Source organism: Paenibacillus sp. PvP094 (assembly GCF_040546835.1).
GTDB classification, from domain to species: Bacteria; Bacillota; Bacilli; order Paenibacillales; family Paenibacillaceae; genus Paenibacillus; species Paenibacillus illinoisensis.
Window position 1 is genome coordinate 6,117,471 of the sequence record NZ_JBEPOM010000001.1, and the last position, 57,549, is coordinate 6,175,019.

Here is a 57,549-nt window from a genome sequence, read left to right on the forward strand (position 1 = left end):
CTTCCCGGATTGGATCAAAATCACTGTCACTGCCTTCTACAAAACGGGCTGCGCCTACACTTTCGAGGAATTTAGGGTTTTTCGTATCATAGTCCAGCATAAGCTCACGCAGCTGTGTAACCAATTCTTCTGGCAAGTCTTGACGATAAAGCAGTGGAGCACCGCCAACGATCGGATCCGACTCGGCAATCACGCGGAAATCTTCTTCTTTAATAAGTCCTGATTCTGCCATCATCGGCACCATGAGACTTGACGTACCAATCGCATCCGCATTGCCGTTTGCCAGTGCAAGCAGTGATTTGTCATGTCCACCGGAGAACGCTACACTGCCGAAAAAGGAATCCAGCTCCTTATTGGAAAGACCCAGCTCTTTCATTAATGTGGCACGTGGGTACAAATTGCCTGAGGTTGATGCCGGATCAGCAAACAAAAAATCTTTTCCTTTAAGGTCCTGTACACTTTGATATGGAGAGTCATTACGAACAAGGATGACCGTATTCGATTGTTGATCACTTTCGGAACGAACAAGCAGCTTGGCATTGGCCCGTTCCGTAGCAATGATGTAACCAAACGGCCCGATCAATCCAATTTCAATTTTGCCTGCACGCAGGGCTTCGATGACCATGTTATAATCTTCAGCTACAAAAATTTCAGCAGGTATACCGGTTGCTTCTGTAATATCTGTTGCTAGCTGTTCCTGGGAACGGTTCATCTCGCCCTCTTCGCTTGGCATAATACCGATTCGGATGACTTCGGGCATTCCACCTTCACTCGAACTTGAGCTAGCTGAGGCCCCGCATCCCGACAGGATGACAAGCATAAATACAAGCGAGAGGATCAAGCTTTGATAACTTTTGCGTTTACTATTTTTCACAATGTATACCCTCCTGAAATGTGGTTGATTCCATACCGATATTTCTCTGGTACACAAGTAGGATACAAGTTGAATGTAAGAAGAATGATTTGGTAAATCACCGAATTTGTAAAACATTTGAGGGTATTAGCAGTCATAAAATTGAATAAACATACTAAATTATGGACTAAATCACTATTCTCAGGGAGAATAATCTTTGGATTCTGAATGGTAGGAGACGTGTTGACTTACTCATATAAGCGGGATCGTTTCATATCCAAGTATTAAAAAACGAGCAGAAAATGAAGTGGATATACCATCTCCCCTCATTGTTTGCTCGTTCATTTAAATGAAATGGAAATATAGCTTTGGAAGTTTTCTGCGATTTTACAATCGTAAGAAATCATTAGCTGCGTATATTTCCTATTTTCTTTTTACAATTCCATAATAGATTAGATCTTCGTACTGGCCTTCTTTCTTCACATGATCAATCAATATACCTTCCTGGGTCATGCCAATCTTTTGAAGAACTTTTCCAGATGCCGGATTAGAAGCAAAGTATCGCCCATATACTTTATGATATTTTTTCACATGGAAAGCAAAATCCAACAACGCTTGTGAAGCTTCTGTCGCATAACCCTTTCCCCAATACGCCTCACCGATCCAATAAGCAATTTCGCCATGATCATACCGATGATCACAAGATAAGGCTATCGCGCCATATAGTGCTCCTGTTGCCCTATTGCAAATCGCAAATTCATAGTGTTTCCCTTTCTCGAAATTCTGTCGGTGATGCTGAATCCAGGATAACGCACAATCCAATGTGTAAGGGTAAGGTAACGTAAGCGTGCTTTTATAAATATTGTAGTTGTTACACAGCTCAGTTACGGCGGCAGCATCGGATTCGTCGAACAATCTCAGGCACAGCCGCTCCGTAGTCAACGTTTGTTGAATGTCATCATACTGCATGAGGGCTCTCTTTCCGCGATGCTTCGCTTTTTATTTCCTTCATAAAAATTATGAGTGGAGAAACTCATGTTTTTTGTTATCCGTTAAGATGATCAGTTTGTCATGATATGGATGCAATCTTTTTTCAAAATCCACCCGATTTCTCTCAAAATCCCTTGTCCATTTGTACATCATTTTTAACATCTGTACATCAGATGTGTAATGACTCTTTTCAATTCCTAGATTTTGTTTGATAAATCGCAAGAAAATTCTCATTTTCCGTTTCCACAACGGTGTATCCAAAAAGATGATCGTATCAGCCATATCCCATAAGCATCGGTAAGATGCCCGATCCGTTCCTTCGAATATCCATGCTCCGTGAAGGTCAATGTCCTGAATCACCGCAATTTGCTCATCCGGTGTACGTTTATTTCTACCATGAGGTGTCTCATGATGGACGATCGTATCCAGCTCATACCACGGTATATTTATTTTTTGAGAGATTTCCTTAGCCAATGTCGTTTTGCCACTTGCCACAATACCCAGGATTAAAATCTTTTTCATTTAAATCTCTCCTACGAATTACGCTCTTTGGACCGTTCCGAACGAAATTTTCATACTGGGTGCATACGTTAGCCAGGACTCCTGATTGAATCTCTTGGAAAACGTTAATTCAGCTTCATATTGCTCGCGTGCTTCCTCTGGCTGTAATTCTCTATTCACTAAGTTGTCTAAGCTCTCATCGGAATCGCCAGGTTCCTGGCCAAACCCTTCTTCTCTCAATGAATTAAACAAAGCGCTTTTGCTGTCCATATCCATGTTCTGATCCAAAAAATTAACCTTATCACTCATCCTGCACTCCACGTTCAGTAAACCCAATTGACTCATTCGTATAGGCAGCCTTATCCCAATGTTCCCATCCTTACCTGTACGTCTGTAGTCGTTCTCAAATAGCTTTTGCAGGACGCCTAACTTCACTATTTGGCTTTGTTCAACACCATCCAGATGACAGTTCGCCATATTACCAATCCAATGTGGTTCGAAACAGATGACCTTTCCTTGATCCTTTACACTTCCAATCATCTTCTGTAGGATCACTTCTGAGTTATTCATATGTAATAAAAAAGCATGACTCACGGCAATGTCATACTTCTCTTCTACGTCTAAATGTTCTATGTCCCCTGATATAAACTCAGTCTGAAACGGAACGTTTGAGAACGTCTCTCTCGCTTCTTTTATCAATTCCTCCCCCTTGTCCACTCCCGTATAGCATGAACCTTCAGGCAACAATGGAAGAAGTTTAAGACCTAGGTATCCGAACCCGCAACCATAATCAATAATGCTTACAGGATTGGTGATTTTCCACACGCACTGTACAAGAAATTGCAGGTAATCATCATTATAATAGAGCCCCCGCGTATTCCTCAGATATTCAATTTTGTTGTCCCAATAGTATTCAGACATCATTCCATGCTCCCTCTCTTTGTACGTTTTTTTATAGAACTACTGATATATCGTTATTTACTTGTCCTTCAAATCATCTGGAAGTCTTATCATGAATCGATCCTGGTTTCTATGGAATTGATACTGTTCGTATAGTTCATGTGCATCTAATGTTCCGAGTAATCCCATTACATTTTTGAAGCGGTCCGATTGTGTGATTACTTCAATGAGTTTCTTGCCCAGGCCTTGTCCTCAGACGAAATTCATTGCCCCCGCTCCTTCGGATATGTTTTGTTCTTCCTACAATAATTTTCTCCCTAAAAATAATGCCACTCTATGTTCTTTATAAATGGTTCCGCCTGATCTATCAATTGAATTTTTAATCTTATTTAATAAGATATCTTTTTGTTCATTCGGAAGCTGTCTATGCTTCGAATTCGTGTTAAGTAATGCAACGTAGTCGCTACTTGAATAAGTAAGAATTTCACTATATTCTCGCACTTCTACATTGGTAAAGATTCCTGTCTCCTCCGTGATTGCTCTTCTTTCTTCGATGGTTTCTTCGGGGGTTTGGAACGTTGAATCATCCAAATGTGGTGCAAGCTCTTTATAGTGTGATCGTATTTCGTTATGGATCTCATCAAACATGGGCACATGTATGGTCCAAAAAAAGGCAATCGAACCCGAACTCTCAAGAAGTTCCCATACTTTACGATAACCAAGCTTGGGTTCGATAAAATGAAATGCTGTGCCTGAAATGGCTAACTTAAAAGGCCCACCTTCACCGTTCCATTCTTCAAAGGAGCTATTAATCACCTTGATCGTTTCATAGGATTTAAATTTCTCTGCAGTGAACTGGGCCAATCTGTCACCATATTCAATACAGGTAATTTGTTTGTAATCTCTTTCGACCATCCCCCTCGTGGCTTGTCCTGTACCGCAACCAATCTCCATAATTTTATCTTCTCTATCCAGATTTGAATAATCAAATATATCGTTATACATTTCATTTGGGTAGGTAGGTCTATATTTTTCATATTCATTTGCAATTGAATTAAACGTCTCTTTTTTCTCCAATTCAATAACCTCCTACGGTTCACATTTAATATTCATCTACATGACTGAAGGGTAATCCATTCCTCTCTTAATAATCCCATGCGGATCGAATCATAGTATGTATTATTGTAGAAGCGGCACTTCCGAAGTCTTCCTTCTAGCTGCATGCCCAGTTTCTCTGCGACCTTCATCATCCTTTCATTTCCTGACCATGTTGTTAATCCTACTCGGACTATAGGTAGCTTATTGAACAAATAGTCGATCCACATCTTCAAAGCAGCCGTTCCATATCCACCATTCCAATACTTAGGTTTATATATGACGATCCCCACTTCCATCCAGTTGGACGGTTTGTGCTCCCAATAATAATTCACTGTACCTACGATCTCATCATTAATTTGAATGATCATTCTATGAGCGGGCTCACCATCTTCTAGCATTTCCTTACTTGTATATTCTTGAAATACAGTATAACTGACTTGCTCCAACGGAAAATAAGGTGCGTCCCACTTTTTCCACTCCGGTTGTTCATCTTCATATATCAGCTCGTAGAGCTCAGGGATATCTTCGTGCTCTATCTCCCTAATTAGAACGTTATGATTTAACACCATGGTTTCACTTATGATCATAGAGGGTTTAACTCCTTTTCTTTTTCGATGTATTAGTTCTATGTCTATCAGTAAATCAGTTCACAATCATGATGTTCCCAAACGTCAAACAAATTCCCATCCAGATCTTCAAACACAAAGAACTTACCATACTTGCCTTCATCACTAATGTTTCTGACGTTAACACCCGCTGTTTTCAGATCGTTATGTAAAGTCAAAATATCATTAGTGAAGAATGTAATTACCCATCTTTTTTGATTGTTTACTTCAAATACAGCTCTGGTTTCATTATCACTCTGAATCAAATCCAAGATCGGTCTATTCTCCCTAAATAGACTCAGATAGCCTTCTCTTCGATTTCTAATATTGAACCCAAAATGTTTAACAAACCAGGTCGCGGATTGTTCCACATCGTTAACCGGAATCACGTTATAGGCAATCCCTATTATTTTCCCAACTTCCATACATACCTCCCTTTCGTTTTTGCATGTCTAAATATTTCCCGTTGATCTCTCTCCTCTGAACCTCCTGAAATGTCTGTACTTATCTCCCACACTAGCTTCCTGCACACATGTGTTTTGCTCTAAGATTCCTAGCTTTTCAGACCCATTTTTCGTTGGTACCCTTCTTCCAGTACTTCTTTCAGCCCCTCACATTTTCTTGATATAAACGTTTCCCAAAATACTCTTCCCTTCTCGGCCATCTCTTCCTTGGTTAATTCACCCGGCACATAGTTTCCCCAACACCCGTCTTTAGTTAACTTGTCCCAGCCCATGAAATCAGCAAATGTTCTATTCCTATCTGGTATTTCAGACCCCATTGGTTGTAAAACCACTTTTTCCGGGCACAACCATAAAGCGGTACACACGGACATAAAGCCGCCATGTAATTCATCTATCCCTTCAAACGCTGCTGCTTTTACCGCTACTGACCATGCATCATGTTGATGATGAGGGTGGATTACCAGGATATCTGGATATTTATAATTGATGTGCTTAATAAATGCCCCTTCCCAATAAGCACCTCCGTGCCCCGAACAGATTAGAAATTTACAAAAACCCTGTTTGGATAAATTAAAGATGATCTCTTCCAGCATGGCGGTTAGTATATTAGGGCTTACGGTTACCGTACCTTTAAAATTCGCATGTTCTTCGGATGTGTTAAAAGGAAGTGCCGGGAGCACATAGGCATTAAGTACTTCGCCATAGGCCTTAGCATATTTTTCTGCTATTAATGTATCTAAGTTCATTGGTAAATAAGGGCCGAACTGCTCTGTTGCCCCAACGGGTATAACGACGGTATCCAGGTTATGTTCAGTTAATTGTGCAGTGGTGTTCGTATAATCTAACAATATTAATCTCCCTTCTTTTTAATCCATCTCATGACTTCATTGTCTGTAACGCTATTACTTTCATGAAAATCCAGCTTTCACATCTATAATTCCAATTCATATTTAAGCTGTTTTTTGGTATTACCTCCGATTACTTCAACCTTTTCTTCTGTTTCTATAAATCCACACTTCTCATAGAACCCTTTTCCTATATCATTGTCTTTCGCTACCCAGGCAAACAAATGCTTTATCGGTGCTAACACTTGAATATATCTCTGAATGAAGCCTGTTCCAATTCCCAGCTTGTGATATTCTGGCCGTATATAGATTCGGATTAATTCATACTCTTCTTCTTGAACTTGAGTTGTTTGGGCAAATCCAGCGATGACGTTGTTATATTCCGCTATTAAAAACTTTCGTTTGGAACTTTGCTGGTCTCTCTCTACAGAACGACTTAAGTTCTCAGTCGAATAAGCAACATTTAGAAAGTTATGAATGTAATCTTTGGAGTAAATGTCCCCATAAGTAAACATCCACGTATCACGAGCAATAGATTGGATATGAGGGATATCCTCATTCACAACAAAACGATATGTAATCATGTGGTCACCTTTCTTCCGTTAAAATTGTAACTTACACGGAAATTCATGAGTTACACGGTTTCTTCTTTTCGGTATATCTCGAACGTGTATGCCTCCCACTCCTGCCTAAGTTCGTCCCAGTTCATAATTCTCCATGGATTAAAAAATGTCTGACCATTTTTATTAAAGAATACATTGTGGCTAATATGGTAGGATGCATGCTGGACCATTCCACCTTCGTTCACCCAAACGACAACATCGCCATGATGTAATTCTTCAGTGTTTATAATAGAATAGTTAGCTCTCTTTAATCCTTCCAAAAATGTTTCGGGATGAACCCACTCATGGATGATCCATTCTTGTTGATTTACAGCAAATAATGTTGCAGACAAGCAATTGCCACCTGAAAGTAAAGGAAAAGTATTCGCATACACTCTTAAATGTGGCGGTGCCGATTCAGGCAATTCAATACATGTCCAATCATCCCATTTGGATGCGTATTCAATTAATAGATTTTCTTTGATCTCATAAGGAAGTGTTCGCCATATCTCCCGATGCAGCACGATATACTGCTCCTCCGGACCCTGTACTATATACTCCTCCGGAAAAGAATAATTAGTGCAGAAAGGCGTAACCGGCAAAATTAAGCCTCTATTTAACTCGAATTGAATATGATTGATTTGCTTTTGTACATTCATAGGTAGATTGGTAAACCATTCAGAATTACTTATAACAACATATTGAACTTCACTTGATAAATTCCAGTACTCGAAACTGTTTACCAGTTGAATTTGCTTATAAGAAGCGTGGTTAAAGAATTCTTCCTTAGGGATAAGTAAAGTACGGCTAAGAGAATCAGCTATTAACGATAAGTCCTCTTCTTTAAGAAACAGAAAATCTCTTTCTGGTACATATATCTCCAACCAATGATCAATCACTTCATTTGGTGGTTCAATCTTTATTTTCATTTTTCTCTCCTCCGATAACTTCCCGGAAAGCCGGAAACGAGCAGCACAAATCCGATAAAAAACAGGAAGTAAACAAGCAAGCCTGAACCATTGTCATTCAGTGATACGATCTCTCTTGGATTGCCACCGGACGCATGACCAGCTTCCACAATCGCTGCAGATAGTCTTACGGAGATTCGCTCTATGGTTGCCAAGCCTACACTTCCCAACATCAGCGCCGCACCTAGTATCTTATTCGTATTATTCATATGTTAGCTCTCCTATTCAGCAAATTCGACTAAGAAGGGATGCATCTTGGCATCCAATGCATAAAGGATTCGTTCCCGGAAATTCCCCCAAGTAATCATTTCATCCGCCTGTTCCAATGTGAAGAAACCAACCGCCTCACTCTCGTGACTAGTCGTAAGCGTGCCGCCTACAGGCTTACCGGTGAAAATATGGTTACATACTCCGCGAGTGATATTTTGGTACACACCACAAAATTGGATAAGTTCGATATCAATCCCGGTCTCCTCTTTCACTTCCCGAACGGCGGCTTGCCTGATTGTTTCTCCTTGTTCTACACATCCTTGCGGCATTTCCCATCCCCTTCTCCCTTTCATTAGCAATATCTCGTTATTTTCATTAAGGACGATTACACTTGCAGAGACGATAAATTTCATAAAAATCCCCCTTGTGATTGATTTACTACCGACTCTCAATTCTAAAAAATACCCTTCAAATCTATGTAATCGTATTTACTATTATTTTTAACAACTCACCAACTTCATCCATGATAACCCATATAATGCCATTTGCGAAGCCATCTAATAAAAAAAGGCAACCTGGCTACAGGCTGCCCTCTCCACATTGAAGATAACTCATGAACTATTGATTCACTTGAATAACGTTTACTTCGCGCCGGTGCTCCAGACAACTCTTTCACTCATGGCTTTATGCTGCGCAATCAGGCAAAGCTCTGCAGCTTTAAATGCATGTTCCTGTGTCATAGCTGTCTCCGTCCGCTCCAGACAATCCCGGATGAGATCTCCGAAGAACGGATAGCCGACCTGTCCTTTGACACTGTAACGGTATTCACCTTCATGGTTAACCAGATAGACCTGATCTCCCACCGGCTCTCTCGCGACGTCGATATATTTCCGCAATTCAATGTACCCGTCAGTTCCCAAGATGACAGTACGCCCATCACCCCATGTCCCGAGACCGTCTGGTGTGAACCAGTCTACCCGGAAGTAACCGGATGCCCCATTGTTTCCGATGAGAGACGCTTCGCCGAAGTCCTCCAGTTCAGGGAACTGTGGATGATGGAAGTTATGTACCCGGCTGAACGCCACTTCCGCATCCGTGCATGAAGCGAACGTGAGAAACTGTTCAATCTGATGACTTCCAATGTCACAGAGGATACCGCCATATTTATCATGCTGGAAAAACCACTCCGGCCGTCCTGGAGCATTCAATCGATGCGGTCCTGTGCCCATCACTTGCACAACCTTACCGATGGCTCCTTGCTCAATCAGCTGCCCGGCATAGATTGCACTTTCGACATGCAGGCGCTCACTATAATAAACCATGTATTTCTTCCCGGTCCGTTTAACTTCTTCCCTTGCTCTAGATAATTGGTCCAATGTAGTGAATGGGGCTTTGTCGGTAAAATAATCCTTGCCTGACGCCAAAACCCTCATGCCTAGAGGAGCACGTTCCGAAGTAATGGCGGCTCCGGCCACTAACTGCACCTGATCATCTGCCAGCACTTGTTCTTCCGAAGCTGCGGCCTGTGCTTGTGGAAACTGTTTGCGAAATGCCTCCACTTTGGCAGGATCCGGATCATATACCCATTTTAGCGTTGCCCCTGCCTCCAACAAACCTCCAACCATACCATAGATGTGCCCATGATCGAGTGCTACGGCAGCAATAGTAAACTCACCAGGACCGCATACAACCTCTTTTTTCACACTTTTGGGTGCATAAAACATTCCATCTTTAGCCACGTTATCTCCACCTTTTCATTCGATTCAAGTACAACGCTTGATATAACAGGCCTACTTAAATGTTTGCGTCAGATCCGCAGGCTGGCTGCTGCTGGAACTTTTGTCTTTCTTGGTGTTCGAACTGGCAATACGCTCCTGCAAATGTTCATAAAATAACTCTTCATCGATGGGCAGCTCAACCCAATTGTCCGTCCAGGTCGAGAGAAGCATCGCATTGGACAAGGTTAATCCGTGTATACCTTCTTCTCCTGGAGCAATGAGCGTGGCACCTGTTCGGATGGCGTCAATCCAGTTACGAATCAGTCCTGGGTGACCGGATTCAGTACCCGTAATCGGAACTTCACACTTCCAGCATTCCGGCTGTCCAAAACCTCCGGTAAACCGTTTATTGAATTCAGGCTCGGACTCCCGAAGGCGCCAGAATGTCAGCTGACCATCTTCAATCACGATTTTACCGCGGTCTCCGTTGACCTCGAATCGGTTGGTACCTGGAGCTTCACCCGTAGTAGTTACAAATACGCCTGTTGCTCCGTTTGCGTATTCCACATACGCTGTCACATCATCTTCCACTTCAATATCCCTGTACTTGCCAAACGAACAGAAGGCACGCATTCGCACAGGCATCATGCCGATGGTCCACTGCCACAAATCGAGCTGGTGAGGATCCTGATTGATCAGCACGCCACCTCCTTCACCTGCCCAGGTTGCCCGCCAACCGCCGGAGTCATAGTAACTCTGGGATCGGTACCAATTCGTGATGATCCAGTTCGTGCGTCTTACTTCCCCGAGTTCTCCTGAAGCAATAAGATCTCTCAGTTTGATATACAGAGGATTCGTCCGCTGATTGTACATCATGGAAAACACCTTGCCGCTGGCTGCAGCAGCTTCGTTCATCTTGCGCACCTGTTTGGTGTAAACACCGGCTGGTTTCTCGATCATGACATGCAGACCGTGCTGAAAAGCCTGAATGGCCTGTTCCGGGTGATCATAATGAGGTGTTGCAATAATGACCGCATCAATGGTGCCGGATGCCATCATCTGCTCCGCATTCTGCCAGTAACTGACCGAAGCCGGGAAATTACTGGCCACCCAGCTCTCCATTTCCTTACGGACATCACATACGGCTACCAACTCCGCACCAGGAACATCTCCGGCAATCAGGGTTCTGGCATGTGCGGCACCCATGTTTCCAATACCAATTACGGCTACTCGAATCAAACTCATACTTGTACCTCCTCTTCCAGACGACGCTCGATCTCGCGGAATACATCAGCAAAATGCTGCAACATCGCTTGAGAATTAAACTCTCCACTGAAATCTTCAATACCGTAATATCCGTCATATCCCACTGATTTCAGGTCACGGAACACTTGCATCCAATCCACGATACCTTCAGTCAGCGGTGACCAATGACATCTCCATTTCGCGGATACAGAACTCCCTGCACTCTCTCCGCTTTGTTCCTCCTTGTACCAAGCTGCATTCTTCACATGGACGTGGGCAAGGTAAGGACCCAATAGTTCCAGTCCCATTCGGTAATTTTCATATCCTTCGTGTACCATATTGCCTGGATCATACAACACGCCAACATGCCGGGCATCCAGCGACTGCACCAGTCGGTAGGCCAGTGAAGCGGTTGGAGCGATCGTTTGGTGATGCGTCTCTACCACGGCTTTGACGTGATACTGCTGAGCCATCTCCTGCACTTCGGATAAATACCTAACGGCTTGGCTGTACAGCTCCGGATAACTGGTATTACGATCATATCCCGGCACACCTACACGCATCATGGACGCACCCAGATCAGCAGCTGCCTGAAACGCCTGCTCGGTCGCTTGAAGATCTCCACAGCTCAGATACGGTACTAGTGCAATGGAACGTCGACCATGTTTTACAGTGGCTTCACGAAAATCAGGGACCTGTTCCTCCCATTTGGCCGGATCAATTGAACTCCGATTATGCCTCCAAAAAGAAGGTTCCTCCGTACGTGCGTCTTCCGGTATTCCGCGGAACCTCCACTCGATTCCGTCGATACCCCCTGCTGATGCTGCCGCTGCAGCCAGTTCTTCTGCGTTCAGGTCAGGCGTCGCTACAGTAAATACAGACAGTTTCATCTTGGTCATCTCCTTATGTAAACGTATTCAAATTTATTGGATAAACGAATTGTAACATTCCTGCATATGCACAAATAGTGTTCTGCTCCAACAGATGAATTAGAGATAAACGTGAGGCAACATTCCCCATTCAGGGATAACTGTAACTTGGCTGCGGTGGATGTCACCATACTTCTCCAGGGTATATTCCTACGCAAAAAAACATCCCTGTTCAGATGTTCATTCTGAGTGGGGATGTCATAAGTTATTTCATTAATTTAGTCGTTATCTATTTTCGATCAAAAAACACATGCTCAGCATGCAATTTTCCAAGACGAGTCGTCATGATTCCAAATGAATACTGCGGCTGGCGGCGCCGATCCGTCGGTGAACCCGGATTGAATATTAGCACATCGTTGACGGTATGCATCAAGGGAATGTGCGAGTGGCCAAATATGATGGCATCTACCTGCTGACCGGCAAATGTATGAATGGCATTCTGCTCAGTCGTTTTCGATCCCTGGTGGCCATGAACCAGACCTAGACGCAAACCGTCCGCCTCCACGATGCGGGAAAAGCCCAGCTTCTTGCCAATTTCCGGCGGATCCGTATTGCCTGCTACGCCTGCAACGGGAGCATACTCGCTTAGCAGCTTGTATACACTCCAATCCGACCAGTCGCCTGCATGTAATATGAGGTCAGCCTCTGGCAGAGCTTGGAGCAATGGCTCCGGCAGCTGCTTAGCTCTTTTGGGCAAATGCGTATCCGAGATCACGATTATTTTCATATCCAAGCACACCTCCCTGGTTCAGACGATACCCTACTCAGCAGAAGGAGGCACAGTCTCCATCTGTGAGCATGAACGTTCCATATCTTCAAGCGTAATGGATGCGAAGAACTGTTCGACTTTTGCCTCTGCCACCTGATACAGATTCGTCAGCAGACTGTCTATGCGAAGACCAACATCACAATTGGGGTTGCAATTGCCATGAATCGGAAATAGCGGACCTTCGTCCTTAGCAGCCTGATAGATCATGGCCAAGGTAATTTCACTAGCCGGCTTGGCAAGATAAAAACCTCTCGTTCCGGGAGAGGAATCGACCAGACCTGCCTTTTTCAGTCCGCCCAAAATACGTCGTACGACAACAGGGTTGGTGTTGACGCTTCCTGCAATCATTGCGGAAGTGATTCGTTCAGGCGCGCTGAAGGACAACAACAACAAACAATGCACACTGACCGAAAAATGTGTACTCATGATTAACCACCTTTAACGTAATATAATCCTGATGCTTCAATCTATTCAGGGAACAGACTCTGTTCCGGACGTGCCTTGATTTTCAACTGCCGCACGCTGTATTCCAGCTGCTTCACAATATCATCCAGCTGTTTGCGATCAATTTTCGTCGGATCATCCACGGGTCTGGCCGTCGACTTAAGATCCCGAATGGTGAGCTGCTGCTCCTGCCATTTATCCATCAGATCAGCAATATTGGCATAAAAGCGTTCATAATCCTTGATGACCAGGTCAAGATATGCATCGACTTCATCCGGATCATAGCCACGGAGCTTATAATTGAATTGTTTTTCATGAATTGATAAGGCATCGAGCTGTACGCCCAGTTGTTTAAACAATTGTCTCTGTTTATCCAATCTTCGTTTCATATGTTCATCCATCTTGACAACCTCCATTATAAGAAAAACGTCTATCGACGTATGTTCAAAAGCAGCCGGGACCGTCTCTTCAAGGAGCACGGTGCAATACGACTTCACGGGGAAATCGCGGCAGTTTCTCTCTCTATTTTTTATAACACATTATCGGCCAGATATAAAATCAAACGCCTCTTCAAGGATGAAAAAATGATTGTATACCGCCAAAATCGGGTAAGGACAGACTACACACCCCTAAAGCGGGAAAGGAGCATGTCGTTATGAGTACATTAACCAAAGATCAACTTCAGGAACTTAAGAGCGCTCTTCTGGAGCAGCGTGATAATCTGCAGCGTCATTTTGAATCCAACATGGAAGATGGTGCTCCAACTGCGTCGCTTAAAGATTCTACAGGCGAGCTATCATCATACGATAATCACCCGGCTGATGCGGGGACGGAGACATTTGAACGCAGCCGAGATCTGGCTGTAGACGATACATTAACGGATGAATTTAACCAGGTGATCGATGCCTTGGAGCGTATGGAAAAAGGAACCTACGGAACATGTGTCACATGTGGACAGGATATTCCGTTTGAGAGGCTTCAGGCCATTCCATACACGGCCTACTGTATTGACGATACACCGAACCGGGAGCTCAGCAATGACCGCCCTGTGGAAGAGCAGGTGATGACCATGCCCCCAAGTGGTGCCGGGGAGGTCAGACAGCGGAATGCCGGCAAGTTCGATCATGCGGAAGCTTGGGAAGCTGTTGAGGATTATGGTACATCCAATTCGCCAGCTACCGCAGCCAAACGAGAAGTTCGGGATTACGATGAGAACATGTAGTTCTGATAATGATTGCCGACCCTCTCCATGTATATAAGGTATGGTCGAGCAGTCACCATTGGTCCTCATCACACATCAAAAAGCCGCCTTCAGGCGGCCTTTTCTTTGTTGTCGCATCGGTCTCCCTAGATCATTTTTCCTTTGCATCGTCATTCGGCTTGGAACTCTGATCTCCCGGCTGATCCTGTGGCACTTTACTTTTCTTAGATTCAGTCGGTTCATCCACATGTTTGGACATTGTGGTAAACAGCTGAAAAACCTCTTGATCTTCCTTCTGTTCATTTCGCTTCTTATAAGGTTCACACATTTTTATGATATCCTTGTACAGCTTCTCGACTTCCTCACGGCTCGCATATAACGTCATGTCCGAGATTTGTCCAAACATGTTCTCACCGTGCTTGGCCTGTTTCATAAACATCTGGCGGCTCTGTTCATACATTCCATTAAACAGTTTAAGCGTCTCCGAGAGAAAAACCTGCTTCAGTGGCGAGTGGTCCTCATTTTCATGACGAAGATGGATTTCTCCCTGAAAGGGTTCGTAGTATTTGGCAATGATTCCATTAATCTCTCGCGTGGATACGATGGTAAGCAAACCAATCTTCTCCAGCTTTTTCACGTGATAATGTACTTTTGCGGGCACTTCCCCAAGTTTATCAGCTATTTCTTTCACGGTAGAAGGTCTTCCCTGTTTATTAAACATATTCAGGATCTGGATCCGATACGGGTCGGAGTAGATCTTGATCTCTTCGATCGTTGACAGTACTTTCTGCTGCATACCTGTATCCTCATTTCCGGGGTACCATTTGTCCTTATATGCATATTATACCGTTCAGTCTGGTCCCCGGTCAAAACAGGTCTTACAGAAAGATACAGGAATTAGGCTACATACTACGCCGGAATGTTTTGCTGAGCAGGAGCGATATGGCCGACACGGCAAGCAAAATGCCAAAAGCAATAAATAACACAGGCGTGGACAGCACTTCTGCTGCAGCTCCCGCAACCAGACTTCCAAGCGGTATAGCACTTACGATCAGCATACTTTGTAGTGCAGACACCCTACCGAGCATACCCGCTGGCGTAACCTCCATCAGATATGAAGCGAGAGGGGTCGTAGCTAATGGTATGCCGAGGCCCATCATCAAGCAAAATATAGCTGCCAGCGGTAGCTGATAAGTGGACATATACGCAGGAAGCGCGGTCATGGCATAACTAAGACCCAGCATGGTAATCCCACTAATAATCAATACACTCTTCCGATATCTGCTGCCTCTGTGAGTCATCCACAATCCACTCAGCACCATACCACCAACCATTAACCCGCTCAGCAAACTTAAGCCCCCTGCTCCAGCATGCAAAATATCGATAACATATGGAGTTCGGAGAACATCGAATGGCATCAGGCAGAAGTTGACAAAGGCAAATAAAATGGAGCCAATCAGCAGCAGGGGATGCTTGCGCATGAAATGAAAGGCTTCAATCATATCCGAAAGCAAACTTCTGGGAGCATCTGTGGAGGATAACTTCTCAGTTGATCCTTCTTCCATGCTGGGATCGGATGGATAGACAACCCGGCTCATTAGCACAGCACTTAATGCAAATAGGCCAGCATCCATCAAAATCGTCCACGTTATTCCAACAGTTGCAATAAGAGCACCTGCTAAGGCAAGCCCGGCAAGTTCAGCCAATCGGGTAGCCGAAGACGACATGGCAATGCCGGAAAGCAGCATGGATTGCGGCAGCAATCGCGGCACGCTGGACATTTCGGCAGGTAATGAGAAGCATTCAAGCAGCGAATTCAGAATCGTGACGACGAACAAATGCCATACTTGCAGTTCTCCCATACCAAATAACAGAGCAGTTACGCCAACAAGCAGTCCCCGGCCCGAATTCGTCAGCACGATGACCTTCTTGAGAGATATGCGATCCACGACCGCTCCGGCAAAAAGGCCAAGCAGAATGTTCGGCAGAAAGTTGACTGCGAGCAGCGTACCCATCAATAGTTTGGAACCCGTTAACATGTACACCATCCAGCTATATGCAATGGAGTCAATGGAATCACCAAACCTCGCTACCATCTTCCCCAGCATAAACTGCATATAAGGTTTAACTCGTATTAGCTCCCCAATCCCTGGCTTGTTTACCGCTGTGCCTTCTCTCATTATTCGTTCCGCCCTTCAACGTTAAAATATTTTTAATGTTAATATTATTTTAACGGAGAATTTCTGGAAATCAACCCCTCCGTGAAAATTTTTTTAACGTTTTGCCGATTAAGTTCACACGAAAAAACTCCATCCTGAAGGATGGAGTCTGGTTTACTCATTTTTTTAATCGTTTTTTTAAATCAATGAAACGCGCTGCCGTGTCCGTGCCGATTGCAAACAGGCATCAATCACCCGCATATTCGCTATCGTATTATCCGGAGTAAACGGCAGTGGTGTCCCATCCAGCACAGCGGCAGCAAAGGTTTCCGCCTGAAGAACATAAGAATTGGAGACGGATACCCGTTCTTCCCGACTGACGGAATCCGTGTGAACGATAATTTGCGGTGGAATATCACTATTCTCCCAGCCGAAGACTTTTGGCAACTCGATTCGTCCGTCTGTCCCGAGGATCTCCATCTCCGCCCTCCCGGAAGCCCACATGCCGCAATCAAACGTTAACGCCACGGATCCCGGAAATTCAACAAGCCCCGAAGCCATCATATCCACTCCATCATGTTCCTCGGAGAATAAGGCATGTACCGTAACCGCTTCGGGTTCCTGGCCCAGGTACATCCGTGCTGCCGAGATGGGATACACACCAAGGTCAAAGAGCGAGCCTCCGCCCATGTCCCGTTTGAACCTTACATTATCCTTATCATCCGCTGTATTACAGGTGAAGTTGCCATGGATCGCACGAACAGCACCAATCTCTCCACTCGCGATAATCTCCTGAACACGCCGATGCTTGGGATGATAACGATACATGATTGCCTCTGCGAATAGAACGCCGTGCTCCTTGCATACCTGAATCATTTCGGCAGACTCGTCCGCGTTCAGTGCAGCTGGCTTCTCGCATAATACATGCTTTCCGGCCTGAGCGGCTTTTACCGTCCATTCCTTGTGCATATGGTTAGGCAACGGAATATATACGGCTTCAATATCGGGATCTGCAATGAGCTCTTCGTAACTTCCATAGCATCTAGCAATGTCCAATTCTTCGGCGAGCGCTTCAGCCTTCTCCTTGCTTCGACTCGCAATAGCAAGCACTTCTCCCCGTTCGGATTGCTGGATTGCCGGAATTACCGCATTCTTTGCAATGGTGGAAGTACCAAGTACTCCCCACTGTAGCTGCTTATTCATGCTCATCTTCCTTTCGTCCCGTAATTGTCCTCTTCTGCCTTGTGCAGCATGCCCAGACAACGGTCTAGGTCTGCCTTGACCTGCTTTTTGTACAATTCGGCTTTTTCCGCTCCATCATCCGTAAAGTGATACAAAACGATTTCCTGAAAATCCACTTTGGGATCGCTGCCCTTCAACTTCTTCGTCCGATAAAATACACCCTGCTGTACCAGTTCATGCAATGCTCGATATACCTCACTCTGAGGCGGAACATAGCCGTAATCTTTAAATTCCTGCTTCATGGCCTCCAGCATTTCGTATCCATATCCTCTGTGCTGTTCAACCATGGTAATGAGATACAGCTTGATAAATGCCCGCTGGGCGATCATAAAAGCCATGCTTGTTCCCCCTATCCTCTACCGCTCTACTTCATATTATAAAACTTGTGTTCGGTTTCTGCCATCATTCTCCGTTTTCCCCGGATAAGCAGCAAGTGAGAACAAAGCACAGGATAGATACGCAAAATAGTGTGGTAGAACGGCATTAGGGTTTTTATTGTGAATTTTTCATATAATGATTTTTTAAAACGAAAACCCAATTAAGATTCAGTTCGACAAAAGCAACTGCTGACTTGGATCCACAACCGTAGATCGCTAACCTCACGAATGATGACATCTATTGTGAATTTTTCATTTATTGCCTCTTTCACTTTCTGAAATTGGCCTTCGGTACAGTACCCACGATCCATTTTCCCCAGCTTACACGCGAAATGCACCAAGTGAGCACACAGGATAGAGTTAAAGCAAGTACCCATGTCAGAATCATTCGTACAGTCGGATTTAGGCCCCATGCAACGTAAACATATTCATCTGGAATATAACTGTAGCGCAGCATGAGCATATGCATGAGATAACCGCCGTAAGAAACGCTGCCGATCCATCCAAGCCAGCCCACGGCCAGGTGATTATGCAGTTTGCCTGCGAGCTGATACATCACCATGATCGACGCGATTAGATAGAGAGCCATATCCGGCCTGATCAAACTAACGGTATAAAATGTGATCTGAATGCCTTCCGGCTTTTGAAATTCCAGCATTAATAGATATGTAAACCGAAGACCCATGGTTATAAACACCGTCCAATATACCCAGCGCAGCCGATGAATCCACATGTTCCAGCTTTCAACAGATAATCCGGCAGCAGCACCTAGTACAAAATAAAAAAAGAAATACAGGAAATTGCGGTCGGCATAGGTTGTAAATACATCGGTCAGTACTGGAATATGGAGTCGCTCCATGACTCGTGCAATATTCCCCAATTGATCGGCTAACAAGAGGTATGCAGCTCCTGTAATCAGGACAGCAATCAGGCGTCCACGTGAATCATAGCGGTTATATACATATCGTACGGCCTTTAGAAACAAGGGAAACAGCAAATAAAATTGAATCAGCATGATAATGTACCAAAAATGAGATGTGGTCTTGCCTGTAAGCAGCTTCAAACCAAGTTCAGGGAGATCCTGCCAGCCAATGCCGGCCCACCCCTGTGGTGTCAAGGTGAAATACACCAGAGACCACACGACATATGGTGCGATGACATCCGTTAATCGTTTCTGCATGAAACGTCCGTATTTCAGCTGGTCTCCTATGTTATAAAACAAAACCATGCCCGTAATGAAAATAAATAAAGGGACGGCAAATTTGGAAGCCATCAGCAGGATTGCAAGTAGAACCCCATCTTCCAGGCCGGCTTCCGGAACCAGAGAGAAATGGGCAATGGAATGCTGGAGTACAACAGCTGCAAAGGCAATCCCTCTTAAACTTTCAATTTCAGCAATTCTTTCTTTTCGTGGCATAACGTTCAGCCGCCTTTCTTGGTTTTACCGTAAAAAATAAGTACAATGATAGTCGTATAAAAGATGAACGGAGGGATTCCTATCACTGATTCCGAACTAGATACCCCCACGATTGACTCCAGATACGTACAACAGCATATGGCCAATGAACGGACGTTTCTGGCTTGGGTTCGTACAGGAATAGCCATGGTCGGCGTCGGGTTCCTAGCTGCCGGTTTGGGGTTCAATTCTTCCTCATATGACCAGATTGCTCACATTGCAGCCATTATAACCGGAGTGACCTCCCTGGTCAGCGGCATTGCCATTATTCTGTGTTCTGCTGCTTCGTATAACCGCAAACGCAGGCAAATTAATCAGCAAACCTTTCAAGCCTCAACCCAATTGATTCGCTTCCTGACACTTACTCTGTTGGTCATTGGCCTGGCGCTTGCTATTCTGCTCTATGTATTGTTATTCCCTGCTCCTTAGACTTACCTTTAAACACAGTCAACACTTCATCATGATTCCAGGATGGGATTACAGGGACAAAAGCCGGCTTCCTCGAAGGAAACCGGCTTTTTGAACGCCTGACGGCTCACATAAACCAAATCATGATTTATATGTGGTGCCCCTGTTTAACCTTGTATACCAATCCAGTGTACTAGCCTGAACAATCCAAGCTTACAGGAACGTGTTGTTTCCAAATCGTGCTGCTTTATTCTGAGCTTCCAGTCTCCGCTCTTCCATGTCGAGATCCGTACGCTCTGCTGGCACATCTGTACCATGAGCTGCGTATCGATCACGATTCAGATAGCTGGTATTGCTGAATACATCATAGACATCCGAATCGCGATCGGTGGAGTCAACCAGGAGAAGGATTTTGCCGTTTTGTACATATTCCTCATACTGTCTGGCATCCTCTTCGGGAATACCGAGTCCGACAAGTCCACCGACCAAACCTCCTGCACCGGCACCTACTGCCGCTCCCGTAAACGCTGCTGCAATCGGACCCGCCGCCAAAATCGGACCTATACCTGGAATGGCCAGAGCCCCGATACCAGCCAACAGCCCGGCTACGCCACCTAATACGCCACCTGTGGCTGCACCTGCTGCCACACCTTCCGGCGCTTTGGTTCCCGTCTCTTCCCGGATGGCCTTCAACTCGTCCCGATCCTGCGTCACTACCGAAATTTCGTCTGAATTGAATCCTTGCGCTTTCAAGCCCTCTATGGCTTGAGATGCCTCACGTTCTGTATCAAAAACACCTACGATTTTCTTCTGCATAGTGAATTCCTCCTAATTATTTAAGAGTTCGCTTCGCTATGTTATTACCCGTACCATTTTCTTTCAAACGCTTCCAGCCATAATATCGTGCGCAAATACGAATAAATACAGCTTTATTCGCTTATAAAACATAAGCTTATGAAGTCATTCTCATCAAGGGTCTCTCTGAAAAGCCAGATCAATATCCAAGCTTTTGTATATGCAATGGTGAGCGAAAAAAAGTCTTAATGCTCTAGCTGCGCGGCTTCGCCCGATTGGTGGCTATGGCCTCCAATGGATTGTCTGGCCAGTAATGCTTTGGATATCGGCCTTTCAGGTCTTTTTTCACCTCGAAATAAGTCTCCCGCCAAAAGTTCGTCAAATCCCGGGTCACCTGAACAGGTCGGTGCGCAGGGGACAACAGATGCAGGGTTAACGGCACCCGACCTCCAGCAATACGCGGTGAATCCTGCTGCCCGAACATTTCCTGAAGTCGTACCGCCAGTGTAGGATCTTCAGGTCGGCTATAATCAACCGGAATGCGTGATCCGCTGGGAACCTGAATATGAGTTGGCGCCTCCCGGTCCAACTGCTGCCGTTGTTCCCAGCTCAATCCGCTAAGTAACACGTCCTGCATGGACAGTTTCTTCAGATCCGAAGCTGAGCGCATTCCTGCCAGAAAAGGGCTGAGTTGATCTTCGAGTTCCGCTGATACATGATCCGCCGCGAGATCCGGCCACCCCGGCAGATGACGATGCAGAAAACGCAATCTGTCCGCCAGCTGCCTGGATGATTTGGTCCAAGGCAGACAATCCTGACCTTCTGTGCGGATTCCGCTTAGCAGCGCCTCCAGCACCAGATCTTCCGGAGGCTGTGCGATACTGCTCTCCTTCATCAGGATTGCTCCAATTCGCAGCCTTCGATGAGCCCGCACACTTCGTGTGCTGCGATCCCATGCAATCTGCACATCCTCCTCTATGAGATCAGCACTGTAGTCCAGCAAGAGCTGCTCACCCACCGGTGCAGCCAGCAGGATGCGTGCATCCGCGCCCTGGTCGTCCGCCTCGGCAGCGACCAGATAGGCTGAACGGCTCAGCGACTCCGCCTGGCTGAGCCGTACCCCGCGGCCGCTGCTCAGCAGGTAGCGGCCGTCCTCCCGGCGCTGTCCGATCCGGTCGGGATAGGCGAAGGACAGCAGCAGGCCGCAGCTGTCCTCGTCCGGCCGTTCCGGATCCTCCGGCGCCGGGCCGAGAGCCGTGCGCAGCTGTCGGCTCTCCTGAAGGATGCGCCGTACGGCAGCGATGTCTGCGACCGCCGCTGCCGCTTGCGGCGTACCGCTGCTGGCCGCCATCAGCAGCGCTTCCACGCGCGGGCGCAGGTCCGTGCCCGCGCCTGCACTGCCACTGCTGCGGAGGCCGGCAGGCTCCTGCAGCAGTGCCGCCAGCATGCTGGCGTAGCTGGCCAGCCCAAGCTCCGCCGCGCGGAGCAGCATGCTGGCCAGTCGCGGATGCACGCCAAGCGTGTTCATCCGCCGCCCGAAGGGCGTGATGCGGCCTGCGTCATCCAGGCCGCCCAGCTGCCGCAGCAGCGCCTGTGCCTGGCCGTAGGCCGCGGCCGGCGGGACGTCCAGCCACTGCAGTTCTGCAGGGGACTGGACACCCCAGGCGGCAAGCTCAAGCGCCAGCGGTGCGAGGTCCGCGGAGGCAATCTCCGGTCTGGCTGCCTCCGGCAGACCGTCATGAACCTCTTCGCTCCACAATCTATAGCACACCCCTGGTGCAATTCGCCCTGCACGCCCCCGCCGCTGATCGGCTGATGCCTTGGACACCGGCTGGGTAACAAGCCGACTCATGCCTGTGCGCGGGGAAAATACGGATGCACGACTCAGTCCGGCATCAACAACCACTCTGACACCCGGAAGCGTAAGGCTTGATTCCGCTATGGAGGTGGACAGTACGACCTTACGAATTCCTTCCGCAGCTGGGCGCACAGCCTCATCCTGACGTTCAATCGGCATGCTGCCATACAGGGAATGCACCTCAACATGAGAAGAAAGATTAAGCTTCGACAGTTCCCGTTCTGTCCGGTGAATCTCTCTGGCTCCTGGAAGAAAGACCAGTACGTCCCCTTCCTGCTGTGCCAGAGCTTTTACAACCGCTTGAGCCGTGAACTCCTCCAGCATAGCAGAAGCGGGTTTTGATACATAACGGGTTTCCACTGGAAACGTGCGTCCCGGACAATCAATCGCACGGGTCCCTTCGCCCAGCAATGTACAGATTGGGTCAGGGTCCAGCGTTGCCGACATAATCAGCACCTTCAGATCCGGACGCAGCATCGCCCGTGACTCCAGAGCCAGAGCCAAACCAAGATCGCCGTGCAGATGACGCTCGTGAAACTCATCAAAGATAATCATCGCTGTATCTTCAAGCCCCTGATCCTGCTGAAGCATGCGTGTAAGTACCCCTTCTGTGACAACTTCGATCCGCGTTGCCTGACTGACCCGACTGTCCATGCGGACACGGTACCCTACCTTCTGTCCCACGCTTTCATTCAGAGCTGCTGCCATCCGCACCGCGGCTGAGCGCGCCGCGAGTCTGCGGGGCTCCAGCATTATGATTTTACGCCCGTTTAGCCATGGTTCCTCTAATAGGGACAGAGGTACTACGGTTGTTTTACCTGCCCCCGGCTCTGCAATAAGCACACCCGTATCCTGCTCTCGAAATAGCTGTTTCAGCTCAGGCAAAACCTGTTGTATCGGTAATTCTATATTCATATTATCGCTCCTAATTCATAAGGCACCATGCAATATATCATCAATCCAAAGTGAATGTTAGCATTATAACAAAAAAAGCCGTCCCAGAGGAACGACTACTTTGGACCAGACGTATTAACGCAGCAACGATTCGGCGCCATCAATGACAATCTCTGCACCCGTAATGTGTTTGGATTCAGACGATGCCAGAAACGCGACAAGATTGGCCACATGCTCCGGCTGTCCAGGGCCATCTGCAAGCGGCTGCTCCCCTTCCGGGAATTCCATCGGAATAATGATTTGGTGCAATTCATCCGTTTTTACGGTGCTTTGATCAATATTGGTTGCGATGGCTCCCGGACATATGACATTAACCCGGATTTTGAACCTGGCCAATTCCAGTGCAGCCATCTTCGAAAAGGCAACCTGTCCCGCTTTCGATGTACTGTATGCCGACATCCCAAAGCTGGTGAACCGTTGGTTACCATTAATGGAACTCGTAATAACAATGCTTCCCCCGCCGCGTTTCTTCAGATGTGGGAGAGCGTACTTGATTGTAAAGAAGGTGCCATCCAGATTGGTCGTAATGATCCGCTGCCAATCCTCCACCTGAATTTCCTCAATTGGGGCCGAGACACCATTAATGCCTGCATTGGCAAACACAATGTCCAAACCGCCGAACAGCTCCACCGTTTCCAGCACCGCTTTTTCCACCCGGGCCGGATCGGAGATATCCACATCGAATGCGCGTGCAGCACCTGGATGTACGGCATTAATTTCGGCTTCCGTCTGAGAGATCCGATCATTCACCAGATCAAACAACGCAACGTGAGCACCTTCATTCGCCAATTTTAATGCCGTTGCCTTACCAATGCCGGAACCGGCTCCAGTAATGATAGCTATTTTGTTTGCAAACCGAGACTTGTCGTTATGTTGTGTCATGCTCCATTCCACTCCTTCTCAGCAATTATGTAAGAATGTACATCCAAGACTTGTGTATCAGCATGATGCAGCATGCTAACTAAGTAGATTCTTCACAAGATTACCCAAAAAGAGCGCCTTTTAAATCAATAACGACAAGTTTTTTCTCAGCTGATTTTTACCGCTAATTATACATATTCAAGACGAGTGACTTTTCTAAAGTAGTACATCTACCATTCCAGCTCAATGAAAGCGGCATCATCTTCAAGCCCGCCGGTATGTGCAGCATCCAGCAGTACCTGAATGTGTTCATCCGGAATATATGCCTGTATGGCATCCAGATCATTCAAACCATCTGTGTACAGCTGCAGACGAATTGGTTCATTGGATAGCTTCGCCTCATAAATATGAGGCTTGCCTCCAACTGACCCTTCCAGGGTTGACCAGCGTTCATTCGTCCGGCAGTGGTTCTGAAAAGCTCCGGATTGTTCCTGACCATTGCGCCATAGACGTATGCGCGAATCCCCTTGCCAAGCCATCCAGATACGACTTTTCCCCATACCGCGAGACAGCTCAATTCGACCACACACATACATCGCCTGGCTGCCTCTGCTTCGCTTCTCCATTAACACTTCGCGTAAAAGCAGGGGCGAGTTATCCAATGGCTGAATTTTCTTCAGCTGCTCGGATGCGGGAACCGTCAGTTCTTGAAGCAGATGCTCCATCGCTTCTGCCGTAGGATTAGAGGTTGTTTCCAACCACTCGAGGAGCGCATTGCCCAGAAAACGCGCGGCAAAATCACCAAGGTAACTCATGCCTACACCATCACACATGACGAACGTACATACATTTCCGTCCATGCGAACGGCAGCAAAGTCTTGACCCGAATCCCCCTGATGAACCGTCTCTGCAGCTCTTCCATAACCATAGCGACACTTAAAAGCACCCTGATAACGAGTAAGCGGCTGTTCTCCGGTCTGTGCGCTAACATAACGAAAGATTCCACGACGCTGCTTTCCTTGGCTTCCTCTCTCACCAGCAGGCAATGCTGCCAATCGCATCGTTCTCAAATAATCCCCTCCTATCTCACAGGCGTAGCAGCAGACATCTGAAACCCGATGGACACCAGTTCTGCACATGTGCCTGGCAGCATCATCAATGCACCGGGTGCGAGCAAATAGTCCGCCTCGACAAGCATTTCACGGTAACTTTCAGGCAGAACCGAAGACATATTGCGCAGCTTCTCTCCATGCTCATCCTTAAGAACGGTTTCCGGCGATATCCCCTTCCATCTTCTCGGTTCAGGGATAGGACCTTCCAATAGGTGATCGGATATAAAAATATTTTCGACGAGTACATTGCCATCAGGCACACTCATGCCCATAATTCGTTTGGCAATTGGTTCCGGATCTTCGCCCGTAGCCACTCCATCCGTCATATGACAGACGAGCGGCGCAGGACAATCCTGCATGTTCGGTATTTCAGCCTGCAGAATCTTCTCTGCCTGCAGAAAGGCTTTGGCCGAATCCGAGAAACGTTTAGGTGTCAGGTCTGGCAACGAACCAACCGCTGCAATTTCGTCGATTCCCTTAATTCCATTCAACAGGTCATAGACGTCATCGCTGTATGCAAGGATGGCAATCCGATAGCGAGGTGTCAATCGATTCCCTTTGGTTGAGCGAAACACCATCTGGCGTATGGCCAGGGCCAGGGCATCATAGACGACATCAATCCGTCTGCGGTTTTCCAGAACCATATTCATGGAGGCACTGATATCAATGAGATAAATAATAAGTGCGGGTGTGCGCTGGGATGCTTGTATTGTATAGTTCATCTGGGCCTGAGCCACCTCCGTCGTTCACATAATTTACAAGTTGGGAAGATTATAGTTGTTATTGCTCAAAAATTTATTAATTGCACTCATTCGCGCTGCGACCTTGCCTACCCCTTTGAAGTATGAAGCATCCGAGTTATACAAATTTTTGAAATCACGGGCATAGGATTCCGCATTTTCGATCTTTTTACCTTTTTGTGCATTATACGCCTTGTTATAATGTGCAATCAGCGTAACCACGTTCTGAGCACGTTTTTTCTTAAGTGCAGCCTTTCGAGCAGCTTCCTCGGCTGCTTTTTGCGCTTCCAGTTTGCGCTGTGCTTCAGCCGCTGCCTTGCGCTCCGCTTCCTGCTTCGCTACTTGAGCATCATGCTCTTTCTTCCAGACCAGGTAGGCTTCATACTTCGCCTGCTTGTCATACTTCTCCTGCAGCGCCTTCTTGGCTGCTTCTTCCTTCTGCTGTTCCTGCTTTGCGAGATAAGCCTCGTATTTTGCCTGTTTATCGTATTTCGCCTGAAGAGCTTTCCGTTCTTCTTCCTTTTTCTGTGCTTCAGCCAATTTTTGCTTTTCCTCGGCTTCAAGCTTCGCCGCTTCGGCTTCCTGCTTCTTCTTCTCTTCTTCCTCCTGCTTCAGCGCAGCAGCTTTTGCGGCTTCTGCTTCTTCGGCAGCCTTGATCTCTGCCAGTCTTGCTGCTTCTTGTTCCTCCTGCTGCTTGACTTCGGCCTGATCAGCCAAAATTTTGACAGTCGGCACGGTACCGGCCAGCAATACAACAAGGACAGCGGAAGAGATCATGAACTTTTTGGATCTGTAAAAAGGAACACGGACAGGCTGTGCGGCTTCTTCCTTGGGATTCAGTTTAGCATCCAGCCCGTTGATGGCAGCCTCAACTTCCATCTGCATCGCACTGTTAGCCGGAATGAAATGATACAGCGAACGGTATACTTCCAGGGCTGCTGCAGGCTTATCTTCATCCTCAAGAGCTCGGGCCTGCAGGAAGAGTCTGTTTACCACAGCTTCCTGTCCAGGAGGCACTTCAGGTATCGACGTGGACGAATGATGTCCATTAGCTGACTTCGAATCTGCTACACCAGTATCCGGTGCACTTGCGACTGTCTGGCTCGCCGCTTCACCATTTGCCGCATCTGCTGCTTGGTCCTCAGGTTCCTTCACTCCGGCCGCTTCCGCCTGACTGGCGTTAGCTGATGCCAGGGCAACAAACCATTCACCAAATGTTGGGCAGCTGCTCAAATCGTGACTCTCCCAGGCACGGATGAACAGATCGGATATTTTGGAACCCCATCGATTCTGGAGTGAATCCCGCATAGCAAAATAGCGTTCACTCACTGTTTGCATTTCATGCTGGTCAAAATAACTTTCTCCCCATGCCTTCTCCACAATAGTCGAATCAGACCAGCTCAGCATCTCGGCGATAATAACTGCACCAGCAAAACGATCGGCATATGAGCTCCACAGACCACTGTGTACTGCCCGGTGAGCTGCATAACCAGGTGAACCGGCAAGTAGAGCATCTGGACGATCCATTTTGGAACCGTACATCTGCTCTACATCGACAAGTTCAACCGCGGATGGAGCCCCCAGGTTTTCCACTTCGGAAAAAAACGGAATCATCACATTGGGTGCGGACAAATCACAATGAGCAAGTCCTCGTTGCTCCATGGCCGAACCAGTCCCTGCTAGTGCTCTAGCCAACTTCAGACTTTCTTCTGCAGTCAGCTGTTTCTGATCACTGATTACGTCAAACCAGGTCAGACCCTGCACCCACGGCATCAAAACCGCGTACAACAAATCGGGATGTTCACCAATGAGCGCTCCGTTTCTTTCCGGAGTGAGCACATCACGCTTGCATACCTGCAAACCTGGCAGTTCACTATAAGGCTCCATATGCTCAGACTGATAGACCATAGCCGGGATACGGAATTTAGGGAAAAATACTTTTAGTGCTTTGGCCCCACTTATTGAACCATTTCGGGGTAATAACTGGTAAACGATCCCTTGCCTTCCGGCTTGGGCGTAAGCCAGACCGGGCGCAGCCGGGTGCTGCCCAATGGTATAGGCAATGTCATTGATCACCACTTCATCCCCGGGATTCGGTTGAAAAGACATGCTCATCCCTCTCTCTGTCATTCTGTCATAGTGCAGCAAAAACCGGGAGTCGTAAAACGCCCGGTTTTTGCTGTAGTTATACATCTTCAGCTTGCTGCCTGCGTACGATCAAGTGCCGGGTCAGACATGACATCGGCCTGATCTATGTAAAGCAGTTTAGCGAGCTTGGTCAGCTGTACGGAATTTGTTGGCAATAGCCGTCAGTTCCGCGCTGATGCTGTTCAGCGTTTGAACGAATGATTGCATTTGTTTGCTTGCTTCCTGGAACTCTTGGAAGAAGCGTTGTTTCGTCATACCTTCCCATTGTCCTTCCATGCTAGTGATGGATTGAGTCAATGTAGAAACGATTTGCTGACTTTGCTCACCGCTTTGTTTGAATTGGTTGGAAACCTGATCAAGTTGTTCTGGGGTAACTAAAATGCGTCCTGCCATGTGTAAATTCCTCCTTGGTTTGTGCAATTAAATTTTTGCTTGTTCAAATTGTACTATACCAGGATCGATCGAACAAAAGCCGAAGGACCTAATCCTATTTACCCCATTATTGGTGATTGAAACTTCCCCTAACAGACTATTTACATAAATGATTCACTTTCTGCTGTCCTTAATGCGCACCTCTGTAAACTGCCTAATCAGGATACCACAGGTTCGGTTCCTCTTCTCCCCCGAAAGGTGGGATCTGTGAATCTCCACGCTACAGGTTCAGGCTGCATCGCCTGAATCAATGTAGCCGGAGAACCGTCGGGCGGCGCAGCATCCTGCACCCGGTATACTGCCGCCACCGCGGAAAGGGGATCGGATACTACAGCAGCAGCTGCGGCGTGTGTAGGCATGATTTCCCCTACACGATTGTTTTCTAGAACGTTAAGCATATTGACCGCATTGCCATAGGCTGTGTTCACATGACTCAGCACTGTACGATACTCCATGTCTGCCTGCTGGAATAACAAGGCTTTGCGTCCCAATTGCACGCTTAAGTCCATAAAACGACGCACCGCATCTTCGCCAAGTCGCTTGCTGTGACTCCATTCACTCATCACCGCAGCCCGGGCCTCAATATCCCACTCCAGCGAATGGATTGCCTGTTCCAACACTGTCATCTTTTGCTGTATTTGCTCCGCCGCATACTGAATCTGCCTGCTCAGTGCCCGAAGCACATCCGGTTCCACACGAATGCGCATTTACCATCACCTTTCCTCTTCCCCTGCAGGCTGTTTAAGCCAGTCCAGCAGCATCTCGTGAAACTGTTCTCTCGTCGTCAGCGCCGCTACAAGCCAATCATCGGAAGCGGCTGTACTCATGCGGAACAACCAGTTGGATACAGAGCTAGCAGCGAATGCTGCTGACTGTGACTTCCAACCTTCTCCGTTCCATACAAGCAATCGCAGTTCACCATCTGATTCTTTGTTAACCAGACAACGTGCAAGAGCCAGCGAACCTTCCGGATCGTTCGTCTCCTGTGCCAGTTCATCAGCAACTGCAGATTCTTCTTTGTTGTTAAGCTCGTTCATAACATCATAGAATTTTTTCTTGGAGCACATCAATGCCGGCTTCTCCGCTGGTGAATGGCCACTCCATTTCATCCTTTGAATCAGGAAGTCAATCGCTTCACGAACGTTCCCGAGATCGGATAACCGGAAGGAGTCCGGTTCATCAGCAACACGGGAAACTTCAACGACCCGTTCGTCCGTGCAATGGATATAACTTTCATACGAAGTGCCACTGGATGTGTAGCGAATCCAGCAAGCCCTGTCTGACAATCCAGCAATGGCTACTCTGGAGAAAACGGTCGGTGTCATGATCAGCTCATTGCTGTCCTGATCCTGAATCAAATATCCCTTTTCGAGCAGAGAAGTTTTGACGTGCTCCCATTCCACAGCGATGTCTTCTGCCATGTAACCGCGGAAGGGGTCTTCAACGCCAAGCAATCGGTCTGAACCGAGAATCCCGGCCAGGAAAAAAAGTTCTTTTATTTGTAAAGTGACTACCTTTTGCTTGGAATCATGAACCGTCAACATTATGAGCCACCTCCCCTCAAACTACAACATGCCATCGGTCACGAATTTCAGAAATCCAATCTGTCATTTTCCAGGTGTCATCACAAGGAACTGCACCTTTAACCCTGGAATATTTGCGTTTAACATAATAACCTTGACCTGGTGGCAGTACCTTCAGCCCAGCTGAGCTGCCTCCAGATTCGGTATAAGGAATACGGAAGAACGAGAGATCGTTAGGGTCTAAAGTCCCGAACAACAATCCACTCTGGGAAGCCTTCACATCACTTACCCAGTCTGAACCAAACGTTGGGAAATCAGCTGGAACACCCGAAAGTATGACATGTATCCCGCGATCCCGTCCTTGACGAACAATCGCCCCCAATTGATCTTTCACATTAAAATCATTCAACTGTTTGGACAGGGTATCCGCATCATCGATGACAAGCACGATCTCCGGTCCACCCTTTAACTCGCCTCTTTTTAGAACTTCATCGTACAACTGTTGGATCACAGGCGCAAGCTGTTCTTCACGAGACACATGTCCGCGGACATGGGGCAAACTGCTGATCTCTCCCAGTCCTCCGGTACCATATCTCATATCTACCGTATATATTTGTACATCTTCAGGAGAAGCATGATACGCCAGAGATAACATCCATGTCAACAAAAATGTTGTTTTACCACCCTCCATGGGACTAGTGACCATAAAATGCGGACCTTCACGCAGGTTCAGCAAGAAAGGCTCGAGATCATCTGTCAACAAGCCTACAGGAACATTGACCGTCGAAAATTCACCTGCTTGGGCAAATGCCCCCGTACTTACAAGTAAATCCTTGAGCTTCACTTCTTCAGGAAGCGGAGCAATCTGCGGAGCCTCTTCTCCTGTCCAGCTATCCCGAATCTCTGCGATCAATCCGCGGAGAGCAGACGAACGTTTCCCTTCATCCTCTCCGGACGATGGCAAAGCCGCCTGGAACATTAATGGTGGTACCTGTCCTTTCACAAGACCTCTGCCTGGTGGAAGCTGGCTCGGTGCCTTGGAAGGCCGTCCAACTGCGTAATAATAGTCACTTGGATCGGATAGTTCAAATGAGACCGCGTTTGGTATGTTGCTTCTGAACTTCTCGAAGACATCTGTCACCCGATTCGCAGTCAGAATGAACGTAATTCCAAGACTTCCACCTTCACGAAGAATCGTTTCCAGCAGTTCATTCTCTTCTGGGTAGGCATTACGGAATGATAGATAGCCATCAATTACAACAACAATCTGTGGAACAGATGCATGTGCTGTACGACGATAAGCCGAAATCGTTTTAACCCCTGCCTCCGAGATCATATCCTTGCGCTGTGCTGACAACTTCAGAATATACCGGAAAAGACGCTTGATCCGATCCTCCTCTTCGGCCATCAGAACGCCACCGATCTGCGGCAGTCCTGTAAAGTCCTTCATCATCCGTCCCATATCAATAATGTATCCATGCCATGGATCCGTACGACGAGAACGTGCCAGTGACATCAGCAAAGTCTGGACAAACGTCGTTTTACCCAAACCAGGCATACCGTACACAATCAAATGCCCTTGATCTACGGGGAGTGCAAGAGGCATCTGACGCTGGTTAGGCAGATCGTCAAGCAGACCAACCACCGGCTTCAATCCACTTGCTCCGCCGTCAAGCAGTAGCTCTCTGTGCTCTTCATCCTGCCAATCCGCTAGACTGTCCCATTCCAGCGTCTCTGGAAGGGGAGGCAGCCATGGACCAGGCAATCTTTTGATTCCTGCATCTGCGGCAGACTGTGCCACATAATCGATGAAGACCTGTAGTTGTTTAGGAACATCTTCGCCTTTGAGGACTGCCCTGCGTTCGCCAGTCAAAAGTGGTTCTCTCTTACCGTTAAGACGCACCTCCATGACAGGCAGTACAGTTGATGTGTCCTCCTGCTGGTTATAAGGCGCACCACTCCAGGCAAACTGCATTTCCTCAAATACCTCATCACTGCCGACCTGGAAATATCCGCGGCCCGGCTTGGTAATCCATGCTGCATTAGGGATTTTGATCATATCCCGGCTGTCTCCCTCGCTCTGTACACGAAGACAGATGCGGAAACGGGAGTTACTCCATATTTTGTCATCCACTACGCCTGCCGGCTTTTGAGTTGCCAGAATCAGATGGACACCCAGTGTTCGGCCAATAGCCGCAATACTAATCAACTCATCCATGAATTCCGGCTGGTCCCGTTTCAATTGGGCAAACTCATCAATAATAATGACCAAATGAGGCAATGGCTGTTCATGTCTGGAACGTAAAATCTTGTAATATTCATCAATGTGCTGAAGGTTACCGGCATCATTCAATATCTTCTGCCTTCTGACCAATTCGGCCCGAAGCGAGATATTGGCCCGTTCAATCAGGTTGCCATCCAGGTTGGTGATCGTTCCCACCACGTGAGGCAGGCCTACGAACGTATTGGACATCCCGCCTCCTTTATAGTCAATCAACATAAAGGCCAGGTCATGGGGATGGAACTCGGCAGCCAGGGAAGCCACGATAGATTGAATGACCTCACTTTTACCTGAACCCGTCGTACCTGCGATCAATCCGTGTGGGCCGTGACCCTGACGTTCAATTTTATCATGCAAGTTGATGGCAATTTTCTTGCCACCTGCGCGCACGCCCATGGGTACAGGCAGCGTATCCGGATATCGTGTCTGGCCCCATCGGGTGATTACATCCAGGTCTTCAACACGTGAGGTGCCAAGCATATCAAATAACGGAAGGATTTGCGGGATGTCCGAAGCGGAAGATCGCTTCAGCCGAATGGGAGACATGTAACGTGAGAGTGCCTCAGCGGTCTCTTTTGATATCACATCTGGTGTGTACGTCTGCTGTACTACGTCAGCATCTTCCGTTTTTTTGATGTACACACCCTTGCCTTTGGATGCTTCCATGATCAATTGACAATGCATCGGAAGGGATTCCTTGCGGTTCGCCAGAATAATGGTACACACATCGATCTCCTGTGCAGATTCAAGCAATAATGGAAGAAGAGGCTCTTCTTCGATAAGCTGTGTGTCCGAGAGAACCACCACATAACATGGAGTCTGCACACTTTTTTTGTATCGGTCCTCTTTGTTGTTTCGACGACGGTTTAACACGGAAAACAAGCTGTCCGCCAATTGATGCGCACCGCTGTGCCTGTCGGCCATATAGCGTTGTCCCTGATCTTCATCCCAAATATGGGGTAACCAGCGCAGCCAGTCCCATTCCTTCGCTTCTTTCTCTTCATAAAAAGCAGCAATCTTCAATTCATCCGGCGAATGCCGCACCGTGAGTTGTGAAATGATGACGCGCAGGGAAGCAAGCACTTCCTCCCGATTCCCCACCAATCCCATCACTTTCGATTGGAACAGCGGGAGTGTAATGGAAGCATCGGGGACCGTCTCAAATTCTGCTGCAAGTTCATGAGCTGCCTCGATTAATTCATCTTTTTCATAACCATCCACTCGTGGAACCTGCAGTTTAATTCGGAATGGAATTTCTCCCGTACCGATCCGGACCTGCAAGAAATCGTCATCTTCCGGTGAACGCTCCCATAAGGAACTGTTACGATTCTTCACGACTTGGAGACAAACATTGGGATCACCATGAATCTCGTACAGGCTCTTGACCTGCTCGGCTTGAGCTTCCTTGAGCTCTTCACGGTGCTTATCCAGTTGTGCTCGGTACATGGCCTTACGTTCTTCGATCTTTTTGCGATACGTCTTTTTGTTACTCAGATACACAAAAAACGGAATGGTATATGACGTAAGCATCATCATGACAGTCATCATCTGAAACATCATATAACTGGGGTTGCCCATTTTGCCCGTCATGTTGATATATACGTAGAATCCGATACTGACCATCGTCATCATGATCGGTATTATAATAGAAATCATTGAAAACGTAGGTTTGCTCGGCTCCGTTGGAGGTCTGAGAATTTCCAGCCTTTCTTCCTTAAGAACCGGTGTCATTCTTGGAGAACGTTGATATAACACATTCACGAAGAGAAGACCTCCTTATCATTGGTTCGATAATGAATGTATACGTCAAGTAGCCTCATTCGTTGCTGTCCTGCTGAAATAATGAACGTCTTCCGTATACAGGTGCTTCTTCTGTAGTGGTGGAGAATGCCCGCTGAACCCGTACACAGCTTCCTTGCCGCAGGCCCGTTTCCATCAGCTGCTGCGAGTTCTGCGGAGAGAACCACAGACCTTCGGGAAATTTGGCTTCAAGGATGTATTGGATACCATCACCAGGCGCCTGTCCAAAGATCCGCACCCCCAGCAATGTTTTTAAATGTTCAATCGTACACTCATCCGGGACTTCAATGTCGAACCATTCACCTTCCTCCCGGCCGGAATACACGGTAAGAATCATCATAATCCCTCCCATGGTCTCATATGTAAATTGTCCTAATGTCAAATTAAATCAAAAAAATGCAGATGAATCGTTATTCCAATCCTATTTTCTTACATTAACACCCTGTTTGCAATGTACAACCTGTATTTTTGTTACATATGACCCACATAATTATTAAAATATCGTCCGATGGACTCAGAACTTTTGAGGCATTATTCATGTTAATGGTTGCGAGGATGCGAAAACGATTCTCTTTTTTCCATATAAATGGGAGAGAAAATTCTGTATTCGGGACTTCCTATTCCTTCGTCCACAATCAAATTGTGAACACTTTTCAAACATTGCCCACCTTTATGTTTTCATAAGCTGATTTTAAGGTAATTTTAAGCATTGGAATTTAATATAACCAGTATGAAATAACTCTCGTGAGGTGATTTCTAGTGAGAACACTAATAACTTTTCAAAACAAATCAATCCCTGTATATTTCAATCAAGAAAACAAACAACCTATGCAAAAGACATTAAGACTGCTTAGCAGTGCCCTTGAGCATAAAATCAGTAATGGTAAACGCGCTTTGCAAAAATGTCTGCACTCTTTGATTAGCATTGAGATTGTCGGTTGTGAGGCCATTCTGCACAGCCGCAGTGAAAATGACTCTCTAGCCTTGTCGCTGTATTAAAGCAGAGTCGGTAAAGAAATTGCATATGCAAGGAAAAAGGAAGCTGTCCATGAAGACAAGCTTCCTTTTTTTGATGAAGGCAAGATTCCTCTATTTATTTTAATGTACTTTGCTGACAGCATAAGTAGTCTCATGCTCCTCTGCGATCTCGGCTCTGCGGATACGAATGACAAACAGCCGAACCAGATTGGCACGTGTATGCTCTTCCTGACAAGTGCTCAATTTTTTCAGAATAAAACGGTCAATGGACATGGAATTCAAGCCCCTTTACCTTTGGATTTACGGATCGGTACTCCCGTGTATCCATAAATAACCAGATTGGACGAGCCCCAAACAGCTTTTGCCTCGGATTTCTTCACGTCCAAATTCATGATGTAAAAACGTGCAAAAGCCCGTCACCTCAAGGCAGGAGCGGACTTTCGCATTCCATGTCGATCTATCTCGAACGATTGGTTTAATTGATGCCAGGGAAATCCCGGTATTGATGCTGCAGACTGATCCAACGGGTACGTGTGAATTTCTCGATGGCCCAATCGCCACCAAAGCGGCCAATTCCGGAAGATTTTTCGCCGCCAAACATGACATGTGCCTCATCATTTACAGATTGGTCATTCACATGCACCATGCCGGATTCAATGTTCTGGGCTACCCGGTAACCCCTCTCCAGATTGCTGGTGAATACAGAACCACTTAATCCGTATGGTGTATCATTTGCTAGACGGACAGCTTCTTGCTCGTCCTCTGCACGCATGAGGACGGCCACCGGACCAAACAGTTCCTGTTGGACAATATCCTGTTCAGGTTTGACATCCACAAGCACCGTCGGTTCCAACACACTGCCCTTACCTGATCCGCCATGAAGCAAGCGCGCCCCCTCTTCCTGAGCAGTTTGGATCCATTCCAACAAGCGCTGTACTTCTTTTTCACGAATAAGGGGACCTACCATCGTTTCTGAATCTGCAGGATCTCCTGTCCGTATGCGCTTCGTTTTGTCCACGAACGATTTGACAAATTGGTCATATACATCGGCATGTATGATGATCCGGTTGAGTGCCATGCAGATCTGCCCCTGATGAAGAAATTTGCCAAAAACCGCAGCCTCGGCGGCTCGCTCAATGTCTGCGTCTTCGAGTACCACCATTGCATTATTACCGCCAAGCTCAAGTGCTGTTTCTTTCAAATGTTCTCCTGCCAGTTTTCCGATCCCCTGCCCGACTTTGGTCGATCCTGTAAAGGAAATCACCTTGGGAATGGGATGAGCAACAAAATAATCTCCTATTTCACCACCACTTCCGGCAACCACATTCAGGACACCTTCAGGTAATCCGGCTTGATGAAATAAATCCGCGATCAACCAGCCTGCCGTAATCGGCGTGTCCGATGCCGGCTTAATAACTACACCATTCCCGAGTGCAATGGCCGGAGCAACGGAGCGAAGACACAAATGGAGCGGGAAGTTCCATGGTCCAATGACTCCAACCACACCCTTGGGTTCGCGAATGACTCGGTTTTCTTTGCCTGGCGTGTTTGAAGGAATCAGCTCACCTTTCATTCGGTAGGGGAACGAAGCCGATTCATCCACGATACGTTTCGCTGCGGCAAACTCCGATTCTGCCTTAATACGCGTGCTACCCGATTCTGTAATCAGCAGATTTAATATTTCTTCTTTGCGATCGGTCATCAAGGATGACACTTTTCGCAATATGCCTTCTTTTATACCTGGCAGGGACTTTCTCCATTCCAATGAGCTATTTTGGGCGGCTTCGTATGCCCGATCTATGTCCGTCTTACTGGAAGAACGCCAGGTTGCAATCACTTCCCCCGTATAAGGGTTCATGTTCTCCATCGTTTTCTCACCGGAGCCTTCTACCCAATCGCCATTAATATACTGTTTGGTCCAAGTTGCAGATGTTTTCTCCATTAAAGTCATCTGGATGCGCCTCCTAATCAGGATTAGATGTTCTTCTTCTATAAGAAGTGTAGTACTTCATTAACCTGATTAAAGATTGCGCAAACGCGTCACTCAGACTCTACTATTCGGATGGAGGTGCCTCCTGTCGGGCAAAATCATTCAGCTTCTCCCAGCCGTAGGCTATCTCAATCAGATCTTGCCCTCCTATTCGTATGGGTTGTGTATGGACAGGACTTCCACCCATCTTTTCATAAAAACGGCATGCCGAATTTCTCTCCAATGCCCAGATCAACAGACGCTTCATGTCCAGAGAATGAAGATACCGGACAACTTGCACAGCCAGTTGCTGACCAATTCCCTTTTGTTGTACATCTTCCAGCAAATAAATGGCATATAACTCTGCATCATAAGGCAGCTTACCTTCGCGCTCCCTTCCTCCGCAGGCAAATCCGACAATATTCCCTCCCGGCTGTTCAGCCACCACCAGAATCTGATTTTTTTCGTCAGAGCGTATGGTTTGCTCCCATTGAGATATTCTTGATTCTGTAGTCAAATGATCCAAAAAATCATCCGGTATAATATTGCGATATGTCGTCTTCCAACTCTCAGTATGTACATAGGCAATTCCTTCTGCATCCCCTTCACGGGCTTGTCTGATCTGTATCAACGAACACTCACCTACCTCTCAGATTGTAGTGATTGTACATTATTATAAGCATGTTGATTCTATTTACCAAATCCATCCATATAGTCCGATTTAGGAAAGAGTAGCGATCAGCCCTTAGGGCCGGATCGTTACTCTTGTGCCTACAGATACCTTTGAAGAGAGATCCAACACATCTGGATTGTACATACGGATACATCCGTGTGATACAGACTTGCCGATAGACGAAGGTTCATTCGTCCCATGGATGCCATAATGAGGTTCAGATAACCCCATCCACAGTACACCAAAGGGTCCACCCGGATTGACTTGTTTATTGACAATGGTAAATTCCCCGTTTGGAGTCTGAGTAAGCATCTTGCCTGTTGCCACAGGATACCCCTTAACTACCTGATCGCCATCCAGAAGATATAACATGTGATCCGACAGATCTACAATAATTCTGTAATCCGGCATTATGACATCCCTCCTGACCTATTCTATGCTGAAGCCATAAGGATGCCCGCCTAATTTAGAGCTCTTCCCAATCGTTTACTCTCCGGGCATGTTTGGGTTTACGTGAATTCGCAGGTTTGCTTGTAGCCGTCCGCCGCTTGGAAGCAACTGCTTCTTTCCGCTGCTGATACTGCAATTCCTTCTGCATTTTCAGGTAATTGTTTAGCCTTTTTTCTTCCAGAGACCCATTTTGAATGGCTTCGGTAACAGCACAGCCCGCTTCACGTGTATGACTGCAGTCCACGAATCTGCATGCTTCAGCAAGTTGCTCTATTTCACCAAACGCCTGAGAAAGTCCATCATTGCCCTCGTCCCACAGGTTCAGCTCACGCATACCAGGTGTATCAATGAGTACAGCCCCTTGGGGCAAAACGAACATCTCCCGATGGGTTGTCGTATGTCTTCCACGGCTATCGTCCTCCCGGACGGATTGGGTAAGCTGTACATTCCGTCCCATCATCCAGTTGACAAGAGTAGACTTGCCGCTTCCTGAAGAACCCGTCAAGGCTACTGTGGTCCCTGGCTGCAGATAGGTTTCGAGTGAAGCTTTTCCATGATCCTGGGCAGCTGACAGCACCAGTACTTCAATGCCTGGGGCAATCCCTTCTACCATCGCCCTTTTTTCCTCTACATCAGTGCATAGATCACTCTTGCTCAAAACGATGACAGGTCTAACCCCTCCATTCCAGGCCATCATGATATACCGCTCCAACCGTCTAAGGTTAAAATCATGATTAAGCGCTGCGACGATCAGCAAGGTATCTACATTTGCAGCAATCAGCTGCTCTTTCGTTACGGACCCTGCAGCCTGCCTGGATACCCGGCTCTTCCTTGAGAGAATACCGTGAATTGTAGCCTCTTCTCCGGGCTCTCCCGTCATTGCTACCCAATCCCCTACCGCAGGAAGTGTCCCTGTCTCCAGGTTGTCATGACGCATACGTCCCGATACCCTTCCCCAGCATTCACCACCGGCTGTAATAAGACGCTGCAATTGTCCGTGGTCAGCTATGACTCGCGCAGGTTTTCTCAGTTGCTGTTCCATCCCGGATTGCTGCCAAAATTCCTGCCATTCAGCAGACCAGCCGTACTTCTCCATGTGATTGTTCAAATTAGAATTTCCTCCTACATTATGTTTTTATAACTACCTACCCATGATGTGAATGAGCCCTCCAGATCGGATTAAACGCAAATAAAATAAACCACGAGTGATAAACCACCCGCGGCAATTCGAAGTTAACAGAATCAAGATCCCCCTATAAGCACTATCAGCAGAACGTTAAGTTTAACAACCTGCAGCATGCAATACAGGACACCCTTCTTTTCCGGTAATCAAAAAAAGCCACGGGTGCGTCACCCGTGGCTTCATCTGCACATGTAATCATACGCTATGCGAATGTGGACATACCTGTCCAATCCACATACAATTACATGCTTTGATCCGTTCCGGAGACGCTGTCCATATTCAAATTAACGTATACTGCCGTCAGGTTTGTCATATAACATCGCCTCCCTTGTAGATTTATCCAACATGTTACACACTGTACTCTGCTTTTGTCAAGCCTAATTATATATTGCCTGCCTGTTTTAATTTCATTGCTTTCATTTCTTTTATGATAATCGTTATTTTACCTGATCCCAGCGTGTCCACATTTCCTTCGGATTAAGCTCGTAGATCCCATCTTCCCGATACATAAATTGATGCATGATGAATTCACGGCGAATGGTGGCAAAATCCTCATGGTACGTACGTATAAATTCATTGATTTCTTTCTCCGTATACTTGCGTCCGAATTCAAGCTGTTCAACCAGATGACCAAGCACGATCAGCTTCTTCTTGTACTGGGCCGGAATTTGACGCAAGCGTCCATCTTTGGAAAAGAAATTGCGCATGACCGATACTTTTAGCGTTTCGTTCACATCACTCATATCGGCTACCTCCTCCCTTTTAAAAATAAAGTCAACGGAAGCCTGAGCATGCTCCCGTATAAAGGATGGGTTGAGAGAGAAAAACACCGTATTTTTCTCTCTCCGTTCCTTGATCAATGCTGCTTCTCTCAACTTGGATGCGTGATGAGTAACTGTAGGCTGGGACAAATTCAGCTTTTCGGCAAGTGCCTGTCCGTGCAATTCACCCTCAGACAGCAATAACAGCATACGAAGCCGAGTAGGATCAGCCAGGGCTTTGTGGTAAGCCACAATTTTCTCCAGTTGCATAGGCGTCGCCCCTTTAGTTTAGATAAATATCTAATTTGATGTTAATCTTTTCTCTCAACAAAGTCAAACCTGTTATTCGCAATTTTCTTCCGTCAATTCCTGGCGTGAACTGGCATTACATGACTATTTACGGTAGGATAATATTGCTTGAATGAAGGAGGAGTAAGAACATGGAAGATGTAATTATCATTGGTGGAGGACCTTGTGGTCTATCTGCTGCCATCGAATGTGAACGGCTGGGACTGTCAGCTGTCATTGTAGAGAAGTACAATATTGTACAATCCATCTATCTGTATCCAACCCATATGCAATTTTTTAGCACAGCGGAACTGCTCGAGATCGGAAATGTCCCGTTCAGTTCGCCAAACGACAAACCTTTCCGCTACGAGGCACTCGCCTATTATCGCAAAGTAGCCGAACACTTCGGCCTGCGTGTTCATAATTATGAGGAAGCCCGCGAAATCAAACGTAGAGACGATGCAACCTTTGAAGTACATACGGTCAACCGCCGCGGGGAAAGCATTATTCATCAGGGACGCAATGTCGTTGTTGCAACAGGTTACTTCGACCACCCGAATTACCTCGGTATTCCGGGAGAAGACAAAGATAAAGTTACTCACTATTTCCGGGAAGCACATCCCTACACCCGTACGCGTGTTGCAATCATCGGAGGCAGCAATTCCGCCGTGGATGCAGCGATGGAACTCGTCCGTGTAGGCGCCCACATTGACATGGTATATCGGGGTACGGGTCTGTCCGAGCATATCAAGCCATGGGTACGCCCTCTATTTGAGAGCATGGTTCAAAAAGGCCGTATTACGCTACATCTCGGTGCACGGGTTAATGAGATATTGGATGATTCCATTCGCCTGCTTCATGCAGATGGATCAACAAGTGAACTTGATAACGACTTCGTACTGGCTTTGACCGGTTTCCGTCCAGACCGCAAACTGCTTTCTTCCGTCGGCGTTGAAATGTCAGATGACCTGGACAAACCTGTGTACAATGTGGAAACGATGGAAAGCAGCGTACCAGGAGTTTACGTTGGCGGAGTCATCGCCTCAGGACGCAATGCCAATGAAGTATTCATCGAATCCGGTCGCTGGCATGGAAAATATATTGCGGAGCATATCGTAAGTCGGCAACGCGGGCAGGCTGAAGGGAATTGAAATCCATGGATATGACCTCTTTGCTGTTGCTCGTGTTTGCAGCACTTGGTATTATCAGCAGCAATACACCTGTGACTGTAGCTATGGTATTTCTGCTCCTGTTACGTGTATTGAATGTGAACCAAGCCTTTCCTTGGCTTGAAAAATACGGACTTACGCTTGGCATTATCATCTTGACAATCGGGGTCATGGCGCCCCTTGCCAGCGGCAAGATGAGTCTGCAGACGATTGGAGAGTCTTTCCTTCACTGGAAATCGCTGCTCGCCATAGGTGTGGGCTTACTTGTGGCTTATCTGGGTGGACGGGGCGCTACGCTTATGAGTACGCAGCCAACAGTTGTTGCTGGGTTACTTATTGGAACCGTACTTGGGGTTGCCCTATTCAAAGGAGTCCCTGTAGGACCACTGATTGCGGCAGGAATACTGTCCCTGCTGCTCGGCAAATCCTGATTAAAGTTGGGACTTGACATTCTACTGACTGGCTGTATTTCCCACCGTTGTATGATATACTACTATTCATGCAATTCATGCATCCATGTCCATAGCAGAGAAATCAATTTAATTTGTATTCGTTTGCATAACCAAATTGATTCACCTCGCAATTATTAATGGCCGCAGGAGGATTCAGGTACCATGTCACGTCAGTTTATTACAGAAGCCGTGATGGTGGCTATTTACGGTCAATTGCTCGCGCCGCCCGCGCCTGTTGAATATATTGTTCCTTATACCACCGTCTTGGAGTTATATGAATTTCAGGTCAGCCCGGATCCTTTGATGGATAACCCTGCTGATGATCAGCATGTAAAATCGAAAATTAACGAGATTATTTCTTATTTTGAAGAACCGCTTAATAAGAAGAAGATCGAACGTGCCCTATCCGTTCCTTGGGCAAAAAGCCCGTCCATCCTGTTTGGTGATCAGGTGTCCATCGCTATTATCAATGCGGTGGATACAGCACAGTATGGTGAGTATTTCGATCCGATTGAGACTGAGCTGCTGCTCACTTCACAGCGCCTGAGCATCCCAATTCTCACGGATCAGGTTGAACTGATCGCACGAATTATAGAGTCATCGGCCCCTGTGCAAGTATTTGATATTGATGACTTTGATTTTGCGATGGACGAAGAACCGCTCGATCAGGTCTAGCTGATCTGAAGAGTTCTGTATGCGCATGTGATATAGACCAAAGAAGCCTTCCCCCGTTGGAAAGGCTTCTTTGGTCTTGCCGTTTAATCTAGTATTTTACCTTCAAGCAACATACGACTTAGACTATTCAGCACCGGAAGTGATCTCGGGTCAAAAAACTTCAACCCTGCCTCGCTGTTTACTCGTGATTCCACCAGACGATCCTGAATGATTCGGGCTCGGAACAGGGCGATCACATAATAATCTTCATCCCCGCTGGAATGCAGCTGTCTCAGGTCGGGACCCGAATGCAGCGTTTCAAGTGTCATGCTGTTTGCTGTCCATCCCGTCTCCTCCCACAATTCCCTGTGAGCTGTATCTTCAATGGCTTCGCCAGGACGCATTAGTCCAACGGGAATACGCCAATGACCTTGCTCGGCGTGCTGGATCAACAACAATTCACCTCGTTCGTTTTCAGCCCAAACTGCTGCCTTCACCAGAATATGGGAACGACGTGCAATATATTGGGCCAAATCTCGGGCTGGCGGATTCAATTCCTATCCCTCCTGTTCGAAGCCGGCAGAAGCCAGCGGTACAATCCATGCTTAGGCACATTTCACTCCAGTTCCTTCACCTCGTTACACAGGCTGAACTGAAGGTATCGCAAGAACAACCCTGATTAGACCTCAGTATAACGATATTCGATATCTTGTCCTTCTTCCACTACATCGACATGCAGCTTGTGGCCTTTCAGGTACCAATAATCGTGATCTTCCATAAAAAAGCGAATCCCCGAAACTTCTGTTTGTTCAGCCGGATGGCGCGGTTCCTCAACAGCGATTCCCAGTGAAAAACCGGGATGGAGACCTCCGCCGGAGCTATAACGCGCGAAGAATCGGATGCTGTCTCCTTCGTTCAAGTTTAGTTCGTCTTTATACCAGCGGGCAGCGCGGTCAGATACATGTATGGTACTCATTTGATGTCAGCTCCTTCTCTATATATATGTTACATCATATCGCTTGATGGGCTTGAGTTCAAACATTACACCACAGAAATAAACAAAAAGAGCTGCTCATGCAATTGTGAAAAAAGTTTGACAGATCCCAAAAGGCGGTGTTAAGATGCAAACATACGAGATCCACATTCAATTTATTTCCAAAACAGAAAGGGTGATTACGGTGTTTAACATTCATATGGATGGTCTATTCAGCTCACAATTAAATACCGGAGCGCCCTCGAAATCGTTATTCCGTACTTAAGTCAGCACTGCAGTAATCCTGAATAAGGTTACCTGCTGCGCACACTTTCGATACTTATGTTCAGCGGTGGCTCTGCTCTCGGAGCCATGCGCCGTATGATTGATATCCAAGACATACCGCCTGCGTGCGGTATGTCTTTTTTTGTGGGTAGAAACCGGTACACATGAGTAGATAACGTATTTCACTGACACTTGAAAGGAAGGGATACCACTTGTTCTCTGTACTCAAAAACCTGGCCTGGTTCTTCCGGCTGGAACGCAAACGATACCTGATTGGTGTCATTTTGCTCATTCTCGTGGGTGTAGCCGAACTGCTCCCCCCTCGTCTGCTAGGCAATGCCATTGACGAGATTGTGCGCGGTTCCATTACTGGCGCCTCACTCACACGTTACATTTTACTTATTCTAGGAACAGTCGTTATTATCTATCTGACCACGTACATATGGATGCACAAACTGTTTGGTGGTGCGAATCTGGTTGAACGCTTGTTGCGATCGCGTTTCATGGATCACCTGCTGCGGATGACCCCGCCCTTCTTTGAGAAGAACAGAACGGGAGATCTGATGGCTCGTGCGACCAACGACCTTCGTTCCATTGCCACAACAGCAGGCTTCGGCATGCTGACATTAACGGACTCAACTGCCTTTCTGGCTACCGTCTTGTTCGCGATGGGTTTTCTGGTGAGCTGGAAACTAACCCTTGCTGCAATTCTGCCATTACCATTTATCGCCATTGCCATGATGATCTACGGGAAAGCCGTCCATCAACGTTATACTTTGGCACAAGATGCATTCGGGGATATGAATGATCAGGTTCTTGAATCCATCGCGGGTATTCGTGTCGTTCGCGCTTATGTTCAGGAACGTCTGGATCAGAAGCGGTTTGCTGATGTCACCGAAGACGTTTATCGCAAAAACCTGGCTGTTGCCAAGATGGATGCACTGTTTGAACCTACGATTCGGCTGTGTGTCGGTCTCAGTTATGTAATTGCGTTAGCCTACGGGATTTATCTCGTGTTCCACAATGAAATTACCCTTGGAGATCTCGTATCGTTCAATATGTATCTGGGGATGATGATCTGGCCTATGTTTGCCATTGGCGAACTGATTAACCTGATGCAGCGTGGCAGCGCCTCACTGGACCGGGTTAACGAAACTTTATCTGTAGAGCCTGCTGTTCAGGACGTTGATCAGCCAGCACATATTACGAATCCTGAAGAGATCTCGATGCGTGATGTGACATTCCGCTATCCAAGTTCCACTGTCGATAATCTTAGCCATGTCAGCTTCTCGCTTCGCCGTGGTCAGACACTCGGTGTCGTGGGACGTACGGGAAGCGGTAAGTCCACCCTGCTCAAACAGCTGCTTCATGAATACCCTGCCGGTTCCGGTACATTAAGCATATCGGGCCATCCGATTCAGGAGATCGCCAAGGATGACTTACACAGCTGGATCGGTTACGTTCCGCAAGAGCAAGTGCTATTCTCCAAGTCAGTTCGTCAAAACATTCAATTCGGCAAGCCGGGTGCAAGTGATGAAGTCATTATGGAAGCCATCCGTACCGCAGCCTTTGATGGAGATTTGGGGACATTATCCGATGGACTGGATACCCTTGTTGGTGAGAAGGGAATTGCCCTGTCGGGGGGACAAAAACAGCGGGTATCTCTGGCACGTGCCTTTATTGCCGATCCGGATATTCTGATCCTCGATGATGCCTTATCTGCAGTCGATGCAAGAACGGAAGCCAAAATCATTGAAAATATACGCAACAAACGCTCGGGCAAAACCACGCTGATCTCAACGCACCGCCTGTCCGCCATTGAACACGCAGACCGGATCATCGTACTGGAGCACGGGAAAATTACGGAAGAAGGAACCCACCAGGAGCTGCTTGCCATGAACGGCTGGTACCGTGAACAATATGAACGGCAGCAGGTGGAATCCAATCTGTCCACGTAGGAGGTCAATGTTTTGAAGTCGAATACAGGCAAAAGGCTGCTTCAATATGCCCTGAAAGCCAAAGGTACTTTTATTGCGGCATTAATCATGTTAACGATCGGTGTAGCGGCTGAGCTCGCCGGTCCGTTCATCGCCAAGTCGATGATTGACAATCATCTACTAGCCATTGAACAGCCGTTCTATGAAACGGGGGCTTCATCCGAAGCCGCTGTATACAACGGCAAGAATTACAAACGAGAAGGCAGATTCGAAGCCGGTGAAGTGAAAGGTGCCGAAGTCAGAGTACTGCAAGCCGGTAAAAGCTTTTATTTCGTCAATGAACCTGTAACTGCACCCGATGGAGATCGTTCATATGAAAATGGAACTTTGACGGTTACGCGTGCGGGTGAAGTGACCGGCCAATATGCGGCAGAGCCGCTTTCCGCGGGTGAACTCTTTGCTTTTTACAAACCTGAGATGCCAAGCATCTATCAATTAATTGTATATTACATGATCTTTCTCGTGATCTCGGTCATTATGGAGTTTGGTAAAACCTACTGGCTGCAATCCTCTGCAAACAAGGTTATTCAAAGGCTTCGTAATGATGTCTACGCCCATATTCAACGGCTGCCCGTACACTTTTTTGATAATCTTCCCGCAGGTAAAGTCGTTTCTAGGGTCACAAACGATACGGAAGCCGTTAAGGATCTGTTCGTTGCCGTGCTATCGAACTTTTTCTCAGGGATCATTACGATTACAGGTGTATATGTCGCCCTCTTCCTGCTGGATTTCCGCCTCGGACTGATCTCGTTGTTCGTTGTACCGATGCTGATTCTGTGGATTGTGCTCTACCGCAAATTCGCTACCCGTTACAATACAATTATCCGCTCACGTCTGAGTGAGATCAATGCGATCATTAATGAATCCATTCAAGGGATGTCCATTATTCGCGTATTCCGACACCAGAAGCAGACTAAACAGGAATTCGAAGATCTGAACGACGATTATATGAAACATCAGAACAAAATGCTGAACTTAAACGCCTTCACTTCTCACAACCTGGTAAATGTATTGCGGAATATCGCCTTTGCCGTTGTTCTATGGTACTTCGGTTCCAGTGTGCTGGACGGCTCCAGTATTATATCACTGGGTGTTCTGTATGCATTCGTCGATGTTCTGGGTCGTTTGTTCCAACCGATCACCGGCATGGTCAACCAACTGGCGAACCTGGATTCCTCCCTCGTATCCGCTGGACGTGTCTTTGAGCTCATGGACGAACAGGGAGAACCGGTAACCGATGGCTCGATGCCAAGATACAAGGGAAATGTGGTATTTGACGATGTATCCTTCGCATATAAAAAGGACTTCGTGCTGAACAATATCTCGTTCAAAGCCTCACAGGGCCAAACTGTTGCCTTGGTTGGTCATACCGGTTCAGGTAAAAGCTCGATTATTAACCTGTTATTCAGGTTCTATGATCCGCAAAAAGGCAAGATTACCATCGACGGTCAGAACGTCAAGGAGTTGCCGAAACAGTGGATTCGGCAGCATATGGGGATCGTGCTTCAGGATCCCTATCTGTTCACCGGCACCATTGCGTCTAATGTAAGTCTTGGAGATGAGCGCATTACTCGCGCACAGATCGAGCAAGCGCTTCGTGATGTAGGAGCAGAACGGATCCTGGCACATCTGCCTCAGGGATTCGATGAACCCGTTATCGAAAAAGGAAGTACGCTATCTGCCGGACAACGTCAATTAGTTTCTTTCGCCCGAGCACTCGCCTTTGATCCGGCTATTCTTATTCTCGACGAGGCAACGGCCAATATCGATACGGAAACGGAAGCCTTGATTCAAAATGCACTGGAAGTCCTCAAAAAAGGACGGACCACATTCATCATCGCGCACCGCCTCTCCACCATTCGTTCTGCTGACCAGATTCTGGTCCTGCACCGCGGTCGCATTGTGGAACAGGGTGCTCACGATGAACTGATGGAACTTCAAGGACGATATTATCAGATGTATCAGCTTCAACAAGGCGCACAAGCGGTTAGCGGGGGAAATGAGAGCAGCAGCTCAGGTCAGGTTATCCCTACAACCCCTTCCTTGGCTGGAGGTAATCTATAACTCTTTATTCATAAGACATTCATTGACTATACAATGTCCAAAGTTCTCTTATTCCCGCCCTGTGCGCAGACTTTCCAGTCTGCGCACAGGGCGTTTTCTATTGTAAACAAAGCGAAGTGTATAAGGAGGTTCATAAAACGAGGAGGCGTACGATTGAAATGTGATGGACTTATCACAGCTGCCCAGTTGTGCAAAAAGAAAAGACAACCCACAATTCGCCTGAAGGCTACTGCAGATTGTCTATCCATCCTTTTACCGTATACCCCATGTATAACACAGTCTCTCGTGCCAAAAATGGAATTTGGCTGCGCCAGGTCTGATAGGCTGTCGTTTGTGTTGGAGATGGTACAACATCCATGCCCAGTTGGCTTGCCAGCTTCATGGCCCGCTTCATATGCAGCGGGTCACTTACAATCGTATATTTCTGGTATCCTGCCTGATCCCCAATTGCAATGGTATTAACCAGGTTCTCCTCTGTAATTCTTGATTGTGTTTCGATCAGAATATCTCTTGGATCTACACCATGTTCAACTGCATAATCCTTTCCCACTTCCGCTTCAGAGCGCTCCCCATCACGTCCAGAACCGCCGGTAAAGATGAGTATGGGTATTGTACCCTGACGATATAATGCAATAGCATGTTCAATTCGCTCTCGAAATACAGGTGAAGGACGATCCCCTTCCACAGCAGCACCAAGAATGACAGCTGCATCACTTTGTCTGGTCGATTGCTCAGATGTGTATTCCGCGATCAGCCAGGCCGTAACTAGGGCCCAGAGAATTCCTATCAACACCAAGGATGTAATGGCAATGACCAGCCAGCTTCGCTTTCCTCTTTTTTTCCGTTTTCGTTCCCCTACCTTGCCTTCAATCAAGCTGATTCTCCTCTTCCATGCTTTGGGCATGCGAGCTCTCAGAATGCATATGTTCAAGTCGCCGCAGCGCCGCAGCCGACTCAGCATTTAATCCTAGCTGTGCAATCCAGGCGCCCGTGTATTGTTGTAGGCTGATCTCCAGCTCCTGCGCACGGTCTTTGAAATCCTCCAGTTCCTTGATCATGCGCGATCGTCCCTCAGGACTAAAGGTTTCATGAATTCGTTCCTTAAAGTAATGGTGCACAATGCTGTTCCGCTGCTTCCATAATTCATTCAACTGGCGGGTTTCTTCATCTGAAAACGTAAAGTGATGCTTAACCTCATGGATAAGTTGCCCAAGTGAACTGCTCATTTTCCGCTCGTATAGATCTTCCAGATCTTCATCGGATACAACTTTGCCTTGAGACATTTTCATCAACAGGATCAGATTGACGAGCTGCTGCTCAAGAGCCTGTCCATAGTAAACAGCTAATCCATAGTATGCAAACAATTCTCTGGAGTGTTCGCTATCCAGCATGTCACCATGCTGCATGTCTGAGTTTTGCAAAAGCGAGCTCCCCTTTCATTCCCGTACCCATTTCCCGTTTTATGTTCCTCTATCGTAACTAAAGAAAGAGCAACATTCAAGTCGTAGGGATTAACGGCTTCTAACTCCGCAAATCCCTTCTTCCAGCCAGCCATATATGAACGGAGAACAGGACGAATGCGTATATTACAGCCCAGAGGATTGGCAATAAGACAGTTACCCACTTCCATTCTTCAAATAACATCATTTCACGCACAAGATAGAAAGCTGGGGGCAGGACTTTGCTTAACCATTGCAGCCAGTCTGGTAAATGACTTGCGAGTGAACCCTGAACAAAAGAAAGAAGCAGCATAACAATCAATCCAGGCAGACTGCGACTAAGCCGGGGAATATACGATTTTTGAAAGAACAGACTTACAGCTAAACCCAGTAGAGATAATGCCAAATGTCCCGACCACGCCATCATCCACTCTCCGCCAGTCGGCGGTCTCTCGAACATACCAAACATCACAGGATACAACACGGTGATCACCACAAGCGCACATTGCATCAACCAGGTGCACCATAATTGGCCAAGGATAACTTTTCGTCGGTTTCCTGCATGCAGAACAAGCAATTGAATTTGCCCTGCTGGCTCTGCGTTCATTACGGTCAATCCTAGCCAAGCAGACCCAAAAAAGAGAAGCATGGCCGTAACACTATAACTGTCCGCCACCGGATTTGGCCGATATGAGTAGATCATGAGCATGGCGATGATGTACATCACAACGGGTGCAAAATACTTCTGTGAACGGATGTACTGTCTGAGCAAATACCGGGTTAGATGAATCATGGAGACTCTCCTTCCATCGTGTCCAATCGAGAATGGGAGGAAGCAGGTTCGGTGGCGCTTTTCTTCAGACGATCGACCGGATGATAACCTTCCAGCAAACGCTCCATATGTACTCGGCTTTCCTCTTGCAAAACAGACATAATCGAACCACCAGCCGCAATAATTTCATGGATCACATGATCCGTGGTACTGCGTTCAACTTTCCAGTCCCATACTACTTCGTTGCGATCATGCATCTCCCCATGACGATGGATCTGTAAAACACCCTCCTGTTCAACAAGTTTCGAATATGTATTTAGGAGCTCCATATTCGATCCTTTCATTAAACTCTGGATTTGGACAATGGGCTCTCCCAACTCTTTTAGATCTGAGCGTTTCCAATGCCGTAATACACGACCGTTTTGAAGCACATAGACCTGATCGGCCATACGCTCAATAAATAGCGGTTCATGACAAGCTGTCACAATGGATGTGCCCTCCTTTTTCCATTGCTGCAGCAGGGTTACGACTGCCTCCTGGGCAGGAAGGTCCAGGCCGGATAATGGCTCATCCAGCAGCATGAGCCCATCTGGACCTGGTAGCATCGCTTGAATCAAGTTGACCTTTTGAAGCGTTCCTTTGGATAACAGGGATAATTTCTGATCGAGCGCAGACCCAAGAAAAAGGATCTTACTCAGCTCGTTTATACGTTGTCGCAGCAACGCAGGTCGGATGCCACGAATCCGGCCCATTTCCCACAAATATTCAGCTGAAGTGAATGGCAAACGTGGCAATCCGTCGAGCGCGTACATCTTCTTTTCGTTTATCGTCTGACACACCACGCCATGATCAGGAACCAAGAATCCTGCCAAGGTTCGCAGCAAGGTGCTTTTACCTGAACCATTTCTGCCTACCAACACAGCGCATTCTCCAGCTTCCACATGTAAATTAATCCCACTCAATACGGATACGCCTCCGAGACGTTTACTCACATGCTGAAGCGAGATCCCTTCGGGCAACTTGCCTGCTTCATTATTTTTAGTACCATTTGCTTCACTACCAGTTCTATGCTTCCCCCATCTCACAGGACATCACATCCGCTCAGGTGCATGGATGCCGAGCAAATAGAGACTGCGGACAATACGTTCCGCTGTGCACTTGGTTAGATTCACCCGGAACGGCCGTACTTCAGCGGGGGCGTCAGCGATACGTTCGGCGTGATAGAAACGGTTGAATGCCTGAGCCAGATCAATTGCATACTTGGCAATCACCGAAGGTTCATTGCGCCCAACGGCTTTTTCAAGATATTGCGGATAATCAGCCAATAACTTAAGCAGCGTCCAAGAGGCGTCTCCAACGGTTGCTGTGTGACTTGCGCCATTATTGATCTCTGTAACATTCGAGCTAGTCGCTTGGCCATTCTCACTACTGATGTTCGTGTCCTTGACCTTGGTAAGTACACTGTTGATCCGAGCATAGGTGTACTGGACATAAGGTCCGGTCTCCCCTTCAAAACTGACCGCACTTTCCAAAGAGAAATCCACATCATTCAGCCGGTTGTTGCGCAAATCACCAAAAACAATCGCTCCTACACCTACGGCTTCCGCAACGTCCTGCGCGTTGTCCAGGTTTGGATTCTTCTCTTCAATGATCTGTAAAGCCCGAGCAACCGCTTCATCCAGCACTTCCTGCAAAAAGACGACTTTACCGCGCCGGGTGGACATCTTCCGCCCTTCAAAGCGCATCAATCCAAACGGAATATGCTCACAGTTCGCAGCCCAGTCATATCCCATCCGGGACAGTACGGCAAATACCTGTTTGAAATGCAGCTTTTGCTCTCCCCCAACGACATATAACAGCTTATCTGCCTTCATAACATCATGACGATAAACGGCTGTGGCCAAATCCCGTGTCGGATAGATGGTTGTTCCGTCCTTTTTGATTATCAGGCAAGGCGGCATATTTTCTTCCTCCAAACGCACGACTAACGCTCCGTCGCTCTCTTCCAGCAAACCCTTGGTTTTGAGATCTTCCACAACGGCTCCCATCTTGTCATTGTAGAAGCTCTCGCCGAGAGTATGGTCAAACTGTACATTCAGACGTTCATACATCCGGTCAAATTCCTTCATGCTCACCTCAACAAAGAACGTCCATAAGCGTCTGGCCTCTTCATCTCCCTGCTCCAGTTTGCGGAACCACTCACGGGCTTCGGTCTCCAGGGTTGGGTCATTCTCCGCTTCGTCGTGGAACCGTACATAGAGCTCAAGGGAAGTGCGGATAGGTTCTGCTTCAAGCGCTTCATCGTTACCCCAGCGTTTGTAGGCAGCAATTTGTTTTCCAAACTGGGTTCCCCAATCTCCAAGATGATTAACACTCACCGGGATATATCCGGCTTCACTGTATAACCGATATAGCGCTGCACCAATAACCGTTGAACGAAGATGTCCAATGCCGAACGGTTTCGCGATGTTGGGGGACGACATATCAATTAATACGCGTGCATCCTTGCCAATATTGAGCTTACCGAACGAAGGTTGGCCCACCCATTCCAGTAATTCCGAGGACCACTTTTCCCGGTTAAACTGGATATTCACATAAGGCCCTGCTGCTACAGCTGTAAAGTCTGCTGTCTTCAGTTCGCCGGCGATCTCCGCAGCAATCGCTGCAGGTGCTTTCTTGCGTGATTTGGCGAGTACAAAACAAGGGAATGCTGCATCCCCCAGCTCCGGTTGTGGCGGGATTTCCAAAAGCTTGAGAACCTCTTCTTCCTGCAGCTCCGTAAGAGGAGCAAGATGTGCTGCCGCTTGTTTCATTAACATAATAAACACTCCTTTGCTGATATGGATTAACAAAATATAAAAATAAAAAAGCTCTCGTCTCTATAAAAGAGACGAGAGCTGATCTGACAGTTCCCGCGGTACCACTCTAGGTGAACAACCTCGTACTGCCACATGTCATATGGCGCCCGAAGCTGCTCCGCTTGGTGCGAATAACGGCCGCATGCCGGATTACCCTCATGAAGATGCTTCGTCTTTCACTCCAAAAAAGCATCACTTCGGATAACCATCTCACGGGTGCGGTTCACACAGGTCATGTCATACCGGCTTCCACCTGCTCCGGCTCGCTGTTAAGCATGATTCTGGTTACTCTCCCGATCACGGATATTTATCGTTTCAATTCATTGCCATCATTATACATATCGCTTATGACTTTAGCAACCTGTAGAAAAATTAACATTCCCCGATGAAGGCCGCCACGCTTCTATTATCCTGTTCTGTAGGCATCCCATTTGCGGTGCATGCTTTCAAGTGCTCGTCATCGCAAAAATCCCCTCCTGATTGCAACGTATCCGCACATCTGGTTTGATGTACTCTGCGTTGATTTCAAGAGGGGATTGAGCCAATCATATTCAAATCCATTTGGCCGCTCATTCATGCATCTATTTAAGCTACTGCTGCCATCAAACGGCAAGCTTCTGCACATTTACGGCAAGCTTCGGCGCATGCCTGACAGTGATCGTGTTCATGTTTGCTGCATTCCGCTGCACATGCTTCGCAAGCTTTTACGCAAAGTTCGCAAATTTCAGCGATGAAATCACTTCCACGCGTCATGGCTTGAGCAGCGAATCCACAGATTTCGGCACATTCGCGGTCCAGTCGGATACAGTCACGAAGCATCGCCAGATCGTATTCTTTCAAGCTGGATATGTAACATACATTGCAAGCATTCATGCACTCCAGGCAAGCATCAATACATTGTTGATATTGTTGTTGTGTCATTTAAAGTTACCTCCCAGGCAAAGTTTGCTATGCTTCTTAATACCCAGTTCGGAGGAACCTTGAATCATCAAACCTGATTTATGGATTCCATTTCCAGTAATTGATGGCGAATGACAGCCTGGTCAAAATGCTCACCTATGAACACAGCCACATTGGGCACGTCTCCCTGAGGCGTGATTTTCATATAGTCCGATTCCCGATATGCATACTGAAACCAGAAGCGGCTAGCTGTATCACTAAAGGAGAGAATGCCCTTGGCTCGGTAAACATCCCGCGGCAATCCAGCTATAAACCGCTCAAAAGCTTCGCTGTTCACCGGTTGGTTGAAATAGTGCGTATATACCATAACATGCTCATGTGATGCGTGCGGGGTATGATGTTCATGATGATGTTCATGATGATGTTCATGACTATGACCACAACCATGCTCTGAACATGCCTCAGTATGGACGTGCTCTGTCGCAGCCTCTTGATCATTCGATTCAGCTGCAGCCTGATAGGCATGCACTCCATCCCCGCTTTGAAGCAGCAAATCCATGTCGACTTCACATCTCACGGCTTGAATAACCGGGGCAAAACCGTTCCACTTCGTGAGCAGCTGCTGCAGATCACTTATTTCCTGTTCACCAACCCGGTCTGTTTTGTTCAGAATCAGTACCGAGGCACAGCGAATCTGCTCCTGCATCAGCTTGAACGTCTGCCCCTTCTGCTCTTGGTACAAGCCTGACAGATGTGCTGCATCCACAACCGTAATGAGACTTTTCAGCTCAAGACGCATGTACAAGGACGTCTCCGTCACGGCATCCAGAATTTCCATTGGGTTGGCTGCTCCCGTCGCTTCAATGACAATGACATCCGGCGACTCCTCCTGTACAAGATCAGCAAGCTGAAGACCCAAGTCGCCTCGAACCGTACAACAGATGCAGCCCCCGAGCATTTCGGTCATGGGTACTTCAGCATCTACTACCTGACCATCGAGGTTTACCTCACCGAGCTCGTTCATGACTACTGCAGGACGCAAGCCTGCTTGCTGCCAATGTTCAATCAACTGCACAAGAAGCGTCGTTTTTCCGCTCCCCAAAAAACCTGACAATATATATACTGGTATGGACTTTTCTTTTTCACTCATTACACTCATTGCTATACACCTCTCTGGCTGACCATTGTATGAATCATTCTAATTCTATATCTAGCGAGTGTACACCATCCTGCATTCAATGTGCAATATGGAGCAATTCTCGCCGGCGCATTGCCTGAAACTGCCGAATGGTCTATGCTATGAGAAAATATGGATTAGGAGGATGTCTCATGACCAACTCAGTGGAACAACATCGTCGAGAAGCGCCGGACAAGGTCTCTTGCATGATTGTCACCGTATCCGATACCCGCACCCAGGACACGGATACCAGTGGACAACTCATGCATCAACTGCTGACCGAGGCAGGATATGAAATTGCCGAATATATCATTACACCAGACGAAACCGAGCGTATCCGCACCATTCTGCAGGATGCAGCCGTACGGGATGATATTGAAGCCGTACTGCTCAGTGGGGGTACCGGGATCGCTCCCAGAGATACAACGTATGAAGCTGTATCCTCCCTGCTTGACAAGGAACTGCCCGGCTTTGGTGAAATCTTTCGTTTCCTCAGTTATACAGAGGATATCGGTTCAGCTGCGATTCTGAGCAGAGCCGTAGCGGGAACAATTGGACGAACAGCTGTTTTCTCCATGCCGGGCTCCAAAGGTGCAGTCAAGCTGGCAATGGAAAAAATCATTATTCCAGAGCTGCGGCATGTGATGCGCGAAATATACAAACCCGTCTGAATCATCAGACGGGTTTGTCGTTTTCTATACATTTATTTAATTCATCCCATGAATGAACAAATAGTTTTAACGATGCTGCTGCTTCCTGCCTTTGGGATCAGTTCAACTGATTCAGCACATGCTGGAACACTTGGGTTACCTTTTCTCCATAAATGTCCTTCTCCCCACCTGAAGCGGTGTATACAAGTGACACATACCCTTTGCTCCGAATCGTTGTTTGGCCAAGTGCATTTTCAATCACTGCCTGCTCGTCAGAAATACCGTACATTTCTTTCATTCGTGCGGTTCTTGTGCCCGGATCACCAAAAATGTGAACCTTTACAATATGTCGGCCGCTGCCATTCAGCAGGTACATATAGGAGATTCCACCTTCGCCATCATCTGCGGACATGTTGTTCATTAACTTGATGTCTTTGGCGGCAAAAGCTTTATCCAGCTCCTGTATCAGTGGGCCGTTTAAGCCGTGTCCCTGACTCTTGGCTCTCATATTGCCCTCTTCCGTCGCTTGCCCGCTGTACACCTTTCGCTCCTGTTGAGCAGATTCATTTGAACAAGCAACAAGTGATCCCAGGCATAGTACGATCATAACTCCTGCAAACAAAGACCTCAATCCTCTTTCTACTGCCCACCGCGTTCCTTTTCTTCCAACAGACATACGTTTCCTTCCTTTCCCACCACTTCTTGCTTCGTGGCAATCTTAGGTAGGATTAGCATGTCTAGGTGAAAAGAATCTTATTCGGTTGGTATGTCTGCCATCGTATTTACCACGGTACGACCGACCGCGCCACCCTGCAAAATGTTCTCCAGCGTGTGTGGCAGCTGTGCCCAGGTGATCTCCTGTATGCCCAGCTCCAGCGCGCGATCCGGCTTCCAATCCCCGCCAAGGAGGTTCCACAAGCGTTCCCGTCTCTCCATTGGACAATACACTGAATCAATCCCGATTAACTGAATGCCCCGCATGATAAACGGAAAAACGGTAGATTCAAACCGGGATCCAGCAGTCAATCCGGATACGGCAACTGCACCTCCATATTGAACCTGCTTCAGACGTTCGGCCAGTGCTGGGCCTGCGGCTGGATCAACAACCCCTGCCCACAGCTGTTTGCCCATCGCCCCTTTGGCCGGGGCGTCAGCTTCTTCGCGTGTAATAACGTGTGAGGCGCCCAGATCTATAAGCAACTTCTCCTGCTCTTTCTTTTTTCCAGTACTAGCCGTTACTTCAAAGCCAAGCTTCGCCAAAATGGCCACGGCCATACTCCCAACGCCGCCGGTTGCCCCCGTAACCAAAATCTTGCCCATGTCTGGTGTAACCCCTGCCTGAAGTAAAGCATCAACCGACATAGCTGCC

General features: G+C 47.2%; 60 protein-coding genes (2 of these 60 running past the window's edge). 9 read left to right on the forward strand and 51 right to left on the reverse strand.

Annotated elements, in window-relative coordinates; all coding sequences use genetic code 11:
- From ABIC22_RS27570 to ABIC22_RS27655, 18 genes are all read right to left on the reverse strand, one after another.
- A protein-coding gene (locus ABIC22_RS27570; RefSeq protein ID WP_246058076.1) for a phosphate/phosphite/phosphonate ABC transporter substrate-binding protein crosses the window boundary here: on the reverse strand, positions 1 to 874 show its 5' portion. Its footprint begins 47 nt before the window's first position; the window shows 874 of its 921 coding nt (coding positions 1-874); it begins with the start codon at positions 872 to 874; its stop codon lies off the left edge, out of view.
- Between the two features lie 402 nt (positions 875 to 1,276).
- Positions 1,277 to 1,822, reverse strand: coding sequence for a GNAT family N-acetyltransferase (locus tag ABIC22_RS27575; RefSeq protein ID WP_354485287.1), 546 nt, complete (start codon positions 1,820 to 1,822; stop codon positions 1,277 to 1,279).
- Between the two features lie 48 nt (positions 1,823 to 1,870).
- Positions 1,871 to 2,365 (reverse strand): P-loop NTPase family protein, encoded by a 495-nt coding sequence (locus ABIC22_RS27580; RefSeq protein ID WP_354485289.1) that lies wholly within the window; start codon positions 2,363 to 2,365, stop codon positions 1,871 to 1,873.
- 18 nt (positions 2,366 to 2,383) lie between these two features.
- Entirely contained in the window at positions 2,384 to 3,265 is an 882-nt protein-coding gene (locus ABIC22_RS27585) for a methyltransferase domain-containing protein (RefSeq protein WP_354486127.1), read from the reverse strand.
- A 279-nt stretch (positions 3,266 to 3,544) separates the two neighbouring features.
- Positions 3,545 to 4,321, reverse strand: coding sequence for a class I SAM-dependent methyltransferase (locus ABIC22_RS27590; protein WP_354485291.1), 777 nt, complete (start codon positions 4,319 to 4,321; stop codon positions 3,545 to 3,547).
- A 32-nt stretch (positions 4,322 to 4,353) separates the two neighbouring features.
- Positions 4,354 to 4,923 carry a GNAT family N-acetyltransferase gene (locus tag ABIC22_RS27595; RefSeq protein WP_483312605.1) on the reverse strand — a complete coding sequence of 190 codons (570 nt, stop codon included), beginning with the start codon at positions 4,921 to 4,923 and terminating at the stop codon, positions 4,354 to 4,356.
- Between the two features lie 53 nt (positions 4,924 to 4,976).
- On the reverse strand, positions 4,977 to 5,372 hold the full coding sequence (locus ABIC22_RS27600) for a VOC family protein (RefSeq protein ID WP_354485295.1): 396 nt from the start codon (positions 5,370 to 5,372) through the stop codon (positions 4,977 to 4,979).
- A gap of 128 nt (positions 5,373 to 5,500) precedes the next feature.
- Positions 5,501 to 6,259, reverse strand: coding sequence for a creatininase family protein (locus tag ABIC22_RS27605; RefSeq protein WP_354485297.1), 759 nt, complete (start codon positions 6,257 to 6,259; stop codon positions 5,501 to 5,503).
- Between the two features lie 83 nt (positions 6,260 to 6,342).
- Positions 6,343 to 6,840 carry a GNAT family N-acetyltransferase gene (locus ABIC22_RS27610; protein ID WP_354485299.1) on the reverse strand — a complete coding sequence of 166 codons (498 nt, stop codon included), beginning with the start codon at positions 6,838 to 6,840 and terminating at the stop codon, positions 6,343 to 6,345.
- 50 nt (positions 6,841 to 6,890) lie between these two features.
- Positions 6,891 to 7,787 (reverse strand): hypothetical protein, encoded by an 897-nt coding sequence (locus ABIC22_RS27615; RefSeq protein WP_354485301.1) that lies wholly within the window; start codon positions 7,785 to 7,787, stop codon positions 6,891 to 6,893.
- Positions 7,784 to 8,035: a hypothetical protein gene (locus ABIC22_RS27620; RefSeq protein ID WP_127536179.1), complete on the reverse strand. Its 252-nt coding sequence runs from the start codon at positions 8,033 to 8,035 to the stop codon at positions 7,784 to 7,786. The genes ABIC22_RS27615 and ABIC22_RS27620 overlap by 4 nt, the downstream gene beginning before the upstream one ends.
- 12 nt (positions 8,036 to 8,047) lie before the next feature.
- On the reverse strand, positions 8,048 to 8,449 hold the full coding sequence (locus ABIC22_RS27625) for an NUDIX hydrolase (protein WP_354485303.1): 402 nt from the start codon (positions 8,447 to 8,449) through the stop codon (positions 8,048 to 8,050).
- Between the two features lie 228 nt (positions 8,450 to 8,677).
- The gene (locus ABIC22_RS27630; RefSeq protein ID WP_127536613.1) at positions 8,678 to 9,760 is read right to left on the reverse strand and encodes a Gfo/Idh/MocA family protein; all 1,083 of its coding nucleotides are present in this window, start codon (positions 9,758 to 9,760) and stop codon (positions 8,678 to 8,680) included.
- Between the two features lie 66 nt (positions 9,761 to 9,826).
- A complete protein-coding gene (locus ABIC22_RS27635; RefSeq protein WP_354485305.1) occupies positions 9,827 to 10,999 on the reverse strand; it encodes a Gfo/Idh/MocA family protein in 1,173 nt (390 codons plus the stop codon).
- Complete coding sequence (locus ABIC22_RS27640) at positions 10,996 to 11,889, reverse strand: sugar phosphate isomerase/epimerase family protein (RefSeq protein WP_354485307.1); 894 nt, start codon at positions 11,887 to 11,889, stop codon at positions 10,996 to 10,998. The genes ABIC22_RS27635 and ABIC22_RS27640 overlap by 4 nt, the downstream gene beginning before the upstream one ends.
- A 268-nt stretch (positions 11,890 to 12,157) precedes the next feature.
- Complete coding sequence (locus ABIC22_RS27645; RefSeq protein WP_127536183.1) at positions 12,158 to 12,655, reverse strand: metallophosphoesterase family protein; 498 nt, start codon at positions 12,653 to 12,655, stop codon at positions 12,158 to 12,160.
- Between the two features lie 33 nt (positions 12,656 to 12,688).
- Positions 12,689 to 13,123 carry an Rrf2 family transcriptional regulator gene (locus ABIC22_RS27650; protein WP_127536184.1) on the reverse strand — a complete coding sequence of 145 codons (435 nt, stop codon included), beginning with the start codon at positions 13,121 to 13,123 and terminating at the stop codon, positions 12,689 to 12,691.
- 41 nt (positions 13,124 to 13,164) lie between these two features.
- On the reverse strand, positions 13,165 to 13,542 hold the full coding sequence (locus tag ABIC22_RS27655; protein WP_095287646.1) for a DivIVA domain-containing protein: 378 nt from the start codon (positions 13,540 to 13,542) through the stop codon (positions 13,165 to 13,167).
- A 254-nt stretch (positions 13,543 to 13,796) separates the two neighbouring features.
- On the opposite strand from ABIC22_RS27655, the gene ABIC22_RS27660 reads away from it, so the two are divergent.
- On the forward strand, positions 13,797 to 14,363 hold the full coding sequence (locus ABIC22_RS27660) for a TraR/DksA C4-type zinc finger protein (RefSeq protein WP_153978078.1): 567 nt from the start codon (positions 13,797 to 13,799) through the stop codon (positions 14,361 to 14,363).
- A 130-nt stretch (positions 14,364 to 14,493) separates the two neighbouring features.
- On the opposite strand, the gene ABIC22_RS27665 is transcribed toward ABIC22_RS27660, so the two are convergent.
- The 5 genes from ABIC22_RS27665 to ABIC22_RS27685 all read right to left on the reverse strand — a co-directional run bounded on the left by ABIC22_RS27665 (position 14,494) and on the right by ABIC22_RS27685 (position 19,537).
- Positions 14,494 to 15,138 (reverse strand): ArsR/SmtB family transcription factor, encoded by a 645-nt coding sequence (locus ABIC22_RS27665; protein WP_354485311.1) that lies wholly within the window; start codon positions 15,136 to 15,138, stop codon positions 14,494 to 14,496.
- Between the two features lie 106 nt (positions 15,139 to 15,244).
- Positions 15,245 to 16,522, reverse strand: coding sequence for an MFS transporter (locus ABIC22_RS27670; protein ID WP_127536187.1), 1,278 nt, complete (start codon positions 16,520 to 16,522; stop codon positions 15,245 to 15,247).
- A gap of 177 nt (positions 16,523 to 16,699) precedes the next feature.
- Positions 16,700 to 17,704 carry a Gfo/Idh/MocA family protein gene (locus ABIC22_RS27675; protein ID WP_354485313.1) on the reverse strand — a complete coding sequence of 335 codons (1,005 nt, stop codon included), beginning with the start codon at positions 17,702 to 17,704 and terminating at the stop codon, positions 16,700 to 16,702.
- A 2-nt stretch (positions 17,705 to 17,706) separates the two neighbouring features.
- On the reverse strand, positions 17,707 to 18,081 hold the full coding sequence (locus ABIC22_RS27680) for a replication termination protein (RefSeq protein ID WP_095287651.1): 375 nt from the start codon (positions 18,079 to 18,081) through the stop codon (positions 17,707 to 17,709).
- Positions 18,082 to 18,388: 307 nt separating this feature from the next.
- Entirely contained in the window at positions 18,389 to 19,537 is a 1,149-nt protein-coding gene (locus ABIC22_RS27685) for an acyltransferase (protein WP_354485315.1), read from the reverse strand.
- Positions 19,538 to 19,600: 63 nt separating this feature from the next.
- On the opposite strand from ABIC22_RS27685, the gene ABIC22_RS27690 reads away from it, so the two are divergent.
- Entirely contained in the window at positions 19,601 to 20,005 is a 405-nt protein-coding gene (locus ABIC22_RS27690) for a YidH family protein (protein WP_354485317.1), read from the forward strand.
- 192 nt (positions 20,006 to 20,197) lie between these two features.
- On the opposite strand, the gene ABIC22_RS27695 is transcribed toward ABIC22_RS27690, so the two are convergent.
- The 11 genes from ABIC22_RS27695 to ABIC22_RS27745 form a co-directional block, all read right to left on the reverse strand.
- Positions 20,198 to 20,800 carry a general stress protein gene (locus ABIC22_RS27695; RefSeq protein ID WP_154893538.1) on the reverse strand — a complete coding sequence of 201 codons (603 nt, stop codon included), beginning with the start codon at positions 20,798 to 20,800 and terminating at the stop codon, positions 20,198 to 20,200.
- Positions 20,801 to 21,032: 232 nt separating this feature from the next.
- Positions 21,033 to 23,552 (reverse strand): ATP-dependent helicase HrpB, encoded by a 2,520-nt coding sequence (gene hrpB / locus ABIC22_RS27700; RefSeq protein ID WP_354485319.1) that lies wholly within the window; start codon positions 23,550 to 23,552, stop codon positions 21,033 to 21,035.
- A gap of 114 nt (positions 23,553 to 23,666) precedes the next feature.
- The gene (locus ABIC22_RS27705) at positions 23,667 to 24,473 is read right to left on the reverse strand and encodes an SDR family oxidoreductase (RefSeq protein ID WP_127536193.1); all 807 of its coding nucleotides are present in this window, start codon (positions 24,471 to 24,473) and stop codon (positions 23,667 to 23,669) included.
- A gap of 209 nt (positions 24,474 to 24,682) precedes the next feature.
- The gene (locus ABIC22_RS27710) at positions 24,683 to 25,513 is read right to left on the reverse strand and encodes a protein phosphatase 2C domain-containing protein (protein WP_246058095.1); all 831 of its coding nucleotides are present in this window, start codon (positions 25,511 to 25,513) and stop codon (positions 24,683 to 24,685) included.
- A 20-nt stretch (positions 25,514 to 25,533) separates the two neighbouring features.
- A complete protein-coding gene (locus ABIC22_RS27715; RefSeq protein WP_095287658.1) occupies positions 25,534 to 26,286 on the reverse strand; it encodes a vWA domain-containing protein in 753 nt (250 codons plus the stop codon).
- A 33-nt stretch (positions 26,287 to 26,319) separates the two neighbouring features.
- Entirely contained in the window at positions 26,320 to 28,413 is a 2,094-nt protein-coding gene (locus ABIC22_RS27720) for a protein kinase family protein (protein ID WP_354485321.1), read from the reverse strand.
- A gap of 156 nt (positions 28,414 to 28,569) precedes the next feature.
- Positions 28,570 to 28,845 carry a WXG100 family type VII secretion target gene (locus ABIC22_RS27725; RefSeq protein ID WP_017689071.1) on the reverse strand — a complete coding sequence of 92 codons (276 nt, stop codon included), beginning with the start codon at positions 28,843 to 28,845 and terminating at the stop codon, positions 28,570 to 28,572.
- Positions 28,846 to 29,042: 197 nt separating this feature from the next.
- Positions 29,043 to 29,591, reverse strand: a complete 549-nt coding sequence (locus ABIC22_RS27730) for a WXG100 family type VII secretion target (protein WP_095287660.1) — start codon at positions 29,589 to 29,591, stop codon at positions 29,043 to 29,045.
- Positions 29,592 to 29,597: 6 nt separating this feature from the next.
- On the reverse strand, positions 29,598 to 30,428 hold the full coding sequence (locus ABIC22_RS27735) for a hypothetical protein (protein WP_095287661.1): 831 nt from the start codon (positions 30,426 to 30,428) through the stop codon (positions 29,598 to 29,600).
- A gap of 16 nt (positions 30,429 to 30,444) precedes the next feature.
- Positions 30,445 to 34,449 carry a type VII secretion protein EssC gene (gene essC, locus ABIC22_RS27740; RefSeq protein WP_354485324.1) on the reverse strand — a complete coding sequence of 1,335 codons (4,005 nt, stop codon included), beginning with the start codon at positions 34,447 to 34,449 and terminating at the stop codon, positions 30,445 to 30,447.
- Positions 34,450 to 34,504: 55 nt separating this feature from the next.
- Positions 34,505 to 34,825: a hypothetical protein gene (locus ABIC22_RS27745; RefSeq protein WP_062326145.1), complete on the reverse strand. Its 321-nt coding sequence runs from the start codon at positions 34,823 to 34,825 to the stop codon at positions 34,505 to 34,507.
- Between the two features lie 422 nt (positions 34,826 to 35,247).
- Between ABIC22_RS27745 and ABIC22_RS27750 the strand changes: the two genes are divergently transcribed.
- On the forward strand, positions 35,248 to 35,487 hold the full coding sequence (locus ABIC22_RS27750) for a hypothetical protein (RefSeq protein WP_095287663.1): 240 nt from the start codon (positions 35,248 to 35,250) through the stop codon (positions 35,485 to 35,487).
- 99 nt (positions 35,488 to 35,586) lie between these two features.
- Here ABIC22_RS27750 and ABIC22_RS27755 read toward each other — a convergent pair whose 3' ends face one another.
- From ABIC22_RS27755 to ABIC22_RS27780, 6 genes are all read right to left on the reverse strand, one after another.
- Positions 35,587 to 35,739 carry a hypothetical protein gene (locus ABIC22_RS27755; protein WP_164764155.1) on the reverse strand — a complete coding sequence of 51 codons (153 nt, stop codon included), beginning with the start codon at positions 35,737 to 35,739 and terminating at the stop codon, positions 35,587 to 35,589.
- A 202-nt stretch (positions 35,740 to 35,941) separates the two neighbouring features.
- Positions 35,942 to 37,417: an aldehyde dehydrogenase family protein gene (locus ABIC22_RS27760; protein ID WP_354485326.1), complete on the reverse strand. Its 1,476-nt coding sequence runs from the start codon at positions 37,415 to 37,417 to the stop codon at positions 35,942 to 35,944.
- A 103-nt stretch (positions 37,418 to 37,520) separates the two neighbouring features.
- Positions 37,521 to 38,066 carry a GNAT family N-acetyltransferase gene (locus ABIC22_RS27765; protein WP_354485328.1) on the reverse strand — a complete coding sequence of 182 codons (546 nt, stop codon included), beginning with the start codon at positions 38,064 to 38,066 and terminating at the stop codon, positions 37,521 to 37,523.
- Between the two features lie 114 nt (positions 38,067 to 38,180).
- A complete protein-coding gene (locus ABIC22_RS27770; RefSeq protein WP_127536199.1) occupies positions 38,181 to 38,519 on the reverse strand; it encodes a L,D-transpeptidase in 339 nt (112 codons plus the stop codon).
- Positions 38,520 to 38,574: 55 nt separating this feature from the next.
- Positions 38,575 to 39,654 (reverse strand): ribosome small subunit-dependent GTPase A, encoded by a 1,080-nt coding sequence (gene rsgA / locus ABIC22_RS27775; RefSeq protein WP_483312606.1) that lies wholly within the window; start codon positions 39,652 to 39,654, stop codon positions 38,575 to 38,577.
- A 524-nt stretch (positions 39,655 to 40,178) separates the two neighbouring features.
- On the reverse strand, positions 40,179 to 40,772 hold the full coding sequence (locus tag ABIC22_RS27780) for a DUF2087 domain-containing protein (RefSeq protein WP_354485330.1): 594 nt from the start codon (positions 40,770 to 40,772) through the stop codon (positions 40,179 to 40,181).
- 170 nt (positions 40,773 to 40,942) lie between these two features.
- Here ABIC22_RS27780 and ABIC22_RS27785 point away from each other — a divergent pair, with 170 nt between their 5' ends.
- The 3 genes from ABIC22_RS27785 to ABIC22_RS27795 all read left to right on the forward strand — a co-directional run bounded on the left by ABIC22_RS27785 (position 40,943) and on the right by ABIC22_RS27795 (position 43,086).
- Complete coding sequence (locus tag ABIC22_RS27785) at positions 40,943 to 41,941, forward strand: YpdA family putative bacillithiol disulfide reductase (RefSeq protein WP_127536200.1); 999 nt, start codon at positions 40,943 to 40,945, stop codon at positions 41,939 to 41,941.
- Positions 41,942 to 41,946: 5 nt separating this feature from the next.
- A complete protein-coding gene (locus ABIC22_RS27790; RefSeq protein WP_095287669.1) occupies positions 41,947 to 42,390 on the forward strand; it encodes a DUF441 domain-containing protein in 444 nt (147 codons plus the stop codon).
- 183 nt (positions 42,391 to 42,573) lie between these two features.
- Positions 42,574 to 43,086, forward strand: a complete 513-nt coding sequence (locus ABIC22_RS27795; protein WP_095287670.1) for an ADP-heptose synthase — start codon at positions 42,574 to 42,576, stop codon at positions 43,084 to 43,086.
- A gap of 83 nt (positions 43,087 to 43,169) precedes the next feature.
- Here the strand turns inward: ABIC22_RS27795 and ABIC22_RS27800 are convergent, their stop codons facing one another.
- Positions 43,170 to 43,619, reverse strand: a complete 450-nt coding sequence (locus ABIC22_RS27800; protein ID WP_127536201.1) for an NUDIX domain-containing protein — start codon at positions 43,617 to 43,619, stop codon at positions 43,170 to 43,172.
- A 125-nt stretch (positions 43,620 to 43,744) separates the two neighbouring features.
- Positions 43,745 to 44,041: a HesB/YadR/YfhF family protein gene (locus ABIC22_RS27805; protein WP_127536202.1), complete on the reverse strand. Its 297-nt coding sequence runs from the start codon at positions 44,039 to 44,041 to the stop codon at positions 43,745 to 43,747.
- Between the two features lie 494 nt (positions 44,042 to 44,535).
- On the opposite strand from ABIC22_RS27805, the gene ABIC22_RS27810 reads away from it, so the two are divergent.
- Both ABIC22_RS27810 and ABIC22_RS27815 read left to right on the forward strand, forming a co-directional pair.
- Entirely contained in the window at positions 44,536 to 46,281 is a 1,746-nt protein-coding gene (locus ABIC22_RS27810; RefSeq protein WP_095358556.1) for an ABC transporter ATP-binding protein, read from the forward strand.
- A 12-nt stretch (positions 46,282 to 46,293) separates the two neighbouring features.
- Positions 46,294 to 48,384: an ABC transporter ATP-binding protein gene (locus tag ABIC22_RS27815; protein ID WP_354485333.1), complete on the forward strand. Its 2,091-nt coding sequence runs from the start codon at positions 46,294 to 46,296 to the stop codon at positions 48,382 to 48,384.
- Between the two features lie 226 nt (positions 48,385 to 48,610).
- Here ABIC22_RS27815 and ABIC22_RS27820 read toward each other — a convergent pair whose 3' ends face one another.
- The 7 genes from ABIC22_RS27820 to ABIC22_RS27850 form a co-directional block, all read right to left on the reverse strand.
- The gene (locus tag ABIC22_RS27820; protein WP_354485335.1) at positions 48,611 to 49,258 is read right to left on the reverse strand and encodes a YdcF family protein; all 648 of its coding nucleotides are present in this window, start codon (positions 49,256 to 49,258) and stop codon (positions 48,611 to 48,613) included.
- Positions 49,251 to 49,805 carry a hypothetical protein gene (locus ABIC22_RS27825; RefSeq protein WP_246058078.1) on the reverse strand — a complete coding sequence of 185 codons (555 nt, stop codon included), beginning with the start codon at positions 49,803 to 49,805 and terminating at the stop codon, positions 49,251 to 49,253. Before ABIC22_RS27825 ends, ABIC22_RS27820 begins: the two co-directional genes overlap by 8 nt.
- 100 nt (positions 49,806 to 49,905) lie before the next feature.
- Positions 49,906 to 50,616, reverse strand: coding sequence for a hypothetical protein (locus tag ABIC22_RS27830; RefSeq protein ID WP_354485337.1), 711 nt, complete (start codon positions 50,614 to 50,616; stop codon positions 49,906 to 49,908).
- Positions 50,613 to 51,680, reverse strand: a complete 1,068-nt coding sequence (locus ABIC22_RS27835) for an ATP-binding cassette domain-containing protein (RefSeq protein WP_354485339.1) — start codon at positions 51,678 to 51,680, stop codon at positions 50,613 to 50,615. The genes ABIC22_RS27830 and ABIC22_RS27835 overlap by 4 nt, the downstream gene beginning before the upstream one ends.
- Positions 51,681 to 51,686: 6 nt before the next feature.
- Positions 51,687 to 53,414, reverse strand: coding sequence for an arginine--tRNA ligase (argS, locus tag ABIC22_RS27840; RefSeq protein WP_354485341.1), 1,728 nt, complete (start codon positions 53,412 to 53,414; stop codon positions 51,687 to 51,689).
- Positions 53,415 to 54,038: 624 nt separating this feature from the next.
- Positions 54,039 to 54,374 carry a four-helix bundle copper-binding protein gene (locus ABIC22_RS27845; RefSeq protein WP_095287680.1) on the reverse strand — a complete coding sequence of 112 codons (336 nt, stop codon included), beginning with the start codon at positions 54,372 to 54,374 and terminating at the stop codon, positions 54,039 to 54,041.
- Positions 54,375 to 54,441: 67 nt separating this feature from the next.
- Positions 54,442 to 55,512 (reverse strand): CobW family GTP-binding protein, encoded by a 1,071-nt coding sequence (locus tag ABIC22_RS27850; protein ID WP_354485343.1) that lies wholly within the window; start codon positions 55,510 to 55,512, stop codon positions 54,442 to 54,444.
- 170 nt (positions 55,513 to 55,682) lie between these two features.
- On the opposite strand from ABIC22_RS27850, the gene ABIC22_RS27855 reads away from it, so the two are divergent.
- Positions 55,683 to 56,201 (forward strand): MogA/MoaB family molybdenum cofactor biosynthesis protein, encoded by a 519-nt coding sequence (locus tag ABIC22_RS27855; RefSeq protein ID WP_354485345.1) that lies wholly within the window; start codon positions 55,683 to 55,685, stop codon positions 56,199 to 56,201.
- Positions 56,202 to 56,298: 97 nt separating this feature from the next.
- Here the strand turns inward: ABIC22_RS27855 and ABIC22_RS27860 are convergent, their stop codons facing one another.
- A complete protein-coding gene (locus ABIC22_RS27860) occupies positions 56,299 to 56,802 on the reverse strand; it encodes a hypothetical protein (RefSeq protein ID WP_154893557.1) in 504 nt (167 codons plus the stop codon).
- A 131-nt stretch (positions 56,803 to 56,933) separates the two neighbouring features.
- Positions 56,934 to 57,549, reverse strand: partial view of an acrylyl-CoA reductase family protein gene (locus ABIC22_RS27865; protein WP_354485347.1) — the 3' portion only. The gene runs 404 nt beyond the window's last position; the window shows 616 of its 1,020 coding nt (coding positions 405-1,020); its start codon lies off the right edge, out of view; the stop codon is at positions 56,934 to 56,936.

What these genes read in the sequence shown, in the direction of transcription:
- ABIC22_RS27575 (WP_354485287.1), bottom strand. Translation starts at nt 1,822, where the DNA reads ATGCAGTATGATGACATTCAACAAACGTTGACTACGGAGCGGCTGTGC.
- ABIC22_RS27580 (WP_354485289.1), bottom strand. Translation starts at nt 2,365, where the DNA reads ATGAAAAAGATTTTAATCCTGGGTATTGTGGCAAGTGGCAAAACGACA.
- ABIC22_RS27585 (WP_354486127.1), bottom strand. Translation starts at nt 3,265, where the DNA reads ATGTCTGAATACTATTGGGACAACAAAATTGAATATCTGAGGAATACG.
- ABIC22_RS27600 (WP_354485295.1), bottom strand. Translation starts at nt 5,372, where the DNA reads ATGGAAGTTGGGAAAATAATAGGGATTGCCTATAACGTGATTCCGGTT.
- ABIC22_RS27610 (WP_354485299.1), bottom strand. Translation starts at nt 6,840, where the DNA reads ATGATTACATATCGTTTTGTTGTGAATGAGGATATCCCTCATATCCAA.
- ABIC22_RS27615 (WP_354485301.1), bottom strand. Translation starts at nt 7,787, where the DNA reads ATGAAAATAAAGATTGAACCACCAAATGAAGTGATTGATCATTGGTTG.
- ABIC22_RS27620 (WP_127536179.1), bottom strand. Translation starts at nt 8,035, where the DNA reads ATGAATAATACGAATAAGATACTAGGTGCGGCGCTGATGTTGGGAAGT.
- ABIC22_RS27625 (WP_354485303.1), bottom strand. Translation starts at nt 8,449, where the DNA reads ATGAAATTTATCGTCTCTGCAAGTGTAATCGTCCTTAATGAAAATAAC.
- ABIC22_RS27630 (WP_127536613.1), bottom strand. Translation starts at nt 9,760, where the DNA reads ATGTTTTATGCACCCAAAAGTGTGAAAAAAGAGGTTGTATGCGGTCCT.
- ABIC22_RS27635 (WP_354485305.1), bottom strand. Translation starts at nt 10,999, where the DNA reads ATGAGTTTGATTCGAGTAGCCGTAATTGGTATTGGAAACATGGGTGCC.
- ABIC22_RS27640 (WP_354485307.1), bottom strand. Translation starts at nt 11,889, where the DNA reads ATGAAACTGTCTGTATTTACTGTAGCGACGCCTGACCTGAACGCAGAA.
- ABIC22_RS27645 (WP_127536183.1), bottom strand. Translation starts at nt 12,655, where the DNA reads ATGAAAATAATCGTGATCTCGGATACGCATTTGCCCAAAAGAGCTAAG.
- ABIC22_RS27650 (WP_127536184.1), bottom strand. Translation starts at nt 13,123, where the DNA reads ATGAGTACACATTTTTCGGTCAGTGTGCATTGTTTGTTGTTGTTGTCC.
- ABIC22_RS27655 (WP_095287646.1), bottom strand. Translation starts at nt 13,542, where the DNA reads ATGGATGAACATATGAAACGAAGATTGGATAAACAGAGACAATTGTTT.
- ABIC22_RS27660 (WP_153978078.1), top strand. Translation starts at nt 13,797, where the DNA reads ATGAGTACATTAACCAAAGATCAACTTCAGGAACTTAAGAGCGCTCTT.
- ABIC22_RS27665 (WP_354485311.1), bottom strand. Translation starts at nt 15,138, where the DNA reads ATGCAGCAGAAAGTACTGTCAACGATCGAAGAGATCAAGATCTACTCC.
- ABIC22_RS27670 (WP_127536187.1), bottom strand. Translation starts at nt 16,522, where the DNA reads ATGAGAGAAGGCACAGCGGTAAACAAGCCAGGGATTGGGGAGCTAATA.
- ABIC22_RS27675 (WP_354485313.1), bottom strand. Translation starts at nt 17,704, where the DNA reads ATGAATAAGCAGCTACAGTGGGGAGTACTTGGTACTTCCACCATTGCA.
- ABIC22_RS27680 (WP_095287651.1), bottom strand. Translation starts at nt 18,081, where the DNA reads ATGGCTTTTATGATCGCCCAGCGGGCATTTATCAAGCTGTATCTCATT.
- ABIC22_RS27685 (WP_354485315.1), bottom strand. Translation starts at nt 19,537, where the DNA reads ATGCCACGAAAAGAAAGAATTGCTGAAATTGAAAGTTTAAGAGGGATT.
- ABIC22_RS27690 (WP_354485317.1), top strand. Translation starts at nt 19,601, where the DNA reads ATGAACGGAGGGATTCCTATCACTGATTCCGAACTAGATACCCCCACG.
- ABIC22_RS27695 (WP_154893538.1), bottom strand. Translation starts at nt 20,800, where the DNA reads ATGCAGAAGAAAATCGTAGGTGTTTTTGATACAGAACGTGAGGCATCT.
- hrpB (WP_354485319.1), bottom strand. Translation starts at nt 23,552, where the DNA reads ATGAATATAGAATTACCGATACAACAGGTTTTGCCTGAGCTGAAACAG.
- ABIC22_RS27705 (WP_127536193.1), bottom strand. Translation starts at nt 24,473, where the DNA reads ATGACACAACATAACGACAAGTCTCGGTTTGCAAACAAAATAGCTATC.
- ABIC22_RS27710 (WP_246058095.1), bottom strand. Translation starts at nt 25,513, where the DNA reads ATGCGATTGGCAGCATTGCCTGCTGGTGAGAGAGGAAGCCAAGGAAAG.
- ABIC22_RS27715 (WP_095287658.1), bottom strand. Translation starts at nt 26,286, where the DNA reads ATGAACTATACAATACAAGCATCCCAGCGCACACCCGCACTTATTATT.
- ABIC22_RS27720 (WP_354485321.1), bottom strand. Translation starts at nt 28,413, where the DNA reads ATGTCTTTTCAACCGAATCCCGGGGATGAAGTGGTGATCAATGACATT.
- ABIC22_RS27725 (WP_017689071.1), bottom strand. Translation starts at nt 28,845, where the DNA reads ATGGCAGGACGCATTTTAGTTACCCCAGAACAACTTGATCAGGTTTCC.
- ABIC22_RS27730 (WP_095287660.1), bottom strand. Translation starts at nt 29,591, where the DNA reads ATGCGCATTCGTGTGGAACCGGATGTGCTTCGGGCACTGAGCAGGCAG.
- ABIC22_RS27735 (WP_095287661.1), bottom strand. Translation starts at nt 30,428, where the DNA reads ATGTTGACGGTTCATGATTCCAAGCAAAAGGTAGTCACTTTACAAATA.
- ABIC22_RS27745 (WP_062326145.1), bottom strand. Translation starts at nt 34,825, where the DNA reads ATGATTCTTACCGTGTATTCCGGCCGGGAGGAAGGTGAATGGTTCGAC.
- ABIC22_RS27755 (WP_164764155.1), bottom strand. Translation starts at nt 35,739, where the DNA reads ATGTCCATTGACCGTTTTATTCTGAAAAAATTGAGCACTTGTCAGGAA.
- ABIC22_RS27760 (WP_354485326.1), bottom strand. Translation starts at nt 37,417, where the DNA reads ATGACTTTAATGGAGAAAACATCTGCAACTTGGACCAAACAGTATATT.
- ABIC22_RS27770 (WP_127536199.1), bottom strand. Translation starts at nt 38,519, where the DNA reads ATGCCGGATTACAGAATTATTGTAGATCTGTCGGATCACATGTTATAT.
- rsgA (WP_483312606.1), bottom strand. Translation starts at nt 39,654, where the DNA reads ATGGAGAAGTACGGCTGGTCTGCTGAATGGCAGGAATTTTGGCAGCAA.
- ABIC22_RS27780 (WP_354485330.1), bottom strand. Translation starts at nt 40,772, where the DNA reads ATGCAACTGGAGAAAATTGTGGCTTACCACAAAGCCCTGGCTGATCCT.
- ABIC22_RS27785 (WP_127536200.1), top strand. Translation starts at nt 40,943, where the DNA reads ATGGAAGATGTAATTATCATTGGTGGAGGACCTTGTGGTCTATCTGCT.
- ABIC22_RS27790 (WP_095287669.1), top strand. Translation starts at nt 41,947, where the DNA reads ATGGATATGACCTCTTTGCTGTTGCTCGTGTTTGCAGCACTTGGTATT.
- ABIC22_RS27795 (WP_095287670.1), top strand. Translation starts at nt 42,574, where the DNA reads ATGTCACGTCAGTTTATTACAGAAGCCGTGATGGTGGCTATTTACGGT.
- ABIC22_RS27805 (WP_127536202.1), bottom strand. Translation starts at nt 44,041, where the DNA reads ATGAGTACCATACATGTATCTGACCGCGCTGCCCGCTGGTATAAAGAC.
- ABIC22_RS27830 (WP_354485337.1), bottom strand. Translation starts at nt 50,616, where the DNA reads ATGATTCATCTAACCCGGTATTTGCTCAGACAGTACATCCGTTCACAG.
- argS (WP_354485341.1), bottom strand. Translation starts at nt 53,414, where the DNA reads ATGTTAATGAAACAAGCGGCAGCACATCTTGCTCCTCTTACGGAGCTG.
- ABIC22_RS27845 (WP_095287680.1), bottom strand. Translation starts at nt 54,374, where the DNA reads ATGACACAACAACAATATCAACAATGTATTGATGCTTGCCTGGAGTGC.
- ABIC22_RS27850 (WP_354485343.1), bottom strand. Translation starts at nt 55,512, where the DNA reads ATGAGTGTAATGAGTGAAAAAGAAAAGTCCATACCAGTATATATATTG.
- ABIC22_RS27855 (WP_354485345.1), top strand. Translation starts at nt 55,683, where the DNA reads ATGACCAACTCAGTGGAACAACATCGTCGAGAAGCGCCGGACAAGGTC.